Source organism: Mycobacterium sp. NGS51, assembly GCF_059812525.1.
On record NZ_JCALCV010000006.1, the window covers coordinates 1 to 57,671 of the forward strand.

Sequence of the window (57,671 nt, forward strand, 5' to 3'; positions counted from 1 at the left end):
TGTTGCAGCGACCGCCTGAATTCAAGCCGCGCGCATACCCGTTTCTGCGCACGCTCGCGAACGGGTGACGAGAAGGCTTGCCACGCCAGGCTCGCCTCCGTCGTGCGGGCATTCCCGTGGCGGACCTGCCGTAGGACAGCGTCGCGCTCTCAGGCGAGGAATTAACCACTGGACGAGCGTGCGCAGAAACGGCGTTCACCCCGGCGTGTCGGCCGGGGACACGCACGCTCGCGGCAAAAGGCAACGTCAGACCGGCAGGAGTTGGTCGATCACCGCGGCCAGCTGTTTGGCCGAGCGGCATTCGTGCATAGTGATGACCTCTTCGTAACGCGGCACCGCCGAATCGCCGCTGCCCCACAGATGCTTGGGCTCGGGGTTGAGCCAGTGTGCGTGGCGGCTGGCGGTCACCATGTGCGCCAGCACGTCGGTGGCCGGGTCGCGGTAATTCGTGCGGCCGTCGCCAAGCACCAGCAGCGAACTGCGCGGCGAGAGCACGTTGTGGAACTGCTCGGTGAACGACACGAACGCATTGCCGTAATCCGAATGCCCGTCGCGGGTGTAGACACCGGCCTCGCGGGTGATCCGCTGAATCGCCACCGCCAAATCGGCGTCGGGACCGAACAGGTGCGTCACCTCGTCGGTGGTGTCGATGAACGCAAAGACCCGGACGCGGGAAAACTGTTGGCGCAAAGCATTTACCAGCAACAGCGTGAAGTGGCTGAACCCGGCGACCGAGCCGGAGACATCGCAGAGCACCACCAATTCGGGCCGGGCCGGCCGCGGTTTACGCAACACCACGTCGATCGGCACGCCGCCGGTCGACATCGACTTGCGCAGCGTCTTGCGCAGGTCGATCGACCCGGCGCGGGCGCGACGCCGACGGGCCGCCAGCCGGGTAGCCAGCGTCCGGGCCAGCGGTGCCACCACCCGGCACATCTGACGCAGCTGGTCACCCGAGGCGCGTAGGAACTCGACGTTCTCGGACAGCTGCGGGATGCCGTACATCTGCACATGATCGCGGCCCAGCTGCTCGGCGGTCCGCCGCTTGGTCTCCGCGTCGACCATCTTGCGCAATTGGGTGATCTTCTGCGCGGCAAGCGCTTTGGCGATCTGCTCTTGGGACGGGGTGGGCTCGTCGCCGTAGGGCGCCAGCAGGCCGGCCAGCAGCCGACCCTCCAACTGGTCCAGCGCCATCGCCTTGAGCGCCTGATACGACGAGTAGGACGGACCGCGACTGGAGCTGTATTTGCCGTAGGCTTCCACGATTTGGGCGATCATCGCCACCAGTCGCTCGTCCATGTCGGCGAGATCGGTGTTCTCGGCCAGCAAATCCAGCAGCATCTGCCGCATCGCTTCGACGTCTTCGGCAAGCAGTTGGATGTCGGGATCGTCGTCGTCAGACGCCTCTTCGGCCACCACCGCCCGCGCGCCCAGCGCCGACGGCCACCACAAATCGAACATGGCGTCGTACGTTTCCCGATGGTCGGGGCGGCGCAGCACCGCACAGGCGATTCCCTCGCGTAACACCTCCCGGTCGCCCAGACCCAACGCCGTCATCACCCGACCGGCGTCCACCGTCTCCGACGGTCCGACCGAAATACCCTGACCCCGAAGCGCTTCCACGAACTCCACCAAATGGCCGGGCAGCCCGTGCGGGGCCAGCGGCCGACTGGGGCGAACGCGGCGGGCCATCAGTTGAGCCGCAACTCGCCAGACGCGCGGTGCTGGTCGGACTGATGCTTGAGCACGACGCCCAGCGTGGCCGCGATGGTGGCGTCGTCGATGGTGTCCAGACCCAACGCCAAAAGCGTGCGCCCCCAATCGATCGTCTCGGCCACCGACGGCAGCTTTTTCAGCTGCATGCCGCGCAGCACACCGATGATCCGCACCAACTCGTCGGCAAGGTGCCCGGGCAATTCGGGAACCCGGGACAACAGGATGCGCCGCTCCAACTCCGGGCTCGGGAAATCGATGTGCAGGAACAGGCAGCGACGTTTGAGCGCCTCGGACAGCTCCCTGGTGGCGTTGGAAGTCAGCACTACGAACGGCGCCCGCTCGGCGGTGATTGTCCCCAGCTCCGGGACGGTGACCGCGAAGTCGCTCAACACCTCCAGCAGCAGGCCCTCGATTTCGATGTCGGCCTTGTCGGTTTCGTCGACCAGCAGAACCGTCGGCTCGGTGCGCCGAATCGCGGTCAGCAGCGGACGGGTCAGCAGAAACTCCTCGCTGAACACGTCGGATTTTGTGGACTCCCAGGCCCCCCCATCAGCGGAGCCGGCCTGAATCCGCAGGATCTGCTTGGCGTGGTTCCACTCGTAGAGCGCGCGGGCCTCGTCCACCCCCTCGTAGCACTGCAAACGCACCAGCCCCGACCCGGTGGCCTGCGCGACGGCGCGGGCCAGCTCGGTTTTGCCCACCCCGGCGGGTCCTTCGACCAGCAGCGGTTTGCCCAGTCGGTCGGCCAGGAAGACGGCCGTCGCGGTGGCAGTGTCGGGCAGATAGCCGGTCTCGGCCAGCCGCCGGCCGACATCATCGATATCGGCGAACAGCGGGATGGGCCGCGCGGGAACAGTCACTGGGGTTTCTCCTAGGGAACACGGGTGTGGCCGTCTCCCCAGACGATCCACTTGGTCGAGGTCAACTCCGGCAGCCCCATCGGGCCACGAGCGTGCAGCTTCTGGGTTGAGATGCCGATCTCGGCGCCGAAACCGAACTGCTCACCGTCGGTGAACGCCGTCGACGCGTTCACCATTACCGCGGCCGCATCGATTCCTTCGGTAAAGCGCTGGGCGGCAGCCATATTGGTGGTCACGATCGCCTCGGTATGTCCGGTGCCGTATTCGTTGATGTGATCGATCGCGGCGTCAACCCCGTCGACCACCGCCACGGCGATGTCCATGGCCAGGTATTCGCGACGCAAGTCGTCCTCGTCGGCGTCCAGGTGCACGGTGACCCCGGCGTCTTGCAGCGCCCCGACCAGCCGGGGCAGCGCCTGCCCGGCGATGGCGGTGTCGACCAACAGCGTCTCGGCGGCGTTGCACACGCTGGGCCGCCGCGTCTTGGAGTTCAGCAGCACCTGTTCGGCGACGTCGAGGTCAGCGCCGCCGTCGACGTAGACGTGGCAGTTGCCGACGCCGGTCTCGATGGTGGGGACGTGCGCGTCGCGGACCACCGCCTCGATCAAGCCCGCTCCGCCGCGCGGGATGACGACGTCGACCAGGCCGCGGGCCTGGATCAGGTGGGTGACGGTCGAGCGGTCGGAACTGTCGAGCAGCTGGACTGCATCGGCGGGCAGGTCTTCGTGGGCCAGGGCGGCGCGTAGCACCGAGACCAGCGCCTGGTTGGAGTTCGCCGCCGACGAGCTGCCGCGCAGCAGTGCGGCGTTGCCGGATTTGAGCGCCAAACCGAAGGCGTCGACGGTGACGTTAGGACGGCCCTCGTAGACCATGCCGACCACGCCGAGCGGAACCCGCTGCTGGCGCAGCATCAGCCCGTTGGGCAGGGTGTAGCCGCGCAACACCTCGCCGACCGGATCGGGCAGACCGGCGACCTGGCGCAAACCCTCGGCGATTCCGTCGATGCGCTGCGGGTTCAGCGCCAACCGATCCAGGATCGCCGTCGGCGTGCCGGCGGCACGCGCGGCGTTGAGGTCATCGGCGTTGGCGCCCAGCACCTGGTCGACATGGGCCACGATCGCCTCGGCCGCGGCGAGCAGCGCGTGGTCTTTGACGACGGTCGGCAACGAGGCCAGCGTGCGGGCCGCCACCCGGGCGCGGCGCGCGGCATCGTGCACCTGTTGACGCAAGTCAGCGCGCGACGGTGCTTGCAGACTCATTCCCCCAGGGTATCGGGCTGCCGTGGCGAGCGCCTCAGCGCGTCGCGCTGTCGAGCTTTCAGAGCACCCGCTCAGCGGCAGCCGCCCGCTGAACGTTACTGCGACGCTCGTCGATAATGCGGCCCAGGTCCTGTAGCAGCACCGGTTTACGCATCACGAGATGTTCGAGATGCTCCCGGTCGATCTCCAACGCGGTCACCTCATCCAGCGCGAATGCGCTCGTGACGTTCGGTTGACGGGTCAACGTGGTCAGCCCGAGAAATGCCCCCTCATGCAGCGTGTCGACCGGAACGACTGAGCCGTCTTCAGTCGTCGCCGTCAACCGGAGGCTGCCGACGATCACAAATGTCATCCCGGTGGGCACATCGCCGATGGACTGCACAATCTCGTTGACGCCGTAGCGGACCAGCCTCGCGTGCGGAACGAGCGCCTGTTGGTCGGTTTCGCTGAGCCGCAATGCCGGTCCCACCATCGTTCGCAACGCGCTCTCAACACGTGCCGGAGTCGAGAAGTCGTCGTCGGCACCATCGAGGTGCAGCCCTTCGCGCCGTGCGGCATACCAGAGCCAACCGAGAAATGTGGCTTGGGCCGCACCGTCGTCGCCAGGCGAGCGCAACGCAATTGTCGTGCAGTAGTGGGCTTCGCCAACGGGCACCGAGGTGGGCGACTCGTCAGCCATGGGATGCGGCAGCGCCTCGGCAACCCGCGATAACACCGCGCATACCCGGTCGGGTGGGTCGGCCGCGGAAAAGGTGGTTGTTATCGTCAGAGTATGCGCGCCGGCCGGGCGGCTCAGATTCGTGAATGACAGGCCGGCAAGCACCGAGTTCGGCATGATCTGCAGTCCGCGACCGGTCTCGATATGGACGGCGCGCCAGTTCACCTCGACGATTCGTCCGCGCGCCGTCGGCGTGTCCAGCCAGTCGCCGATCCGAAACGGTTGCTCGAACAACAGGAAAAGACCTGACACGATCTGGCCGACGGAGTTTTGCAGCATCAGGCCGATGACGACTGACGTCACGCCCAGCGCGGCGAACAAGCCGCCGATGCGGACGCCCCAGATGTAGGAGAGGATCAGCGCCAAGCCTATGCCGATCATCAACAGCCGGGCGACGTCGAACAGGATGGTCGGGAGGCGTTTGCGCCACGAATCTTGCGGTGCGCCCTTGAACAGCGTCGCATTGAGCCCCGACAGCAACAGCAACAGCACCGTGAAGCCGAACAGTGTTGCGATCAGCCGTATTGAGGTGTTTCCGGCCGGGACTTCGACGGCCTTGACGAGCAGCAGCAACAGCGCGCCGAGCGGCAACAGGTAATTGCGCAGCAGGTTGACCGGCCCGGCCAGGTAGCTCTGCCTGCGGGCGAGGGCGTGATGCCATTCTGCGAGCACGATGAGCGCCACGGGCAGGCCCGCTGCGACAACGATCGACCAGTAGAACCATGGCGACTCGAACATGCTCATTGTCGCTCCGACAATCGCCACACCGGCTGCTCGGAACCGTCGACCACAATGTTTCCGGCCGGCGTGAACTCCCGCATGTCCTGCATCAGTTCATATACCTGCGAGGTCACATAGATCCCGGGCTGCGGTAAGCCCCTGTACATCTGGTACGCCAAACTTACTGCGGCGCCCCACATGTCATAGACGATGCTCGATCGGCCCACCAGGCCACTGACGACTCTCCCGGTGTTGATACCAGCGCGAAGGCTGAGGTCATGGCCACTTTGGCTGTTGAACCGGTCGACGATGCGTTGCATTTCGAGGGCGAACTCGACAGTGCGGTGCACGTTGTCGAGACGCGGTGTCGTCACCCCGCAACTGGCGAGGTACCCGGTGTGCAACGTGCGAATTCGCTCCACACCCAAGGCTTCAGCCGCTGAGTCGAATTGCCGGACAAGTTCGTCGACAGTCCCTACTAGTTCGTCGCCGGAGACGTCGCCTGATGTTTCGTTGAGCCCGACGATGTCGGCGTAAATGACAGTGACATCCTGGTGCTCCTGCGCGATGGTCTGTTCACCCTCGCGATAACGCTGCACGACCGGCTCTGGCATCAACGACAGCAATAGCCGGTCGTTTTCCCTGCGCTGCTCGTTGAGCAACTCTTCTTTGATCTGCAGGTTACGGCTCATCTCATTGAAAGCCGAAGTCAAGTCGCCGAATTCGTCGCGTGATGTTACCGGGATGGTGACATCGTAGTCACCCGCGCTGATCCTCTTCGTTCCAGCGTCCAGCCGGCGAATCGGGCGGACAAACACCCTTGCCAACAGCGCCGACACCAGGCAGATGACGAAAATGAGTGCGGTGGTGGTCAATACGATCGTTTTGGTAAACGACTCTATCCGCGACAGGGCCTCGGAGATGTCCTTGGTCGCGAGGATAGACCAGTGCAAGTCAGAGTCCGACACCGTCAACGGAGCGTAGGCCTCCAGTTCTCGATTACCTAAATAGTCTGTCCCGGTGACGATTCCGGCCTCGCCGCGCTGGGCCGCACGAAGGCCCGCGCTGCCAACTGGCTGCACCAGCGTCGTACCACCTAACTGGATCGCTTGGTCGACGACGCTGGTCGGCGTGCCAGCGGCCACTGCTTTGCGTCGATACTTTTCCGGGGCTTCAAGGAAGAGCCGTGAATCCGAACGCATCAAGTTGTCTGGACCGGCTAGATAGGTCTCGGTCGTCTTGCCCAACCCGGCGGCTTCCCAGTGTTTGTCGGCAGTCATGATCTTGTTGATCTTCGAGATCGGTAACGGCAACGCCAGCACACCCTCGGTCCTGCCCCCCGAGCGGACAGGCGACACCAGCCATGCGGTGGGCGCGCCGAGCTGCGGTTGATACGGCTGGAAATCAGTGACCCAGACGAAGTCGACGACGTTGGCGCCCATCGCTTTTTCGTATGCGTCCCGCAGATTGGAGTCGCGGTAGGGGCCGGTCAGGATATTGGTACCCAGGTCAGGTCCCTTGTTGAAGGAGTAGACGACGTTGCCGCGGGTGTCCAGCAGCAGCGCATCCTGGTATTCGAAGCGTTTGACGATCTCCCGGAAGTAGTCGTTGAAGCGGACGTTGGCGGCTGTCCATGCGCTGCCATCACCGGGGTCGTCACCCTTTTTCGAATCGCCATCCGGCGTCGATGGTGCGGTGTAGTGGGCCTCGAGGTACTCCTGCGCGTTCGACGTTGGCAGCAGCGCATCGATGTCGAGTTCGACCCCGGTTGCCTCCTCGGTCGGCTTGATCACTTGGTCTTCGTAGTAGTTCACGATCGCCTGTTGCTGCGCCGGGTCGATTGGCGCGTGCGCGAGTTGATCGAAGCCGACGGTGAACGCTTCGAGCGCTTCCAGTGGTGTTGCACCACGGCTGTAGACGACCAGTGAATTCTTCAGATCTGCGAATTGTGTCTCCACCGCGCGCTTTTGCGATGCCCGCAACTCGGTCAACCGGTTGTAGGCCGAGGTCTTCAGCGCGTCGCGGCCCGATACATACTCGATGACACCGATCACCGCCACCGACACGATGCTGGTCAACAGCAGCATCACCATGACTTTGGATTGGATACTCATGCGGGGAAGCAGCCACCGGCGGCGTCTGACTCTGGGGTTGGAGCCCTGCTGACCCTGCGGTGCTGTTCGCTCGTCCGACGTCAATCGGCTTCCTTCCGCTGGTGCGCGTAAGAGGCACGGATCACCTAGCAGACTAACGCGACCGTTGTGCATTCAGACCTGACTCCATAACGTCGGCCGAATGGCAACCCGAGTGTGCGTGGTGGGCAGCGTGAATATGGACACCGTGTTCGACGTCGATTCGCTGCCGCGACCGGGCGAAACCGTGTTGGCCACGTCAGCGCGGTCGACGCCCGGCGGCAAGGGCGCCAATCAGGCGGTAGCGGCGGCACGTGCCGGCGCGCGGGTGCGATTCGTCGGCGCGGTGGGCGACGACGCGGCGGCCGCGCAACTGCGCGCACACCTGCGCGAAAACGGGGTGGGCACCGACGGACTACTCACTGTGGCTGGACCCAGCGGTTCCGCGGTCGTGATCGTGGACTCCGCAGGAGAAAACTCGATCGTCGTCGCGCCCGCCGCCAACGGTCAGCTGACGCTGGACTCGACGGAGTTGCGTGCCATCGTTGCCGACTGCGATGTGGTGTTGATTCAGCTGGAGATCGCGGTGGCCACAGCCGTTGCGGCGGCCCGAGAAGCACGTTCCGCGGGGGCGACCGTCATGGTCAACGCTTCTCCCCCACACGCCGACCTCGACGAGTTGGCCGAGCTCACCGACGTGTTGATCGTCAACGAGTCCGAAGACGAGCGGTGGGTGTGGCCGGTGACGCATCGGGTGGTCACCCGGGGCGCCTCCGGCGCCAGCTACTGCGGAGGCGGCGACGACATCACGGTTCCGGCGCCTGCGGTGGAGATCGTCGACACCGCCGGAGCCGGTGATGTGTTCGCGGGCGTACTGGCCGCGGGGTGGGCCACCGGCCGCGACTACGCGTTGCGGCGCGCGTGTGCGGCCGGTGCGCTCGCGACGCTGGTACCCGGTGCCGGCGACTGCGGACCGCTCGGCGAAGCTATCGATGACGTCGTCGCAAAAACCAAAGGAGAGCATTAAATGTCGCCACCACGTCCACCCGAGGGTGACTGGCTCGGAACGAAGTTCCTGAAGTTCACCCGCGAGGGCCCGTTCGGAGTCGTCACGCTGGACCGCCCCGAGGCGCGCAACGCGATGACGCCGGCAATGTACTTCGGCATCCGTTATGCGATCACCCATGTCAACGCCGACGCCGAGCTGGCGGGCCTGCTGATCACCGGCACCGGTGACGTGTTCGCACCGGGCGGTGATCTCGGCGGTGGCGGCGACGACAACTGGATGCAGTGGGGCTCGGCGCTGTCGCTGGATATCACGCCATTCGACACGCTGCGCAAGTCCGCCAAGCCGGTGGTGTCGGCGGTCAACGGGCTGTGTCAAGGCGGCGGGCTGCAGATCGCGATGTGCAGCGATGTCGCGGTGGTCAGCGACCGCGCGACGTTTCGGGTCCCGGAGCTTTACCGCGGCATCGCCGACACGTATTACAGCCAAATGCTGGCCCGCATCGTCGGACCCATCCGTACTCGCGACCTGATGCTGACCGGGAGGACGCTGTCCGCGGCGGAGGCCGTCGAGTGGGGCATGCTCGCGCGGATGGTGCCGCACGAGGAGTTGATGGACGCCGCACGCGAGGTGCTCGGTCAAGCGTGTCGTACGGCGCCAGCCGCGCGGCGGGTCGTCAAGGCCAGCCTGGACAACTACCTCGGGCTCTACGACCGGATCGGTATGGAGGCCAGCATCGAAGGGCCCGAGGCCGTCGAGGGCTTTGTGGCGTTCCGTGAGCGGCGGTCACCGAACTGGGTGCACCCCGACCTGCGAGTCGACGGCCGGCTGTAACGCCCATTGCGCCCAACGTCGAGTTGTTGCGGCGAACCGGCGGGATTCGCCCGACAACTCGACGCTCGAGCGGCCTTAATCTTCGGGTATCTCGCGGTCGATCTCCTCGAGCCAGGCCCGCGCGGACATGTCCGACGGCGCTCGCCAGTCCCCACGCGGTGACAGCGAACCGCCATGGGAAACCTTGGGCCCGTTAGGCAGAGCCGAGCGCTTGAACTGGCTGAACGAGTAGAACCGTTGCACGAAAACCTGCAGCCAATGCCGGATCTCGCTCAGTGAGTACGAGGGCCGCTTGTTCTCCGGGAAACCCGGCGGCCAGCTGCCCAAGTCGGGATCGCTCCAGGCATGCCACGCCAAAAACGCGATCTTCGACGGCCGGAACCCGAACCGCAGAATCTGAAACAACGAAAAGTCCTGCAACGCATACGGTCCGACCTTCGCTTCGCTGCTCTGAATTTCCTCATCCTCACCGGAAGGCACTAACTCCGGTGTGATTTCGGTGTCGAGCACCGACTGCAGGGTTTCGCATACCTCTTCGTCGAACTGGTCAGACGAAATCACCCACCGAATCAGATGCTGGATCAGCGTTTTCGGCACGCCGCCATTGACGTTGTAGTGCGACATCTGGTCGCCGACACCGTATGTCGACCAGCCCAGCGCCAGCTCCGACAGGTCACCGGTGCCCAGCACAATGCCGCCGCGCTGATTGGCCAGCCGGAACAAGTAGTCGGTGCGCAGCCCGGCCTGCACGTTCTCGAACGTGACGTCGTAGACCTTTTCCCCGTGCGCGAACGGATGATCCATGTTGGTGAGCATGAGTTGGGCGGTGTCGCTGATGTCGATCTCTTCGAATGTGACGCCCAGGGCTCGCGACAGCCTGATCGCGTTGCCCTTGGTGCGATCGCCGGTGGCAAATCCCGGCAGCGTGAAGGCCAGGATGTCGCTGCGCGGCCGGTTTTCCCGGTCCATCGCTCGTGCGGCGACGATCAGCGCATGCGTCGAGTCCAGCCCGCCGGAGATGCCGATGACGATCTTCGGATAGTCCAGTGCCCGCAGGCGTTGCTCAAGCCCGGCGACCTGGATGTTGTAGGCCTCGTAGCAATCCTGCTCCAGCCGGTTGGGATCGGACGGCACGAACGGAAACCGCTCGACCGCGCGCTGCAGCCCGAGGTCACCAATTGGCGGATCCAGCCGAAACTCGATGCGCCGGAACGACTCGGCCGTATCGCGGTGGTGGCGCCGGTTGTCGTCAAACGTGCCCATCCGCAGCCGTTCGGAGCGCAGCAGTTCGATGTCGAGGTCGGCGACCGACCGGCGTTCACCTTTGGGGAACCGCTCCGACATAGCGAGCAGCACCCCGTTCTCCCAGATCATGGTCTGCCCGTCCCACGCCAGGTCGGTGGTCGACTCCCCTTCTCCGGCAGCGGCATACACGTACGCGGCCAGACACCGCGACGATGCCGAGCGGGCCAGCAGGCAGCGGTCCTCGGCGCGACCGATCGTGATCGGGCTGCCGGACAGGTTGGCCAGCACCGTCGCGCCGGCCAGCGCAGCTTCGGCGCTCGGCGGAACCGGTACGAACATGTCCTCACAGATTTCGACGTGCAGCACGAAGTCGGGCACATCAGATGCCGCGAACAACAAGTCGGGGCCGAACGGGGCCTGCATGTCGCCGATCCAGACAGTGCCGCGCTCGTCGTCTCCGGCTGCGATCTGCCGCTGCTCGTAGAACTCCCGATAGGTGGGCAGGTACGACTTGGGCACCACACCGAGCACCACCCCGCGGTGGATGACGACGGCCGTGTTGTAGATCCGGTGCCGGTTGCGCAGCGGCGCCCCGACGACCAGGACCGGCGACAGGTCGGAGGAGGCCACCACGATGTCGAGTACCGCGTTCTCGACCGCATCCAGCAGGACGTCTTGGAGCAGGATGTCCTCGATGGAGTAGCCCGACAGCGTCAACTCCGGGAAGACGGCCAGCCCGACACCGTCGTCGTGGCACTCACGGGCGATCCGCAGCACCGAGTCCGCGTTGGCCGCCGGGTCGGCGATCGTCGTGTGATGGGTGCACGCGGCGACGCGGAAGAACCCCTGCCGGTAAATGTTGTAGAAGTCCATCGTCTTCATATTGCCCTGTGGCCGACCTCGCTATGCATCAGCGGGGCGCGAGGTTATCCGCCGACGGCAGGACGGGGAATTTTGTAGCGTCGGTCTCTCATGCGGAACACGGCGTTGCCGGTGCGACGCTCGGCGGTGTTGGCCATCGGCCCAAGAACACCCGGCGGCGGCGTCCCGCCCGACGTGCCCGTCGCCGGGTTGGCCGCCCACGCCGGTAGCGCCCGAAAGGCCGTGCTCGTCGCGCCCAGCGGCTCAGCGACGGGGCCAGCCGCCGGAGTGGCCGTGGCCCAGCCCTGCGGAACCGACAATTTGCCCACCCGATCGGCGGTGTTCATGCCAGCGAGCACCTCACCGCGGACTGCTCCAGTCGCCGGCGCCGTGGCCGCGGCCGTGACGGCGTGTGTGGCGCCCTTGCCGGCAGCCTTGGCCGCCTGGAGGTCGAGCAAACGCTGCCCTACCCCGTAGTTTCCAGCCGAGAACACCGAGTAGGCCACCTGCCAGACCGGAGTTATGGGCCCGGCAAGGGTATTGAACGTGCTGAAGGCGGTCACGATCGGGCTTGACGCCACGCCCGCGGACGCGTTCACGGACGCCCCGGATGCCAGGCTTTGCAGCTGTGGCAGTGTCGTCTGCGCCTGCTCGGCGGTTGCGGTGCCCACGGCGTGAACGACCGCGGCGGCTTGGGCGGACTGCCCGGTGGGGTTCGTGGTCTGCGGAGGCTCGCTGAACGGGGTCAACACGCTCGCTGCCAACGAGGCGGCGGCATAGCCGTACATGGCGGCGGCATCCTGCGCCCACATTTCGGCGTAGGCGGCCTCGGTGGCCGCAATCGCCGGCGTGTTTTGCCCGAAGAAATTCGTGGCGACCAGCGTCGCCAACTGAAGGCGGTTGGCGGCAACGACCGGTGGCGGGACCGTTGCCACAAATGCCGCCTCATAAGCGGCCGCCGCCGCCCGAGCCTGCCCGGCTGCCTGCTCAGCCTGTGCCGCCGTTGTCGTCAGCCAGGCCACAAACGGTGCGGCCGCACCAGTCATTGCGTTGGATGCCTCACCTGACCAACTCTGGCCGTGCAGCTCCGAGACAGCCGAAAAGTAACCGGCGGCGTACGAATCTAATTGTCCGGCAAGGGCATCCCAGCCCGACGCCGCCGCCATCATCGGCCCTGAGCCCGGGCCGGCATACATTCTGGCCGAATTGACCTCGGGCGGCAGCGCCCCGAAATCCAGCACCGGCTATCCGCCGAGGGACGGACGGGGCATCTTGAAGCGGCGCGGCGCGACCCGCAAGACGCTGCTGACCGAGTGACGCGCCAACATGCCCGCCATCGGGCCCACGCCGGCAACCGGAGCCCCGGCGGCCGTTCCCGTCGCTGCCGTCTCCTCCAATGGCGCGGCGGCCCCGAGATCCATTTCGGACATCCACAGCGGCTGTTCGACGGCGCTGGCCACCGGTGTTGCCGAAGCCCAGCTCTGTGGGACCGACAAACCGCCGATGGGTGCCGCGCGACCCATATTGGCAAGCACCGCGCTGCGAACGGCGTCTGTGGCCAACGACTTCGCCCCGACGGTGACGCCCTGAGTCGCCGCGACGGGCAGGTCGCCGGCCGCTTGGATCTGCGCCCGCAAAGCCCCAGTCGCGAAGCTTCCCGCCGACGTGAATGTGCGGCTCAGGCCCGCGCCGAGGCTGATGGGTCCGGTAAGAGTATTGAAGTTACTGAAGCCGGTGAGTATCGATGACGCACCCGACGCGGCTGAGGTCGAAGGCCCGGATCCAAGGCTTTGCAGCTGCTGCGGAACCGCCGACATGAATTGCGACAAGGTGGCCTGAGACCGGGTGGCGGTCGAGTTGGCCATCGCCTGCGCTACCGCAGTTGCCTGGTTTGATTGCCCTGCGAGGTTCGTGGTCTGCGGCGGCTCGCTGAACGGCGTCAGCGTCGTCGCCGTCGATGAGGACGCGGCATAGCCGTACATCGCGGCGGCATCCTGCGCCCACATCTCGGCGTAGGCGCCCTCGGTGGCCGCGATCTGTGTGGTGTTTTGCCCGAAGATGTTGGTTGCCACCAAGTTCGTCAACTGCGTGCGGTTCGCGGTGACGAGCGCCGGCGGCACCGTTGCGGCGAACGCGCTCTCGTAGGCAGCCGCCGCCGCCCGAGCCCGGCTGGCCGCCTCCTCGGCCTGCGCGCCGGCTGTCGTCATCCAGGCCACGTATGGCGCGGCCGCGGCGGCCATGGCATTCGATGCACTTCCCGACCAGCCGTCGCCGAGCAGTCCTGAGATCGTCGCCTCGTAACCGCGCGAAACCGATTCCAATTGGACGGCGAGGGCATCCCACGCCGAAGCCGCGGCCATCATCGGCCCCGAACCCGCACCGGCGTACATCCTGCTCGAGTTGACCTCGGGAGGCAGCGCCCCGAAATCCAGCATCAGCATTCCCCTTCTCAGCCATGTCGAGAGGCCCGATGGCGCCAAGTTGCAAACAGTTCGGCATAAAACTTGCGCGAGCGCCGCGGATCTGCGGCGCGCGTCGGCGCCCGCGTTCGCGACGCGAGCGACAATCCGTCCGGACGTCAGGGCTTCGTGACTACCAAGCTCCATCCAGCTAAGGCGGTCGAGTTTCGTTCTGCGGCAACCAATCCGCTCAACCGCACGGTTCGGAGAGGCAAGCACGCGATAACTGCAGTCAACCGGACCATACGTGACGTTAAGACCCGACAACGGTCGGCAATCATCGAAGCCGGCGCACAAACGCTGGCCGCCAGCAAACTGTGTAGGGTTGGGCTGACGGTGGCCTGTGAACAACCTGCGTGGTAGATGTACGTGTCGATCAGGTGAATTGCAGGTTGCCGGCCGGCGAGCAACCTGGGCAAAGGCCGCCACGAGTTTCGATCTGGCTGATCCTAAAGGGTCGACGACGTTTCACCCGGCCGGTGTCAACGGTCCCCGATGGGGTATCAAGACCTCATGAGCGACACCGCCGTGCTCGTCGTCGACATGCTGAACAGCTATGAGCATCCCGACGCCGAACTGCTGACTCCGAATGTGGAAAAGATCGTCGAGCCGCTGGCCGACCTGATTCGGCGGGTGCGTCAGCGCGACGACGTCGACCTGGTCTATGTCAACGACAACTACGGTGATTTCACCGCAGAATTCTCCGACATCGTCGACTCGGCACTGGGCGGCGCGCGCCCGGATCTGGTGGAACCGATTCTTCCGCGACCGGGCTGCCGGATGGTGACCAAAGTCCGACACAGCGTCTTCTACGCCTCTCCGCTGGAGTATCTGCTCAGCCGGCTGGGCACCAAGAGTTTGATCCTTACCGGGCAGGTCACCGAGCAATGCATCCTCTACAGCGCGCTGGACGCGTTCGTGCGCCACATCCCGGTCGTGATACCCACCGACACCGTGGCGCACATCGACGCCGAGTTGGGTGCGGCGGCGCTGAAGATGATGGAATCGAATATGGATGCCGAGTTGACCTCGGCCGCGGACTGCCTGGACTGATCGGACGTAGTGTCGGACGGGTGGAAACCCCCGAGCTGGTCGCGACGCTGGCCGGTCGCCGGGTGGCGGTGTTGACGGGCGCCGGGCTGTCCACCGATTCGGGTATCCCCGACTACCGCGGGCCGGATTCCCCGCCCAGCAATCCGATGACGATCCGGCAGTTCGTCGGCGACCCGACGTTTCGGCAGCGCTATTGGGCCCGCAATCACGTGGGCTGGCGGCACATGGACACCACCCTGCCCAACGCCGGGCATCGGGCACTGGCCGCGCTGGAGCGGGCCGGCGCGGTCATCGGAGTGATCACCCAAAATGTCGATTTGCTGCACACCAAGGCCGGTAGCACGGTGGTGATCAACCTGCACGGCAGCTACGCCCAGGTGGTGTGCCTGAGTTGCGGACAAACCATGAGTCGTGCAGCGCTGGCCGACAAGCTGGAGGCACTCAACCCGGGCTTCATCGAACGGGCCGAGTCCGTCGGTGGATTGGCGGTCGCTCCCGACGCGGACGCCGTCGTCGTCGAAACCGATTCCTTTCGATACCTCGATTGTTGCTGCGGGGGCATGCTCAAACCCGACATCGTCTACTTCGGCGAAAACGTTCCGAAAGACCGTGTCGCCCAGGCTTATTCACTGCTCGACGACGCCGATGCGCTGTTGGTGGCCGGATCGTCGCTGACCGTCTTCTCCGGCTACCGCTTCGTGCGGCACGCAGCCGCGCGCGGCATCCCGATCGCCATCGTCAACCGCGGAGGCACCCGAGGTGACGATCTGGCCGCGGTCAAAGTCGACGGCGGCTGCTCGGAATTGCTGACCCTGCTTGCCGCCGAGTTGATGCCGAGCGCGGTGCTCTAACGCGTCAGAACGTGCACGCCATTTGGCGGATGCCGTGGATGAAGTTGCCCGCCAGATAGTCCGGCGTTCCGGCGGCGATATCCGGTAGCTGCCGGAGCAACTCGCCGACGATGGCGCGCAATTGCGCCCGAGCCACATGGGTGCCCAGGCAGTAGTGTTGGCCGCCGCCGCCAAAACCGACGTGCGGGTTGGGGTCTCGGCTCAAGTCGAAGCGCTCGGGGTGGTCGAACACCGCGTCGTCCCAGTTGCCGGAGGCATAGAACATCGCCACCTTCTCGCCGGCCCGAATGGTCTGGCCACCCAACTCGTAATCGGTTGCGGCCGTGCGCCGGAAGGTCATCACCGGCGTGGCGTAGCGGATGAACTCCTCGACCGCCATGCCGATGCGGTTGTCGAAATCCTCCAGCAGCCACGCTCGCTGCTCCGGGAACTCGGTGAGCGCCTTGAGGGCATGGCTGGTGGTCTGCCGGGTGGTGTCGTTACCGGCCACGGCGAGCAACACAAAGAACGCGGACACGTCGCCATCGGTCAGCCGATCACCGTCGACCTCGGCGTTCACCAGGCTGCTGAACAGGTCGTCGCCGGGGTGTTCGCGTCGCTCGGCGGCCAGCCTGCCGGCGACTTGGTGCAAATACGTCACGCCTTCGAACATGACCTGCATCGGGTTGCGCCCGTCGAGATAAATCGGATCGTTGATCGACACCAGGGCATCGGCGTGATGCGCGACCTGCTCGCGCTCGGAATCCGGGATGCCCATCATGTCCGACAGCGTGCGCAGCGGCAGTTCCTTGGCGCAGTGCTCGACGAAGTCGGCGCCACTGCCGGCGGCCCGCAATTCCTCGACGATGGTCTTGGCGGCGGCTTTGATCGAATCCTCGATGCGCCTGACCTGCCGAGGGGTGAACGCGGCACTGGCCAGCTTGCGCAGCTTGGTGTGCCGGGGCGGGTCCATGGCCAGGAAGGACTGCGTGCTTTCGAGCAACTCTTCGGGAAAGTTCTCGAACATCACGCCCTTGCCGGACAAGAAGACCTCGTTGGTGCGGCTCACCGTGACGATGTCGGCGTGCCGGGTGATCGCCCAATAACCGGGGTCGTCGGGGTCGTTGAGCATCGCGTCTTCGACCGGTGGATGCCAGCTCACCGGCCGTTCTGCCCGTAGCACGGCGAACGAGCGCTCGCGGTCGGCGGCGGTGGTGGTCCAGAAGGCCCGCGAGGACAAGTCGATCGGGTCGTAGCTGCGGATAGTGGCTGATGTCGCAGTCATGGTGGGTCCTTCGTGGGCTATGACTCGGATCACAGCACCATAATTTAGACAGAGTGTCTAGTCAAGATGTCGGTATATCGATTAAGCTTCGACGCATGCCGTCGGTGACCCGTAAGCCGCAGGCCAAGCGGCAGGAACGGCGCCAGCGCATTGAGCGCCGGTTGCTGGACGCCACCGAGCGGCTGATGCGCGACGGCGCCAGCTTCACCGAACTGTCCGTGGATCGGTTGTCCGGCGAGGCCGGGATCTCGCGGGCCAGCTTCTACATCTACTTCGAGGACAAGGGCGATCTCGTGCGCCGGCTCGCCGGGCAGGTGTTCGGTGATCTTGCCGATGCTGCCGAACGCTGGTGGAGCGTGGCGTGGCGACACGATCCCGGGGACGTCCGGGCCGCGATGACTGCCATCATCGCCAGCTATCGCCGTCATCAACCACTGTTGGTGGCGCTCAATGAGATGGCGGCCTACGACCCGTTGGTGAACGCCGCGTACCGCGATCAGCTGACTGGTATTTCGGCGCGAGTGGCCCGGGTCATCGAGGATGGCCAGGCCGACGGGTCTATCCGCCGCGCGCTGCCCGCGGCCACTACAGCCAGTGCGCTGACCTGGATGGTCGAGCGGACCTGCCAGCAGAATCTTCCGGGCACTCCGTCCGCTCACGATGCCGAGTTGGCCACCGCATTGACCGAGATCGTTTGGAGCGCGCTGTATCTCGAGCAGATTCGGTAGCGCTACACGGCGACCAGGTCGTCGGCGTGCACGGCGGGTCGGCGCAATTCGGCGGGCAACTCAGAGGTCGACCGGCCGATCATCGTGCTCAGTTCCGCGGCGTCGTAGGCGACGACGCCGCGGGCCACCACGACCGAATCCGGGCCGCGCAGTTCGACGACGTCGCCACCGTGAAACCGGCCCGACAGCGCGGTGATACCCGCGGGCAGCAGCGAACGGCGCTGTTCTATGACCGCGCGCACCGCGCCCTCGTCCAGCGTCAGCGAGCCGGCCGAGTCCGCGGCGTAGCGCACCCAGAACCGGCGCGCCGACATCCGCTGCGGCCGCGCGGCGAACACGGTGCCCACCGAGGCGTCTCCCAGCGCGGTCGCGGCGTCGGCGGCCGCGGCCAACAGCACCGGCACCCCCGCATCGGCGGCCAGCAGCGCCGAGGACACCTTCGATGCCATACCACCGGTGCCCAAATGGCTGCTCTGGCCGGCCACCACGCCATCGAGATCGGCGGGCCCGCGGACTTCGGCGATGAACGACGCCGAGCCTTTCCGCGGATCGGAGTCGTAGAGCCCGTCGATGTCGGAGAGCAGCACCAGCGCGTCGGCGCCGACCAGATGGGCCACCAGTGCCGAAAGCCGGTCGTTGTCACCGAACCGGATCTCGTTAGTGGCCACCGTGTCGTTCTCGTTGACGATGGCCACCGCATGCAGCGCCCGCAGCCGATCCAACGTGCGCTGAGCGTTATTGTGCTGCACCCGCATCGAAACATCGTGCGCGGTCAGCAGGACCTGCCCGACCGTGCGCTGGTAGCGAGCGAACGCCGCACTCCACGAGTTCACCAGCGCCACCTGCCCCACGCTGGCCGCTGCCTGCTTGGTCGCCAAATCCGTTGGCCGGCGGTGTAATCCAAGCGGCTCGATGCCCGCGGCAATAGCTCCGGAGGAGACGATGACCACGTCGGAGCCCGCTTTCATGCGCGCCTCGATGGCCTCGGCGAGGCCGGCCAGTCGTCCGGCATCGAACACCCCTGTCGAGGTGGTCAACGCGGTGGTGCCGACTTTGACCACGACGCGACGCGCGCCGCGGACGGCCTCGCGCGCGGTCATGAGTCGTGCTCGCGACGTCGGCGGCGGGCCGCTTTGCGTTCGGCGGCGCCGACGCGCTCGGTGCGCTCCAGGCGTGCGTCGGTACCGCGGCCGGACAGTGCCACATCCACACCGGCGGGCGTTTGGGGCTCCCAGTCGAAGGTCATCTCGCCGATCGTGACCGCGCAACCCGGTTGCGCGCCCAGCCGCAGCAGCTCGTCCTCTACGCCCAGCCGCGCCAACCGGTCACCCAGATAGCCGACCGCCTCGTCGTTGTCGAAGTTGGTCTGGGTGATCCAGCGTTCGGGCCGCGCGCCACGCACCACAAACCCGCCCTCGCCGTCGGGCGTCACGGTGAAGCCGGCCTCGTCGACCGGGATCGGACGGATCACCGGACGTCGCGGCGCCAACACCGGCTGCGCGGCTTGATACTGCGCAACCAGGTCAGCCAGTGCGAATGTCAACGGCTGCAAGCCTTCCCGGGCCACAGTCGACACCGTGAAGACGGGCCAACCGCGCTCGGCGATGTCATCGTGGACGAACTCGGCCAGTTCGCGGGCCTCCGGCACGTCGATCTTGTTGAGTACCACCGCCCGTGGCCGCTCGGCGAGGTCGCCGAGCGTCGAATCGCCTTGCAGGGTGGGCCGGTAGGCAGCCAACTCAGCCTCCAGCGCATCGATGTCGGAGACCGGGTCGCGGCCCGGCTCGGCGGTGGCGCAGTCGACGACGTGTACCAGCACCGCGCACCGCTCGATGTGCCGCAGAAATTCCAGCCCCAAACCGCGGCCCTGCGACGCGCCTGGAATGAGTCCGGGTACGTCGGCGACAGTGAACGTGCGCTCCCCCGCCGAGACCACCCCGAGATTGGGCGCCAGGGTGGTGAACGGATAATCGGCGATCTTGGGCTTGGCCGCCGAAATCGCCGACACCAGAGACGATTTGCCGGCTGACGGAAACCCGATCAGGCCGACGTCGGCAACGGTCTTGAGCTCTAGCGTGAGGTCGTGGACCTGCCCCTTCTCACCGAGTAGCGCAAACCCCGGCGCCTTGCGGGCGCGTGACGCTAGCGCCGCGTTGCCCAGCCCGCCGCGTCCACCGGCAGCGGCCTCAAAGCGGCTGCCGGCGCCGACCAAATCGGCTAGCAACCGGCCACGCTCGTCGAGCACGACGGTGCCGTCGGGAACCTTGACTTCCAGATCCGCGCCGGCTGCGCCGTCACGGTGGCCCCCCATACCTTGCTTGCCCGACGGCGCAACCACATGCGGGCGGAAGTGGAAGTCCAGCAAGGTGTGCACTTGCGGGTCGACAACAAGCACGACGCTGCCGCCCCGGCCGCCGTTGCCGCCGTCGGGACCGCCGAGCGGCTTGAATTTCTCGCGATGTACTGAGGCGCAGCCGTTACCGCCAGAGCCTGCTCGCACGTGGATGACGACGCGATCGACAAACCGAGCCATCGGGGATCCTCTCACCCGCCGACTGTGAAGCTGTTGCGAAAATTCTGCCGAGAATTCGCAACAGTTTCACACTCGCGAAGCTTTAGGCCTCCGGGACGATGTTGACCATCTTGCGGCCGCGCTTGACGCCGAACTCGACGGCACCGGCCGCCTTGGCAAACAGCGTGTCGTCGCCGCCGCGGCCGACGTTGACGCCCGGGTGGAAGTGCGTACCGCGCTGGCGAACCAGGATCTCACCGGCCTTGACGACCTGACCACCGAACCGCTTGACGCCAAGCCGCTGGGCGGCGGAATCGCGACCGTTGCGCGAGCTTGAAGCGCCCTTCTTGTGTGCCATGTCGTTCGCTCCTACTTGATGCCGGTGACCTTCAGGACCGTCAGCTGCTGACGGTGACCCTGACGCTTGTGGTAGCCGGTCTTGTTCTTGAACTTGTGGATACGGATCTTGGGTCCCTTGGTGTGCTCGAGCACCTCACCGGTCACGGCGACCTTGGCCAGAGCGCTGGCATCGGTGGTGACCGTGGCACCGTCGACGACCAGTGCGACCGGCAGCGACACCTTCGCGCCGGGCTCGGAGTCGAGCTTCTCGACCTTGACGACGTCTCCGACCGCGACCTTGTACTGCTTACCGCCGGTCTTGACGATTGCGTAGGTCGCCATCGTTACGTTTACCTCTTTTTCTTCAGGCGCGCGCTATCCAAAGATGCGCAGTGGTCGGAGAGCGCCGGCCTGCCAGGCCTGGCGACAACTGCTCAAGGTTACGTGACCAGCGGCGAAAGGGTCAAACCGGCTACTCGTGCGTTGGTGGGCCAGCCGGCCGTGCCGCGGCCCGGCGCCGCCTGGGTCGCTCGGCAGCCGGCGCGTTGGCGACGGGAACGTCGGGTTCGCCGGAGTCCTGGTCGGAGTCGTCATCGAGGTCCTCGTCGAGGTCGAGATCCTCTTCTTCGTCGTCGTCGGCGCCGTCGTCGTCGAGGTCCTCGTCTTCGATGTCCTCGTCGTCGTCGAGTTCGACTTCGTCATCATCGTCGTCGTCTTCGTCGGTGTCCTCGTCGGTGTCCTCGAAGTCGCCGTCGTCCAGATCTTCCTCGGCGACCTCGCGGGCTACCTGCTCTTCGACGGGCTCGTCGGCGTCGTCTCGGCCTTCGCCGGCCGCCTCATCGGTGAGGTCGGCGTCGTCGGCGTCCTCGTCGGGGCGACCGTTGGCCGCGGCCATCGCCTTGAACATCGGATGCTCGCCGGGTGCGTGGGCAGGCACCTTGGCCACCACGGTGTCCTCGGCCTTGTTCTTCTTGGAGCGCCGTCCGCGTCGGCCGCCCTCGGATTTGCGTCCGGTCCCCGAGCTGGAGTCCACGGGATCGGCGTGCAGCGTGATGCCGCGGCCATTGCAGTGCGGGCAGGTGCTCGAGAACGCCTCGATCAGCCCGGTGCCCAGCCGCTTGCGGGTGAGCTGCACCAGCCCCAGCGACGTCACCTCGGATACCTGGTGGCGGGTGCGGTCCCGGGCCAGCGCTTCGGTCAGCCGGCGCAGCACCAGGTCTCGGTTGGACTCCAGCACCATGTCGATGAAGTCGATGACGACAATTCCGCCGATATCGCGGAGCCGCAGCTGGCGGACGATCTCCTCGGCGGCTTCCAGGTTGTTCTTGGTAACCGTCTGCTCGAGGTTGCCGCCCGAACCGGTGAATTTGCCGGTATTGACGTCGACGACGGTCATGGCCTCGGTGCGGTCGATCACCAGCGTGCCGCCCGAGGGCAGCCAGACCTTGCGGTCCATCGCCTTGGTCAGTTGCTCGTCGATGCGGTGCACGGCGAACACGTCGGGTCCGGTCCCGCCGTCCGGGCTGGCGGCGCTCTCATATTTGTTCAGCTTCGAAACTAGTTCGGGTGCAACGGAGTTCACGTAGTCGTTGATGGTTTTCCAGGCTTCGTCACCGGAGACGATCAGTTCGGCGAAGTCTTCATTGAACAAGTCGCGGATGACCTTGACCAGCACGTCGGGCTCTTCGTAGAGCGCGACGGCGGCGCCGGCGGCCTTCTGTTTGGTCTCGGCGGCGGTGGCTTCGATCTGCGTCCAGCGTTCCTGCAGACGGTTGACGTCCGCGCGGATGTCGTCTTCTTTAACGCCTTCGGAGGCGGTGCGGATGATCACGCCGGCGTCGGGCGGCACCACCTCTCGCAGGATTTCCTTGAGCCGCTGGCGTTCGGTGTCGGGCAGCTTGCGGCTGATCCCGGTCGACGACGCACCCGGCACGTACACCAGGTAACGCCCCGGAAGCGACACCTGGGTGGTCAGCCGCGCCCCCTTGTGCCCGACTGGATCCTTGCTGACCTGCACCACCACGTAGTCACCGGGTTTGAGGGCCTGCTCGATTTTGCGGTTGGCCCCGCCCAGGCCGGCGGCTTCCCAGTTCACCTCGCCGGCGTAGAGCACACCGTTGCGGCCGCGACCGATGTCGACGAACGCTGCCTCCATCGACGGCAGCACGTTTTGCACGATGCCCAGATAGATATTGCCCACCAACGACGCCGAGGCCGCACTGGTGACGAAATGTTCGACGACGATGCCGTCCTCGAGCACGGCGATCTGGGTGTAGCGCGCGCCGGGGTGTGGCGGTTCAGTGCGGACCTTGTCGCGCACCACCATCACCCGCTCGACGGCCTCGCGGCGGGCCAGGAACTCGGCCTCGCTGAGCACCGGGGGCCGGCGGCGGCCGGCGTCGCGGCCGTCGCGGCGACGCTGCCGTTTGGCCTCCAGCCGCGTCGAGCCATTGATGCCCTGGATTTCGGAGCTGTCGTCGCTGTTCTTGTCGGCGCGTGGGGCGCGTTCGTGCACCACGGTGTTGGGCGGATCGTCGGGCGAGGGGTTGTCGTCGCCGTCGTCGCCGGAACCGGCCTTGCGACGACGTCGGCGCCGCCGGCGCCGGCTGCCGGCGTCCGTCGAGCCGTTCTCGTCGTCCGACTCGCCACCGTCAGCGTCGTCCGACTCGCCACCGTCGGCAGCGGCCGAATCCTGTTCGGCATCGGCGTCGTCGGACTGACCGCGGTTGTCCGGTCCGCCCTGCTCGCCGCGACCGCGGCCACGACCGCGCCGGCCGCGGCGGCGTCGCCGGTTGGCCGGGCGATCAGTCTGTTCGTCGTCGCTGTCTTCGTCGTCGTCGTCGGCGTCGTCCGCGTCAGCGGAGTCGTCGCTGGCGGTCTTCTCGATCGGCTGCGGCGCGACGAACAGCGGCATGTATTCGGGACGCTCAACCGTCGTCTCGAGCATGAGCCGGGATTCGGGTTCGTCTGACTCAGCGGTCTTGGCCGCCTCTGCCTCCACCGGGTGTGCAGCGGCCAGCAGGTCGCGCACCCGGACGGCGTCGACGCGATCCACGCTGGAATGCGCGCTGCGGATCCGCCCGTCGAGCTCGGTCAGCGCGTCGAGCACGCGGCGGCTGGTTGTGCCCAGCGCCCGGGCCAGCGAATGGACCCTTAGCCGGTCGGGTAGGTCCTCGTGCCGGGACGCGTCTTCTGGAAGGTCTGAGGTTGGGGCATCGTCTATCACGTAATCTCCTCAAGCCCCCGGGCGCGTCGTGCAGACGCGGCCACGCGAGGGCTTCGTTATGTACCCGGGTCACTTCTCCCGGGCTTGTGATGGTCTCGCCCCGAGCGGCTCGTATGGAACCCACCCGGCGCCGGTCTGAATGATGGCTGGACACTCGGCGCCGCACCACGGATCGCGGTGGTCGCGCTTGTCTAAGTCTTCATTCGGGCTTCGGACGCCGGTCCGGCGACGTTCACCCGTCTTCCAGTATCCCATACGGTCGGCTCGAGGTGGACCAAGTGCGCCGAGCTGGCGCGTACCCCACCCGCCGAGCAGACGCAAAAGCTCCTTTTCACCCAGCGTGTCGGGGACTTTTGCGTCTTCTCGGCCCGGCTAGCGCCCGGAGAACCAGAGCGCGATCTCGCGTTCGGCCGACTCCACCGAATCCGAGCCGTGCACCAGGTTGAACTGGGTTTCCAGCCCGAAGTCGCCGCGGATGGTGCCGGGCGCGGCCTTCTCCACCGGATCGGTAGCCCCGGCGAGTTGCCGCACCGCCGCGACGGCTCGCGGCCCCTCCACGATGGCCGCGACCACCCCGCCCGAGGTGATGAATTCCAGCAGGGGCTCGAAAAACGGCTTGCCCGTGTGCTCCGCATAGTGATCGCGGGCCAGGCCCTCGTCGACGTCGCGCAGTTCCAGTGCCCCGATCGTCAGGCCTTTGCGCTCGATTCGGCCCAAGATCTCACCCACCAGGCGCCGCTGCACGCCGTCGGGCTTGATCAACAGCAAAGTCTGCTCAGTCACGGCGCACAGCGTACCTTGCTGCTCAATCGGGGGGTCGCTGCTGGCCGGGCAACATGCCGCGTTGCTGGCGACGCAAAACCTCGGCGCGGAAATACGCGATCAGCCCCCACACGCCGGCAAAGACCAGCCCGATGAACCCGATACCGGGGTACACCAGGAAGCCGGCGATGAGCACCAGCTGCGCGGCCAGGTTCACCCAGATGGCCCACGGCCGTCCCTGCAGCCCGGCCAACAGCACCAAGAGCACCGCCAGCCCGATCAGATACCCCAACGCGACCGGGGTGAGGCCGCCGCCGACCGCGCCGACCACCGGCAACGCCAGCAGGACCACGATCGCCTCCAGGATCAGGGTGCCGGCCATCACGCCGCGAAAGCTCTTCCACGGGTCGACGCTGGTCATTGGCGCCGCTCCTCCTCATCGCTTCGCTCTGCATCGTCGTCGGCGCGGCTCACGCGGGGTCCTTGCCGAACAGGCTGCGGGCTGCGCCGGCGGTGACCACCGACCCGGTGACGACGATTCCGGTTCCGGAGAACGCGTCGGTGTCGGCGCCCGCCTCGTCGACCAGCGCGGTCGCGATCTCGATAGCGTCGGACAGGTTCTCGACAGCATCGACGCGGTCGGGGCCGAAGCGCTGCTGCGCGGCCAACGTCAGCGTTTCGACATCCACCGCTCGTGGGGATCCGTTGTGCGTCACCACGATTCGATGCAAGACCGGCTCCAGCGCGGCCAGGATGCCGTCGACGTCCTTGTCGGCCAGCACACTGAGGACCCCGACCAGGAACTGGAAGTCGAACTCGTCGGCCAAAGTCTGGGCCAGCGCGGCCGCCCCGGCCGGATTGTGCGCGGCGTCGATGAACACCGTCGGCGCGCTGCGCATGCGTTCCAACCGGCCCGGGCTGGTGACGGCGGCGAAGCCGGCCCGCACCGCGTCGACGTCGAGCTGGCGGTCCTTGCCCGCACCGAAGAACGCCTCGACCGCGGCCAACGCCACCGCCGCGTTGTGAGCCTGGTGCTCGCCGTGCAGCGGCAGGTGGAGGTCGGAGTACACCCCGCCCAGCCCCTGCAGCTCGAGCAGCTGTCCGCCGACGGCAACCTGGCGGCTCAGCACCGCGAATTCGGAGTCCTCGCGGGCCACGGCGGCATCGGCGCGCACTGTTTGGGCCAACAACACCTCCATGGCCTCGGGAACCTGCCGGGCGATGACCGCGACGGTGTCCGGCGCGCCGGTTTCAGCTTTGGTGATGATGCCCGCCTTCTCGCCGGCGATCCCGGCGATATCCTCCCCGAGGTATTCGACGTGGTCGATGCTGATCGGGGCGATGACGGCCACCGGTGCGTTGATCACGTTGGTAGCGTCCCAGCGGCCGCCCAGCCCGACCTCGATCACGCCGACATCGACCGGCGCATCGGCGAACGCAGCGAACGCCATCGCGGTGAGGACTTCGAATTTGCTCATCGCCGGCCCACCCGCGGACTGCGACTGCTGATCGATCATCTGCACAAACGGCTCGATCTCACGGTAGGTCGACACGTACTGCGCCGGGCTGATCGGCGTGCCGTCGATGGCGATGCGCTCGATGGCCGACTGCAGATGGGGGCTGGTGGTGCGGCCGGTGCGCCGGTGCAGCGCGGTCAGCAGCGCATCGACCATTCGCGCCACCGAGGTTTTGCCGTTGGTGCCGGCGATATGGATCGATGGATAGCTGCGTTGCGGCGAGCCGAGCAGGTCCATCAGCGCGCTGATCCGCGTCAGGCTGGGCTCGATTTTGGTTTCCGGCCAGCGCTGGTCGAGCAGATGTTCGACCTGCAGCAGCGACGCGATCTCGTCGGGTGTGGGTAGTGAGCTCACATCGCGGCCAGGCGGCTGGTGATCCGATCGACTTCTTCGCGGGCCACTCGCTGGCGGTCGCGGATCTTGTCGACGACGGCCGCGGGCGCCTTGGCCAGGAAGGCGTCGTTGTCGAGCTTGGCGCTGGTGCCGGCCAACTCCTTGCGAGCGGCGGCCAGGTCCTTCTCCAGGCGGCGGCGTTCGGCCTCGACGTCGATGGTGCCCGAGGTGTCGAGCTCGACGACCACGGTGGAGCTGCTGAGCCGGACCTCGACGGAGGCCGACGGGCTGAAATCGGTACCGGGCTCGGTCAACCACGCCAGCGACGTCACTGCGGGCACTTGACCGTCCAGGCCGCCGATGCCCGACAACCGGGCGGGCACCTTCTGCCGGTCGGCCAGACCTTGATCGCTGCGGAACCGGCGGACCTCGGTCACCAGTTTCTGCATATCGGTAATCCGTTGCGCGGCAATCGGATCGAGTGTGATCCCGGACGGCTGCGGCCAGTCGGCGATCACCAGCGATTCTCTTCCGGTCAGCGCTTGCCACAGCGTCTCGGTGATGAACGGGATCACCGGATGCAGCAGTCGCAGCAGCGTGTCCAACGCGACGGCCAGCACCGCGTTGGTGTGCTCTAGCCCGGCGGACAACTGGGTCTTGGCCAATTCGACGTACCAGTCGCAGAATTCGTCCCAAGTGAAGTGGTACAGCGACTCGCAGGCCCGGCTGAATTCGTATCTGTCGAACGCAGAATCGACTTCGGCGCGCACCTCTTCCAGCCGACCCAGAATCCAGCGATCGGCGTCGGTCAGCTTGTCGGACTCGGGCAGCGGCGCCAGCGCCGCGCCGTTGAGCAGTGCAAAGCGGGTGGCGTTGAACAGCTTGGTGCCGAAATTGCGCGACGCCCGCACATGGTCTTCGCCGAGGGACAAATCCCCGCCCGGGCTGGCGCCGCGAGCCAGGGTGAACCGCAGCGCGTCAGCGCCGAACTTCTCCACCCAGTCCAGCGGGTCGATGCCGTTGCCCTTCGACTTGCTCATCTTGCGGCCGAACTCGTCGCGGATCAGGCCGTGCAGATACACGTCGGTGAACGGCACCTGCGGTCCGCGACGTCCCTGCAGGGTGATGGCGTCGTCGTCGCCGACAAAGGTGCCGAACATCATCATCCGGGCCACCCAGAAGAATAGGATGTCGTATCCGGTAACCAGAACGCTTGTGGGGTAGAACTTTTCCAACTCTGGTGTGTGGTCGGGCCAGCCCATGGTGGAATACGGCCACAGCGCCGAGGAGAACCAGGTGTCCAGGACATCATGGTCCTGCTGCCAGCCCTCGGGCGGCGCCTCGTCGGGGCCGACGCACACCTGCTCGCCGTTGGGCCCGTGCCAGATCGGGATGCGGTGGCCCCACCACAGTTGTCGCGAAATGCACCAGTCGTGCATGTCGTCGACCCAGCCGAACCAACGGGGCTCCAGGCTGGCCGGGTGAATCACGGTGTCGCCATTGCGCACTGCGTCGCCGGCTGCTTTGGCCAGTGATTCCACCCTGACCCACCACTGCAGCGAGAGCCGGGGTTCGATCGGTTCGCCGGTGCGTTCGGAATGCCCGACGCTGTGCAGATAGGGGCGCTTCTCAGCCACGATCCTGCCCTGCGCCGCCAGCGCCTCACGCACGGCAACCCGAGCGTCGAACCGGTCCATCCCGTCGAATTGTGTTCCAGTGTCCGCGATCCGGCCCTTGCTGTCCATGATCGTGAGCATCGGCAGTTGGTGCCGCAAACCGATCTCGAAGTCGTTCGGGTCGTGAGCCGGCGTGACTTTGACTGCGCCGGTGCCGAATTCGGGATCGACGTGCTTGTCGGCGATGACGACGAGCTGCCGGTCCACGAATGGGTGGGGCAGCGTCGCACCCACCAGGTCCCGGTAGCGCTCGTCGTCGGGATGCACCGCGATGGCGGTGTCGCCCAGCATCGTCTCCAACCGGGTGGTGGCGACCACGATGTGCGGTCCGTCCAACGCCCCGTAGCGAAACGACACCAGTTCGCCTTCGACGTCGTCGTATCGGACTTCGAGGTCGCTGATCGCGGTTTCCAACTCCGGCGACCAGTTGACCAGCCGCTCGGCCTGATAGATCAACCCGGCGTCGTAGAGCCGTTTGAACATGGTCCGCACCGCCCGCGACAGGCCGTCGTCCATGGTGAACCGGTCGCGGCTCCAGTCCACGCCGTCGCCGAGCCGGCGCATCTGGGCGCCGATCGTGCCACCGGAGTCATGCTTCCAGTCCCACACTTTGTCGACGAACAGCTCGCGGCCGAAGTCCTCTTTGGTCTTGCCGTCGACGGCGAGCTGCTTTTCCACCACGATCTGGGTGGCGATGCCGGCGTGGTCCATGCCCGGCAGCCACAGCACCTCATAGCCCTGCATCCGCTTGCGGCGGGTCAGGACATCCATCAGGGTGTGGTCCAGCGCATGGCCCATGTGCAGCTCGCCGGTGACGTTGGGCGGCGGCAGCACGATCGAATAACCGGGTTTGGCGCTGGTCGCGTCCGCGGTGAAGTAACCGGCGTCCACCCAACGCTGGTAGATCGCGTCCTCGACCGCGCCCGGCTCCCACGATTTGGGTAGGGCTTCGCCCCGGGTGTTGACGGGGGGTGTAGGGCTGGCGGTCACCGCTCAATTCTAGGAAGGCGCCGCTCCCACGCCGACCGCCGCCCTTGTGCGGTGCGTTACTTCTTGCCGCCGAACAGTCCGCCGAGGATCTCGCCCGCTTTGCTGCCCAAAACGTTGCCCAAGACGCTGCTCAGGGATTTGTTGCTGCCCGACATTCCGCTCAGGATGCTGCCCAGCACTTCGTTGAGCCCCCCGCCGGCGCCCTCCTGCCCCGCGGGCGCCGTCTTGCCGCCGGTCATTTGTTTACCGATGTAGGCCAGCACGATCGGCGCCAGAATCGGCAATAGCTTGCTGAACAACTCGTTGTCTCCGGTGGCGGCGCCCGATAGCGCCGATGCCACGCGGTCCGGGTCGTTGCCGCCGAAGATTTTGGCGATCGCCTTCTGGCCGTCGGCTTGGTCCACCTGGTCGACACCGATCCCGGTATCCAACAGTCCTCTGGCGGCGTGATCGCTGGCCGCGGACTCGATTGCGGACGCGTGGTCGGGATCTTGAGCGTTTTGGTGCAATCCGCCGACCAGTACCGGCACCAGCAGGTGAACCGCGCTGGTGACTTCCGACTCGTCGACGTCGAGTTGGGCGGCAATATCCCGGGTGGGGATCTGGGCGAAAAGATCGTCAAGGCCGGCCATGTGTCCGTCCACCTAACGTTGCTGGGATCTGGTGAGTCGTGCTGACACTAAACCGAGCGGATGCTGCTGGACAACGATTCGAACGGCCGATCAGGCCAACCGCACGGTGTCCAGCGACACGCCTGCGGCCGGGAACCGCGCCAGCAAGGCATCCCCCATTGCGGCCGCCGGCGTGAGCACGCCGTGCAGATCGGAAAGCTTGTCACGGTCCAATGCGAGTGCCAGGCCGCACTCGCCGAGCAGCACCGACGTCGCCTTGTATCCGGGATCGCCCTGTTGGGCGATCGTGGACCGATATCGCGCGCCGGTCGTGGTGGTCGTGTAGGTCTCAGCGCAGTAGTGGCCGCGCTCACGGGCCTTCTCGCTGGGACCGGTGCCCGGTTTCGGCACCAGTCGCTGCGCCAGTCGGCGCGGCAACAACCGGAAGTAACGGCTGGCCAACCCGAACGTCCCGATGCTGACGCCGGTGAACAGCGCTGAGACCGCCGGCGCCACAACCGACGAACCCATGCTCATCGTTTCGCTGTAGCGGAACTTACTGCCGTACGCCCAGTCCAGTAACGCATTGCTGCGGCGCACAATTCGGGTGTTGTACGGCGCCATCGCGAAGCCCGCGGTCCAGACTCCGGCCAGTTCGGGTGCGATGTCCCGACCGCGGCGCCAGCGCAGATCCGGTTGGGGACCCAACTCCGGCTCGGCCGCACGGTCGGTGCTCAACGTGTAGGGGTCGTTGAGCTGTCGCCGGGCCTCGGGGTCGCTGGATGAGGTGTCGAACACTTCCAGCATCGACGCGGCGGTGCCGCCGGAGACCCCGCCGGCGAAGCGGCGCAGTACAAAGCTGGTGTCGCCTAACTCGCCGGTGCCGTCCTCGCTGACCTTGCGGTACAGCGCGAAGGCGGTCAGATCTGAAGGGATGGAGTCGAATCCGCATGCGTGCACGATGCGCGCACCGGTGTCGGCGGCCTGCTTGTGATATTGGTCGATGCTGTCCCGCACGAACATCGCCTCACCGGTCAGGTCGGCGTAGTCGGTGCCGGCCGCGGCGCAGGCGGCCACCAGCGGCAGCCCGTAGCGGGTATAGGGGCCAACCGTGGTGATCACCACTTGCGTGCGGGCGGCCATCGCATCCAGCGTCGACGGCGACGACGCGTCGGCCTCCACCAGCGGCCAGGACTGCGCCGCGGCGCCCAGGCTGTCGCGCACCCTGGCCAATTTTTCGGCAGACCGGCCGGCCAGCGCGATACGCGCGTCGCCGCCGGCACGGGCGAGGTATTCAGCGGTGAGCTTCCCCACAAAGCCGGTCGCCCCGTACACCACAATGTCGAATTCGCGCTGCGTTCCCGTCACGGCGCCGACGCTACTCCGAGGATTTCGGGCAGCTCACCGCTCGGCCCACTCCGCAGCCCACATCGTCGCCGGGTTAGGTTCGGCCCATGGCGCAGCAGATCGTCGTGGTCGGCGCGGGCATCGCGGGACTGGCAACTGCGGTGGCGCTGCAGCGCTGCGGTTACGCCGTCACCGTGATCGAAGAGCGCACCGACACCTCGTCGGGGGCCGGAATCAGCATTTGGCCCAACGCGCTGGCCGCGCTGGACCGCATCGGCCTCGGCGACGCCGTCCGCGAGGCCGGCGGCCGGATCACCGCGGGTGCCATGCGCTGGCGCGACGGCTCGTGGCTGCGCCACCCGACCCCCGAACGGATCGTCAGGGCGCTTGGTGAGCCCTTGGTAGTGGTGCACCGTTCGGCGCTGCGCGACATCCTTGCCGGAGCGCTGGCGCCGGGCAGTGTGGAATACGGGTTGGCCGCTACCAGGCTCGTTGCGGGCGCCGACGGCGTGCGGGTCGAGTTGTCGGACCGCACGGTCCGGGCGGCCGACGCAGTGATCGGCGCCGACGGGACCTACTCAGCGGTGGCCCGCCACCTCAACGGCGCGCTGAGCCACCGTTATGTCGGCTACACCGCATGGCGAGGAGTCGCCAGCTACGCCATGGATCCGGAGCTGGCCGGGGAGACACTCGGCCCCGGCATCGAAACCGGCCACGTCCCGATGGGGCCGGATCAAACATATTGGTTTGCCACCGAACGCGCGCCCGAGGGACAACGGGCGTCCGGCGGAGAGCTGGCTTACCTGCAAGCAAAGTTCGCCGGCTGGCCCGATCCCGTCGGAAGCATGCTGGCGGCCACGCCACCAGCCGACGTATTACGCAACGACCTTTACGACCGCGGTCCTGCCCGGCGCTGGGCGCGTGGACCCATCCTGCTGGTCGGCGATGCGGCCCATCCCATGCGGCCGCACTTGGGCCAAGGTGGCTGCCAAGGATTGGAAGATGCCGCGATCCTGGCTGCGTTTGTCGCACGAGGCGCCGACTTGCCGACCGCGTTTGCCCGGTTCGTGGACTTCCGCCGGCGGCGGGTCATGCCTTTGGTTCGTGAGTCGGCATTGATCGGCAAGGTCGTCAACCTGCGTCCGGCGTTCCTCAGCGCGGCCGCCAGCCGGACCACAATGCTGGTCCCGGAGGCGGCGCTGACTCGCCATCTGGCGTCTGTGGCAGCCCGCTCGGCGTTCGTGCTGCCCGCATAAGCGACGGTGCCGGGCCACACAGGCCCGGCACCGTCTCTTAGAGCTTCAGGTCAGCCGCGTCGGCCGCAGACCGGCCACGCGCCGATGCCCTGCGAATGCAGGACGTTCTCGGCCACCCGGATCTGTTCCTCGCGGCTCGCGTTGGCAGCCGAACCGCTGCCGCCGTTGGCCCGCCACGTGCTGGGGGTGAACTGCAGGCCGCCGGAGTAGCCGTTACCGGTGCTGATCGACCAGTTGCCGCCGGATTCACACGCCGCGATCGCATCCCAGTTCACGCTGTAGGCCTGGACGGGAGCGGGAGCCTCCTCGGGAGCCGGCTCGGGCTCCGGGGCGGGAGGCGCCTCAGGGGCCGGCGGCAGAAACCACGGTGCCGGTGGCACGTCTTCCGGTGCCGGCGGCAGGTCTTCCGGCGGCGCCGGCAGGTCTTCCGGCGGCGCCGGAGCGGCCGGCGCGTCGTCAAACGCCACGTCCTCCACGTTCACGGGGCCGACCGGCGCGTTGAGGTCGACGTCATCCGCGTAGGCGGTGGCAATCGGCGCGGTGGCAAGCACTCCGGTGAGCGCCGCCAGAGTCAGCGTCTTGCGGACGTAGTTCAATATCGTTCCTTTCGCGGTGCGCGCGCGCCAAAGCAAGCCCACAGATGTGGACTGGGATGCCTGTACAGGCGGGATTGCTGCTTCAGAACGTGCCGTCTCGTTCAGGCACGACAGCGGGGGCACGATCTGCCCGGCGGGCCTAGTGGCCCGGTGGCTGCGGGGCGACAGTGCCGTCCGCAGCCCCGCTCACACGCGGGTCCGTGGATTCGATTTTGTGTTGCCCATGTTTAGGGCCGACACGGACCGTACGAGACGAGATTGAATTCGTCATCTTCGACACGCCGGCTATCTCGGTTCAATAACGGCCACATCACAGCGGCTCAAATAATTGTCTTCCCTGGTCACGTACGGCTTTTGCGTTCACGTCGGCAGCGGCCCATAACTGCGCTATCGTGAGCCAAATCACGGCAATATTGTGAACTGCACCACGTCTTTCCCCACGTCTGGACCGCGTGATCGGCCAGAGCCAACGCGCCACGGTGTGTTACAGGAGTGATTACCAGGCGCTAGAGCGGATTTCGATTCTTCGTGATGGATCAGAGATCGCGCTTCGAGGAAGGAGAATATCTCAGGAACTACGCGCTTTGCGTCGAAATACAAGCACGCCAGCGTATTTCAACATTATCAACTTTGCCACAATGCTGCTCCTGTACCGCCGGAGCGAGTCCATGGCATCGCCATTGCTCGCCAAACATGTTGCCAAGCAAACACTTTCATAACCAGCATCATGCAGTGGAAAACCACTCCCGCCGCAGCTCCGGGCGGACCGCTATGTAACCCTATGGCACCACAGTGGCGGAAAACCATTGCCTGACTTGTAGCATCGCCGCGCAAGCGACGTAGTCAAAATCGGCTTCGCTTGCTAAATCCGTTCCGCCCCAATGGCATTCAGATTCTAGCTGAGCCGAAGCGCGCTCATGGCTGGGGTCCGCGAAGAATAGAAGCAAGAAATTTGCATCTTCGGTTGGAAATTGGAGAATTAATGGTCGTCATGACACCAGCAATTATCACAATGGTCCGCTTGGAAATGGATAAACTTCGCCGTGCTTACCGGCCGACAATTCCCGGCGACCCACCCGTCTCGGCGTCGACCCGAACGGGTGCGCTAGGGCGCAGAGGCTGACAGCGTGCGCAGATCGTCCGCCGAGTTGACGTTGGTCAACGACCGCGAGGACGGCAGCACGATGCGCTGGGCGTCGGCACCGTCGACCAACGCGCGCATCCGGCGCTCGCCGGCGGCCACCAACACGTCGACCCGCTCGGCGAGGTCGGTGCGGTAAACGGCCGCCAGATAGTGGTCGCGACCGTCCCAGGGCAATACCACCTCGGCGTCTATCTCTTCGGCGCCATCGGCCAGGGTGTCGATCAGATCGACAGTCAGAAACGGCATGTCGACGGCACACACGAAGGCGCGCTTTGCGCCGGCTTCACGAGCGGCGCGCAGTCCCCGCCCAGTCGCGAGCAGCGGACCCAGGCCACGGATTTCGTCGCGCACCACCTCTGCCGATAGCTGCGGCAGCGGTTGTCCGGGTGCTGCGACGACGAAAACCGGTTGGCAGCGTTGGCTGACGATGTCCACCACGTGCTCGACCATCGTGGTGGGGTTTCCGCTGCCGGCGATAGCCTGCGGAACCGGAAGCGTGGCCTTGTCGCGGCCCATTCGACGCGACGCTCCCCCCGCCAGCACTACCCCAGCCAGCGAGGCCGCCATGGCCGTCACGTCAGGCGACGGTCCAGGTGTCGCGGCCGCGCAACAGCGACTGCAGGGCGGCGCGGTCCGCCGGCCTGGCTTCGGCAGCGGCCGTCATCTGCGCGCGGGCGGCGTCGTCGTAGGTCGGCCGGGTGACCTGGCGGAAGATGCCCATCACCGTGTGCTCGAGGTTTTGGTCGGACAGCCGCGACAGCGCGAAGGCGTAGGCAGAGTCGGCCGCGTGTGCGTCGTGCACGACGATCTCGCTGACACTGACATCGGCGGTCTTCGCCACTTCAAGGCCGAATCCAGAACGCACCACGCAGTATTCGCCGTTGGCGCCGAAGACGACCGGCTCGCCGTGGCGGACGTTGATGACCCGCTCCTCAGCGCCTTCTTTGCGCAGCAGGTCGAAGGAGCCGTCGTTGAAGATCGGGCAGTCCTGCAAAATCTCGACCAGCGCGGATCCACGGTGCGCCGCGGCGGCGCGCAACACCTCCGACAGCCCCTTGCGGTCCGAGTCCAGCGCGCGGCCCACGAAACTCGCCTCGGCGCCGAGCGCCAGCGACACCGGGTTGAACGGGTGGTCCAGTGAGCCCATCGGCGTGGACTTGGTGACCTTGCCTTCCTCGGAGGTCGGCGAATACTGGCCCTTGGTCAGCCCGTAGATCCGGTTGTTGAACAGCAGGATGGTCAGGTTGACGTTGCGGCGCAGCGCGTGGATCAGGTGGTTGCCGCCGATCGACAACGCGTCGCCGTCACCGGTGACCACCCACACCGACAGGTCGTCGCGGGCCAGTGCCAGACCGGTCGCGATGGACGGGGCGCGGCCGTGGATGGAGTGCAGGCCGTAGGTCTCCAGGTAGTAGGGGAACCGGCTGGAGCAGCCGATACCGCTGACGAAGACGATATTCTCCCGTCGCAGCCCGAGCTCGGGCAGGAAGTTGCGGATGGTGTTGAGGATGACGTAGTCACCGCAACCCGGGCACCAACGGACCTCCTGGTCGCTGGTGAAGTCCTTGGCCTTCTGCGGCTGGTCGGTGGTGGGCACTCCGTTGGTCTTGGACAACGCCTCCGTCACACCGAGGTCTGCGCCCGCCAAATTGCCGATCAGGTCAGTCATACGTCAGCTCCTACGCCATTTCCCACGGTAGCCGCCGCCAACCGTGCGAATGTGGCTTTGTCACTTTCTTTTTCGCCCAGGGTGCCGTCCAGGGCAGCATCGATGATCCCCTCGACCTCGTCGGCCAAAAACGCCATGCCCGCAACCTTGGTCACCGACTGCACGTCGACGAGATACTTGCCGCGCAGCAGCAGCGCCAGCTGGCCCAGGTTCATCTCGGGCGCCACCACTTTCGGGTAGCGGCGCAGCACCTCGCCCAGATTGGCCGGGAACGGGCTGAGGTGGCGCAGATGGGCATGCGCAACCTTGATGCCCTGGCGACGCGCACGCCGGCACGCTTCACCGATCGGGCCATACGAACTGCCCCACCCGATCAGCAGCAGCTCGGCGTCACCGGTGGGATCGTCGACCTCCAAGTCCGGAACACGGATCCCGTCGATCTTGGCACGGCGCAACCGCACCATCAGGTCGTGGTTGGCCGGCTCGTAGGAGATGTTGCCCGAACCGTTGGCCGCCTCCAGCCCGCCGATGCGGTGCTCCAGGCCGGGTGTGCCCGGGATGGCGAACTGCCGGGCCAGGGTCTCGGGGTCGCGAGCATAGGGCTGGAACGGCTCATCGGCCTTGGCGAAAATGTGCTCGATCGGCTCGATGGCATCGATGTCGGGGATTCGCCAGGGCTCCGAGCCGTTGGCGATCGCGCCGTCGGACAACAGGATCACCGGGGTGTGGTAGGACACCGCGATACGCACCGCCTCGACAGCCGTCTCGAAGCAGTCGGAGGGTGACCGCGGCGCCAGCACCGCAACCGGAGATTCGCCATTGCGTCCGTAGAGGGCTTGCAGCAGGTCGGCCTGCTCGGTCTTGGTGGGCAGACCCGTCGACGGGCCGCCGCGCTGCACGTCGATGATCAACAGCGGCAACTCGGTCATCACGCCGAGGCCGATCGCCTCGGATTTCAGGGACAGCCCCGGGCCCGAAGTGCTGGTGACCCCCAGCGCGCCGCCATACGAGGCGCCCAATGCGGCGCCGATACCGGCGATCTCGTCTTCGGCCTGGAAGGTGATGACGTTGAAGTTCTTGTGCTTGGACAGTTCGTGCAGGATGTCCGACGCCGGGGTGATCGGATAGCTGCCGAGGACCACCGTGATGCCGGCGAGCTGCCCCGCCGCAACGATGCCGTAGGACAGCGCCGTGTTGCCCGAGATCTGGCGGTACTCCCCTGCGGGCAGCTTGGCCGGTGAGACGTCGTAGGTGGTGCCGAACGCCTCGGTGGTCTCCCCGTAGTTCCAGCCCGCCTTGAGCGCAAGCACATTGGCCTCGGCGATGTCGGGCTTGCGGGCGAACTTCTCTCGGATGAATCGCTCGCTGGTTTCGATCGGCCGCCCGTACATCCACGACAGCAGCCCCAGCGCGAACATGTTCTTGGCGCGCTGGCCGTCTTTCTTGGACGCCCCGATGGCCTCGACCGCACCCAGTGTCAATGCGGTCATCGCGACCGGCTGCACCACGTAGTCGGACAGCTCACCGTTTTCCAGGGGGTTGTCCTGGTAGCCGACTTTGGCCAGGTTGCGTTTGGTGAACTCATCGGAATTGGCAATCACCAGGCCACCGCGCGGCAGGTCCGCAATATTGGCCTTCAGCGCTGCCGGGTTCATCGCGACCAACACGTCGGGTCGGTCACCCGCGGTGAGAATGTCGTAGTCGGCGATCTGAATCTGGAAAGAGGAGACCCCGGGCAACGTGCCCTGAGGTGCACGGATCTCAGCGGGGTAGTTGGGCTGAGTCGCCAGGTCATTACCGAAAAGCGCCGCCTCAGAGGTGAACCGGTCACCGGTGAGCTGCATGCCATCACCGGAGTCTCCGGCGAAACGGATGACGACCTTCTCCAGCTTCTGTCGCTCGGGTGCCACCGTGCCTGCTGAATGAGATTCTGACCTGGCTCCGTCCTCGTTCGGACCCACGTCCCCGCCTTCCGTCACTGTCTACCGCACGGGCACTCTGCGTCGCGGCTACCGGTGGGCGCCGCCGGAGCGGACCCCCGGCCATTTTTATGTCACTGCTAGTACCGATTATTGCACTGCTCTTAGGGTTTGATCGACGCCGACGCGCGCACCCGCAGTACCGTTAGTCGAGCGAATATCAAGGTCAGAGGCACGAGCGTGGCGCGCGCGCAGGTCAACTGTGGTGTTCGTCACTTTTGCTGGCACGCGAAGTCTAAGAACACGATCTACGCGTGAGTAACATTAGCTAGCACCCGCATGCGGGCGCCGCGTTAGGCGCTCTTGTCGCGACGTTCGGTGCGCGACGGCTTGCGCGGCACGATGGTCGGCAGCACGTTATCCTGCACGGTCTCCTTCGTCACCACGACCTTGGCGACGTCGTCGCGGCTGGGGATGTCGTACATCACCGGCAGCAGAACTTCCTCCATGATCGCGCGCAGCCCGCGGGCACCGGTGCCGCGGTGAATCGCCTGCTCGGCGATGGCTTCCAGCGCATCCTGGCTGAATTCCAATTCCACGCCGTCCATTTCGAACAGCCGGGTGTACTGCTTGACCAAGGCGTTCTTCGGCTGGGACAGGATCTTGACCAGAGAGTCCATGTCGAGATTGGTCACCGACGCCACCACCGGCAGCCGGCCGATGAACTCGGGAATCAGCCCATACTTAATCAGGTCTTCGGGCATGACTTCGGCGAAGTGGTCGGTGGTGTCGATCTCGGCCTTGGAGCGGACCTCCGCCCCAAAACCCAGCCCGCGTTTGCCGACGCGGTCGGAGACGATCTTCTCCAACCCGGCGAACGCACCGGCCACAATGAACAACACGTTGGTGGTGTCGATCTGGATGAACTCCTGGTGCGGATGTTTGCGGCCGCCCTGCGGCGGCACCGAGGCCTGGGTGCCCTCCAGGATCTTCAGCAGCGCCTGCTGCACACCTTCACCAGAGACGTCGCGAGTGATCGACGGGTTCTCGCTCTTGCGCGCGATCTTGTCGACTTCGTCGATGTAGATGATGCCGGTCTCGGCGCGCTTGACGTCGTAGTCGGCGGCCTGAATCAGCTTGAGCAGAATGTTCTCGACATCCTCACCGACGTAACCGGCTTCGGTCAGCGCGGTGGCATCGGCGATGGCGAACGGCACGTTGAGCATCTTGGCCAGCGTCTGGGCCAGGTAGGTCTTGCCGCAGCCCGTCGGTCCCAGCATCAAGATGTTGGACTTGGTCAATTCGACCGGTTCGCCGGCCCGGGAATCGCGGCCCTTCTCACCGGCCTGGATGCGTTTGTAGTGGTTGTAGACGGCGACGGCCAGGGTGCGCTTGGCGGTGTCCTGGCCGATGACATAACCCTCCAGGAAGTCCCGGATCTCCACCGGCTTGGGCAGCTCGTCGAGTTTGACGTCGTCGGCGTCGGCGAGTTCCTCTTCGATGATCTCGTTACACAGATCGATGCACTCATCGCAGATATAGACGCCGGGGCCGGCAATGAGCTTCTTGACCTGCTTCTGACTCTTCCCGCAGAAGGAGCACTTCAGCAGGTCACCGCCGTCTCCGATGCGCGCCATGGTGCTGGGAACCTACTTCCTGTTCACCGTCGATCCGTGGGTATTGCCGCGTGTATTTCCCGACGCTACCCGCTTGTTCCGGCGCGACGCGACCGTTAAGGCCGAATCGCGTCAGTGATATTCGTGCTTGTCCGCCTGAACATATCCCGTACGGGCGCCTGTCGCGCGCCGGAACGCGCCGCCGTGTCTCTGGCGTGTCGCGGCCGTTACGTGACTGAGAGACGCAGTCCTACTGTGGGCCCGTGGGAATCGCCGTGCCCGACGATACCGTCTTGATCGGCGATGGCGGCCTGGCCACCGAGTTGGAAGCGCGCGGCCATGACCTGTCCGACCCGTTGTGGTCGGCAAGGCAACTGGTAGACGCCCCCGATCAGATCAGGGCCGTGCATCGCGCGTTTTTCCGTGCCGGGGCGATGATTGCGACCACCGCCAGCTATCAGGCGTCGTTCCAGGGCTTCGCCGACCGCGGCATCAGCCGAAATGACGCCGTGCGACTGTTGCGGCGCAGCGTCGAGCTGGCGGTGTCGGCGCGCGATGACGCCGGCGTGCGCGATGCCGCATGCTGGGTGGCCGCCTCGGTCGGCCCGTACGGCGCTGCGCTGGCCGACGGGTCGGAATACCGCGGGGGCTACGGGCTCAGCGTGGCGCAGTTGGAAGCCTGGCACCGGCCGCGGCTGGAGGCGCTGGCGGAGGCCGGCGCCGACGTGCTCGCTCTGGAAACCATCCCCGATGTCGACGAAGCCGAAGCCCTGCTCAACGTGGTGCGACAGCTGGGGGTGCCGGCCTGGCTCAGCTACACCGTCGACGGCGCCCGCACCCGCGCCGGACAGCCGTTGGCCGATGCGTTCGCGGCGGCGGCCGGTGTTCCGGAGATCGTCGCGGTCGGCGTCAACTGCTGCGCACCCCAGGACGTGCTGCCCGCGATCGCGTTGGCCCGGGACACCGGCAAACCGGTAATCGTGTATCCCAACAGCGGCGAACGTTGGGATAGCGAGCGCCGCGCCTGGGTGGGCCCGCGACGATTCGCACCGCAGCTGGCCGTGGAGTGGGTCGCGGCGGGCGCGCGGGTGGTCGGCGGATGTTGTCGCGTCCGGCCCGCCGACATCGCTCAGCTGACCGCCGCCCTTACGTCGAGGTGATTACGCGGGATTGGCTGAGAGCTTCCGGTACTCCAGCACCGTGTCGATGATCCCGTAGTCCTTGGCATCTTCGGCCGTCAGGATCTTGTCGCGGTCGGTGTCCTTACGGATTACCTCCGCCTCTTTGCCGGTGTGGCGAGCCAAGGTGGTTTCCATCAGCGTGCGCATCCGCTCGATCTCGGCGGCCTGGATCTCCAGGTCGGAGAACTGCCCCTGAATCACGCCTTGCAGCGACGGCTGATGAATCAGCACTCGGGCGTTGGGCAGCGCCATCCGCTTGCCGGGTGTCCCGGCGGCCAGCAGCACCGCCGCCGCCGAGGCCGCCTGGCCCAGGCAGACCGTCTGAATGTCGGCGCGCACGTATTGCATGGTGTCGTAGATCGCCATGAGCGACGTGAACCCGCCGCCCGGGGAGTTGATGTACATCGTGATGTCGCGGTCGGGATCCAGCGACTCCAGTACCAGCAGCTGCGCCATGATGTCGTTGGCCGACGCGTCGTCGACCTGGACACCGAGGAAGATGATGCGCTCCTCGAACAGCTTGTTGTACGGGTTGGATTCTTTGACACCCCAGCTGGAGTGCTCGACGAACGACGGCAGGATGTAACGGGCCTGCGGCTGGATGTCGGGGTTCATGATGCGGCTCCGTTGACGGGGGCGTTGGTGATGATGTGGTCGACGAAGCCGTACTCCAGGGCTTCTTGGGCGGTGAACCAGCGGTCGCGGTCGGAGTCGGCGATGATCTTTTCGATCGGCTGGCCGGTGAATTGGGCGTTGAGCCGGAACATTTCCTGCTTGATGACCGCGAACTGCTCGGCCTGGATCGCGATGTCGGCGGCGCTACCGGTCACACCACCCAGCGGCTGGTGCATCAGGATGCGGGCATGCGGCAAGGAGTAACGCTTGCCCTTAGTGCCGGCCGCCAGCAGGAACTGGCCCATCGAGGCCGCCATGCCCATCGCGTAGGTGGCGACGTCGCACGGCGCGAGCACCATCGTGTCGTAGATCGCCATGCCGGCGCTGATCGAGCCGCCCGGAGAATTGATGTAGAGCGAAATGTCTTTGGTCGGGTCCTCGGCGGCGAGCAGCAGAATCTGCGCGCAGAGCCGGTTGGCAATGTCGTCGTTGACCTCTGACCCCAGGAAGATGATGCGCTCGGAGAGCAAACGCTCATAGACGGAGTCGACGAGGTTGAGACCCTGCGTGTTCGAACGCATGTCACCGCTCACAGTGGAGTACCTGCTTTCTCGTGTTTCATATGCACCGACACTAACCAACCGGCGTCGTCGCGCACTCCCTCAAGTACCGACGTTCGCTCAGAGCGTCACTTCGGCTCGTCCGATGACTCCTCCGACGCGGCTACCGCATCCTCAGCTTCCTCAACGTCCTCGTCGGTGTCGGCCGCCTCGTCGGCCCCATCGTCCGCACGCCTGCCGAAGAACTCGCTGGTGTCGATGATGTTGTCGTCGCTGTCGGTGACGGTGGCCGCCTCGACCACCGCGGCAATGGTCAGCCCGCGGCGCACGTCGGCGAACATGGCCGGCAGCTGGTTGTTCTGTTGCATGTAGGCCAACAACTGCTGCGGCTCGATGCCGTATTGCTGCGACGTCAGCACCAGCCGTTCGGTGAGGTCCTCCTGGCTGACCTGGATGTCGAGATCCTCGGCCAGCGTGTCCATCAGCAGCTGGGTCTTGATCGCCTTCTCGGCCGCCGACCGGGTGTCGGCGTCGAACTCTTCGCGTGATGACCCTTGCTCAGCCAGCGCCTCGGCGAACTTGGCTTCGTCGTGGTCGAAGCCGTGGATGGCGTTGTGCAGGGTGTCGTCGACCTGGGCCTGCACCACGGCTTCGGGCAGTGGAATGTCGACCTGCTCGAGCAAGGTGTCCAGCGTGGTGTTGCGGATCGCTTCGGCTTGTTGGGCGCGCTTGGTTCGGCGGACCTGATCGGTCAGGTTGGCACGCAGCTCCTCGATGGTGTCGAATTCGCTTGCCAATTGCGCGAATTCGTCATCGGGCTCGGGCAGTTCGCGTTCCTTGACCGACCCGACGGTGACGGTGACTTCGGCCTGTTTCCCGGCGTGTGGACCGGCGGCCATGGTGGTGGTGAAAACCTTGGATTCACCGGCGGACAGTCCCACCAGCGCCTCGTCGAGGCCATCGACCAGCTGACCGGAACCGACTTCGTGGGACAACCCCTGTGTCGCCGCTTCGGGCACATCTTCGCCGTCGATGGTGGCGGACAGGTCGATCGACACGAAATCTCCCTCGGCGGCGGGCCGGTCGACACCGGTCAGCGTGCCGAACCGGGCCCGCAGCGACTGCAGCTCTGCGTCGACGTCGTCGTCGCTGACTTCAATCGGATCGACGCTGACTTTCAGCGCACTCAGGTCGGGCAGAGTGATCTCGGGGCGAACGTCGACTTCGGCGGTGAAGACCAGCTCCTGGCCGTACTCCTTCTGCGTTACGTCGATCTCCGGTTGGCCCAGCGGCCGCACGTCGGATTCCGTGACCGCTTGGCTGTAGCGGCCGGGTAGCGCCTCGCTGATGACCTGGTCGAGCATCGCCTCGCGCCCGATGCGCGCCTCGAGCAGCTTGGCCGGCGCCTTGCCGGGACGGAACCCCGGCAGCCGCACCTGCTTGGCCAGCTCCTTGTAGGCACGATTGAAGTCGGGCTCGAGCTCGGTGAACGGCACCTCGACATTGATGCGAACCCGGGTGGGGCTCAACTGCTCGACGGTGCTCTTCACGGGTGTACTCCTCGGTGTCGGTTCTGCTGGTCTTGGGTGGGTCTCGGCGGCTGGTCGGGGTGACAGGATTTGAACCTGCGGCCTTCCGCTCCCAAAGCGGATGCGCTACCAAGCTGCGCTACACCCCGCGCTGACCTCGCGATCTTACGGCCCGACCCAGCCATCCCCGGCAGCCACCTCACGAGCAGGACACGGGACGGCATCATTTGGAATTGATGTCTGCCGCGACGTACAGTCGCGCTCGACTGATACGTGCGGGCGTAGCTCAATGGTAGAGCCCTAGTCTTCCAAACTAGCTACGCGGGTTCGATTCCCGTCGCCCGCTCAAGCTGGAGTTCCCGGACAGGGAAGGCCGACGAGGCCGAGCGCTGCGAGGCTGAGGAGACCGACAATCCAGCACCTAAGGACGATGGCCGACATCGACATCCACGGCACGTGCACGCCACGGTTCGAACGAGTCCGCGACGCGTTCGAGCAAAACTTTGCGCTGCGTAACGAGGTCGGCGCGGCGGTCGCGATCTACGTGGACGGCGAGCTTGTCGTCGACCTCTGGGGCGGCTCGGCCGACGAGTCCGGTTCCTGGCCATGGGGCCAGGACACGCTGGCAGCCGTGCTCTCCGCTACCAAGGGCCTGACGAGTACCTGCGTGCACCAACTCGTCGAACGCGGTGAGCTCGACCTGCATGCGCCGGTGGCCCGCTACTGGCCCGAGTTCGGGCAAGCCGGCAAACAGGACATCACCGTCGCCATGGTGTTGGGTCACCGATCCGGGGTGATCGGGCCGCGTCGTCCACTGCGCTGCGAGGACGTCCTCGACTGGGATTTGGTCTGCGAGCGGCTGGCCGTCGCGGAGCCCTGGTGGGAGCCGGGCACCGCGCAGGGCTATCACCTGTCCACTTTCGGCTTCATCCTCGGCGAGGTAGTCCGCCGGGTGACCGGCCACACGCTGGGTCAGTACCTGCGCAGCGAGATCGCCGAGCCGCTGGACGCCGACGTCCACATCGGCTTGTCGTCGGCCGACCTGTATCGCTGCGCAGACCTGATCGGCAAACCGCATCCCGACGAGTTGCTGGCCAATGCTCCCGACTGCCCGGTCACACTGGATGACCACCCGAAAGCGGGGCTGGCGGTCTCGTGGGGGTTCATCCCCAGCGACGAACTCGGGTCCAACAACCGCACACTGTGGCGCCAACTCGACCTTCCCGACATCGGAGGTCACGTGTCGGCGCTGGGGCTGGCGACCCTCTACAACGCGTTGGCTCAGGAGAAACTGCTCAGTCGCAGCTACATGGAGGTGGTCCGGACCTCGCAGGGCGGCTTCGACACCGATCTGGTGTTGGGACCGCGCGTCGCGGACCATGGCTGGGGCTTGGGTTACATGCTCAACCAGCGCTGCGTCAACGGACCCAATCCGCGGATCTTCGGGCATGGCGGCCTGGGCGGTTCGTTCGGATTTGTCGACCTGGAGCACCGCATCGGCTACGGCTATGTGATGAACCGGTACGACGCCACCAAAGCCAATGCCGACCCCCGCAGCGTCGCACTGTCCGACGAGATCTACGCGGCGTTGGGCATCACCAAAAACTGAGCCGACGGTTCACGTCTGGCACTCGGGGCACCAGAAGACGTTGCGGCCCTCCAGTTCGGCGGTGCGGACCGCCGTCGCACATACCCGGCACGGGTCGCCGGCGCGGCGATAGACGTAGGTGCGGGGCTTTCCGGGACCGTATGACGGTGCACCGTGGTCGTGTTCGGGACGGAGCACGATGATCTTGCCGCGCCGCAGACCTACCTTCATCAGCGCCACCAGATCCGTCCATGCCGTGCTGAATTCGGTTTCGCTGACCCGCTGGCCGGGCCGATAGGGGTCGATGCCGTGGCGGAACAACAATTCGCTGCGATAGACGTTGCCGACTCCGGCGATGACTGTCTGGTCCATCAGCAGGGCGCCGATTGGCCTGCGCGACTTGGTGATCCGCGACCATGGCCAGGCCGGGTCGGCGTCGCGGCGCAATGGGTCGGGCCCGAGCCGCGCCACCACCTCGGCGACCTGTGCGTCGTCGAGCAGTTCGCACACCGTCGGGCCGCGCAAATCGGTGCCGTATTCAGCGCCAACCATTCGCATCCGCACCTGGCCGACCGGCGCGGGCATCGCCTCATCGGGCGGGCGCTCCCATTCGGTGAACGTGCCGTACAAACCGAGGTGCACATGCACCGTGGGGCCTTGGGCGTAATGGTGGAACAGATGCTTGCCCCACACACTGGTGCGACGCAGCACCCGGCCGTCGACCGCGGCGGCCGACGCGGCGAACCGGCCCTGCGGACTGGAGACGGCCACCGGCCCGCCGGCAAACCGGCGCTGGTGCAGCCGCGCCAGTCGGTGCAGCGTGTGGCCCTCGGGCATGGCGGGTTACTCGGTTGGGGCACCGGGCACCGGCGGTGCCTGATGGGTGCGTTCGTACTCGGCGAGGATGTCGATACGGCGTTGGTGGCGTTCGGCTTCCGACCACGGTGTGTTCACGAACGCGTCGACGATGGCCAGTGCCTCCGGAACGGTGTGCATGCGGCCGCCGATACCGATCAACTGTGCGTTGTTGTGTTCGCGGGCCAGCGTCGCGGTCTCGACGCTCCATGCCAGCGCGCACCGCGCTCCGGGGACCTTGTTGGCCGCGATCTGCTCACCGTTGCCCGATCCGCCCAGCACGATGCCCAGGCTGCTCGGGTCAGCGACCGTGGCCACGGCGGCGGCGATGCAAAACGCCGGATAGTCGTCCTCGGCGTCGTAGCTGAACGCGCCGCAGTCGATCGGCTCGTGTCCGGACTTCTTCAGATGCTCGCTGATCTGCAGCTTGAGTTCGTAGCCGGCATGGTCGGCACCCAGGTAGACGCGCATGCCGGTCATTGTGTCAGTCGAATTCGGGTCGTTCGGTGCGGGTTCGCTTGAGCTCCCAGAAGTGCGGGTAGGACGCGAAAGTCACCGAGGCGTCCCACAGCTTGCCGGCCTCCTCACCGCGCGGAATCTTCGACAGCACGGGACCGAAGAACGCCACTCCGTTGACATGGATGGTCGGGGTTCCGACGTCCTCGCCGACGGGGTCCATGCCCGCGTGGTGGCTCTTGCGCAGCGCCTCATCGTTGGCGTCGCTGGTGGCGGCGGCGGCCAACTCGGCCGGCAACCCCACCTCAGCCAGTGACTGCTTGATCACGTCGTCGAGCTCTTTGTTGTCCTCGTTATGAATGCGGGTGCCCATCGCGGTATACAGCGGCCCGAGCACGTCGGCACCGTGGGCCTGCTCGGCGGCGATCGCCACCCGGACCGGGCCCCAGGCTTTCGCCATGCCCTCCCGGTACTTCTCGGGCAGGTCCTCGCGGCTCTCGTTGAGCACGGCCAGGCTCATCACATGAAAGTTGACCTCGATGTCGCGGACCTTCTCGACTTCCAGGATCCAGCGCGAGGTGATCCATGCCCACGGGCACAGCGGGTCGAACCAGAAATCGGCGACTGACTTCTCGGGCATGGAAAATCCTCTCATTGATGATGCGGTAGCCGCCCAGCACAACCGAGGCAACGCGACGCGTGTTCCCCGATACCGGCTCCGGGTAAGGATAGGCAGCGTGACCGGCTCGGCAACCGTGCTGGACGGTTTTCAACTGCTGTCGCCCCGCTAAGTTGGGACACGTGGTTCTTCCCAATCTCACCCGCGACCAAGCCGTCGAACGCGCAGCGCTCATCACCGTCGACCGGTACCGCATCAGCCTGGACTTGACCGATGGCAACGGTGCGCCCGGCGAACACACCTTCCGATCGACGACAACCGTGGACTTCGGTGCGCTCGCCGGCGCCGACACCGTCATCGACATCGCTGCCGACACGATTCACAGCGCCACCCTCAACGGCCGCGACCTCGACGTGTCCGGTTATGACGAATCGACCGGCGTCGCACTGAAGGGGCTGGCCGAGCACAACGTCGTCGTGGTGGACGCCTCGTGCCGGTATTCCAATACCGGTGAAGGTCTACACCGCTTTGTCGACCCGGTCGACGACGAGGTGTATCTGTACTCGCAGTTCGAAACCGCGGACGCCAAGCGGATGTTCGCCTGCTTTGATCAGCCCGATCTCAAAGCCACCTTCGATATCACGGTCACCGCACCGAGCCATTGGCAAGTGGTGTCCAACGGTGCCACCGTTGCCGTCGACAACGGTGTGCACACGTTCGTCACCACTCCGCGGATGAGTACTTACCTGGTGGCTCTGATCGCCGGACCATACGCCCGGTGGGACGACACCTACGTCGACGAGCACGGCGAGATTCCATTAGGCATCTTCTGCCGGGCGACGCTGGCCGAATTCATGGACGCCGAACGGCTCTTCACTCAGACCAAGCAGGGATTCGGCTTCTACCACAAGCACTTCGGCACCCCGTATGCATTCGGCAAATACGACCAGTTGTTCGTGCCGGAGTTCAACGCCGGCGCGATGGAGAACGCGGGCGCAGTGACCTTCTTGGAGGACTACGTCTTTCGCAGCAAGGTCACCCGCGCCTCCTATGAGCGGCGCGCCGAAACGGTGCTGCACGAGATGGCGCACATGTGGTTCGGCGATCTGGTCACCATGCAATGGTGGGACGACCTGTGGCTCAACGAGTCGTTCGCCACCTTCGCCTCGGTGCTATGTCAAAGCGAGGCAACCGAGTTCAGCGAAGCGTGGACAACATTCGCCAATGCCGAGAAGTCGTGGGCCTACCGACAGGATCAGCTGCCCTCGACGCACCCGGTGGCCGCCGACATTCCCGACCTGGCCGCGGTCGAGGTCAACTTCGATGGCATCACGTACGCCAAGGGTGCGTCTGTGCTCAAACAGCTCGTGGCGTACGTCGGACTGGAGCATTTCCTGGCCGGTCTGCGCGACTACTTCCGCGAGCACGCGTTTGACAATGCCACGTTCGCAGATCTACTTGGCGCGCTGGAGAAGTCGTCGGGACGCGACTTGTCCGACTGGGGACGACAGTGGCTCAAGACCACTGGGCTCAACACGCTGCGCGCCGATTTCGACGTCGACGGCGACGGTCGGTTCACCCGGTTCGCCGTAGCCCAAAGCGGTGCCGCGCCGGGTGCCGGTGAGACACGGGTGCATCGCCTCGCAGTCGGTATTTACGACGACGACGGATCGGGCCGGTTGGTGCGGGTGCATCGCGAAGAACTGGACGTCGACGGCCCGAGTACGGACGTCCCGGCGTTGATCGGTGTATCACGCGGGCAGTTGATTCTGGTCAACGACGACGACCTGACCTACTGCTCGCTGCGACTGGATCCTTCGTCATTGGACACCGCATTGCAGCGGATCGCCGATATCGCCGACCCCCTGCCGCGCACCTTGGTGTGGTCGGCAGCCTGGGAGATGACCCGCGATGCCGAACTGCGGGCCCGCGACTTCGTGGCCCTGGTTTGCCGTGGTGTTGTCGCCGAAACCGAAGTTGGTGTGGCACAACGGCTATTGCTGCAGGCGCAGGCCGCGTTGGGGTCGTATGCCGAACCAGAGTGGGCGGGCGCAGAAGGCTGGCCGGCGTTCGCCGATCGGCTACTGGAGTTGAGCCGCGATGCCGAAGCCGGCTCGGATCATCAACTGGCGTATGTCAACGCGTTGTGTTCATCGGTGCTGTCCGAGCGTCATATCGAGGTGCTGTCGGCGCTGCTCGCCGGCGATCCCGCCGAGGTGGGGTTGGCGGGGCTGGCCGTGGATACCGATCTGCGCTGGCGAGTGGTCACCGCTCTGGCCAGATCCGGTGCCATCGATGCGGATGTCATCGATGCCGAGGTGCAGCGCGATCCGACCGCCGCCGGCAAGCGGCACGGTGCGCAAGCGGCGGCGGCGCGTCCGCAGTTGCCGGTCAAGGAGAAGGCGTGGACCGAAGTTACCGAGGACGACACGATGCCCAACATCACCGGCCGCTCGATCATCGCCGGCCTCGTCTCCCCCGGACAGGCCGAGTTGCTCCAGCCGTTCACGGCACGCTACTTCGCGGCGATACCGGGGGTTTGGGAGCGCCGGTCCAGCGAGGTCGCGCAAACCGTTGTGGTGGGCCTGTATCCGTCCTGGGACATCAGTGAGGGCGGCGTCGCTGCCGCCGATGAGTTTCTGGCCGACCCGGAGCTGCCGCCGGCGTTGCGAAGGCTGGTGTTGGAGGGGCAGGCCGGAGTGAAGCGGGCGCTGAAGGCCCGCGCGTTCGATGCTGCCGGCGCGAATTGACGTGTGGCGGGACAATTGGGCCGCTGTCACTGCCGCCCGAGGTAGGGCGGCGGGACGCCGGCGATGACGGCACCGAAGTTGTCCAACGCCTTCTTGCCAGAAGACCAGTAACTGCTGTGGGCGGCAACACCGGGAAGCCCACGGCCTCCCACGGGCCCGGGGTCGGCGTCGAGCAGCGTGGCACCGAACTCCGGCGCTGTCGGGTCACTTCCCAGCGTCCACTCGGTGGCAGCGCGGCCTAGTTCGATGATGTCGTTGACTGCTCGGGTGGCGTACACCTGGGCGTTGGGAGCCAGGTTGAAATCGGCGGCACGGTCGACCAGTACACCGGGGCTGGCCACCGCGATCACGTTGTCCACGTCGAGGTGATGCCCGCCCGAGGCTGCCGCACCCACCAGTGACGAGCCATAGCTATGCCCGATCACCGTGTCAATCGATGTCGGGCCGGCATGCGATGCCCGCATCCCACTCTCGAACGCATCCAATGCTTCCGCGCCCGCAAGTGCGGGATCTGCCGACGCTGCGTGCGTCACATCCATCGGCCGGTCATAACCCATCCATGTCGTGACCGCCACATCGCCGGGCTGCAAACTGGGGTCGGCGTGCAAGGCGGCCTCGTACATGGCACGCGATCTCTCGTCGCTGTATTGCAGCCGGGGCAGGTCTTCACCGGTGCCGGGCACGAAGGTGGCGTTGCGTTTGGCGTGGTCGGGTTCGCCAATGGAGACCGCGGCGCGGCCCTGATCGTCGATCAGTCCCAGGTAGCGGTTGAGCCCATCCTTGCCCAAAGCGGTGTGCACGGCGCGGTACCCCTCGAGGCGGTGCCGTGCCGCCAGGAGTTGCGGTGCCAGGACAGTGAATTCGTCGACATCGGCACCGCTGTGATCACCCATGTACCTTCGCCGCGCCAGCTCGTCGACACGGTGTTGCATCCGGTCGACGTCGGCCTGTGTGGTCCTGGTCAGCTCATCGAGGTGCAGTCGGTTGTATTTGTCTTTGTCGACGAACGGCATTCCGGGATGGTTGCCGATGCTGTGATCTCGGCGGTAAAGCCGCTCTTGCTGTTCCGGGCTCAGCTTCACCCAAAAGTCATGGAACTGCTTTGGATCCCCCGGCAGCGGCTTGGACAGCGAATCGTCGACCGTCGCAGTCCCGTCTTTCACACCCAGTGCCCCGTACTCGCGACCGATGGTACGAATACGTGCGCAAATCAGGTTGAGGTCGCTGTCGACTTGCCTGATCACCTCGGCCACGTCGCGAATTCCCTTGCGGGTGATTGGCATCAGCGCCTGGTCATGATCTGCGCCCCGCGGCACCGACGCCGCCGCGTCGAGCACCCACTGCTTGACACCATCCAGAATCTGTCGTCCGGCAGACACCACCGCAGCCGAGCGATCGACCTCGGCGCCTAGCCGCTGATCCAGTACGGCCAGTTGGCCCAGCACGCGCCCCTGCGTGTTGTTGGCTTCGGTGTACGCATCGGCTGCCGTACCGGTCCATTGCGTCGCCGGTGCCGCTGACTCCACACCGCTTTGCGCCCAACGTAATTGAGCGCTACGATCGAATGCTGCGCCCTCTTGTGGAGCACCGTTTCCTAACGTGGAGCGGGCGTCAGACCAGGTCGACATAAAGATGGCAAGCGCTCCCACCCAATCTCCCCTGTCCCGCGACCAGTCCCCTCATAAGTCTAAAAGCCCGCACCCCAAGCCTTTGTCGGAAATTTGCGGTCAGGTAGCGGATAGCAATCAGGAGCCGCGCACCACCTGCTTTAGCCCCGGGCATTGCCGGTTAAGCGCGTCGAGCGCCTCATCCGTCATGGTGTTGTATTTGTGGACGTTGGCTATCCACTCCCGGGGCGGATACTCTTCTGCGGACATCTTGTTGGCCTCGCGTTGCAGTTGTGCGTTGAGTCCCATGGCGTCCGCCCACGTGGTCAGCGGTTTCTTCATCTCCGGTGTCGTCACCGAACCCGCTGCGGCGCGCAGCTTGTCACCGAGCGTCGATTCCCTCTCGACGATCTCACCTGGGTCGTCTAACGTGCCGTCGTCGAGGCCAGTGTTCATCCACGTCGTCAACTCGTGCGATTGGCGGCCGAGGTCTTCCACAACCGCGCAGTCCTTTTTCAACGGAGTGGCACGGTCGTGTGTAACCCAGATGGTCGCCGCGCCGCCGCTGGCCACCAGTATCGCGGCGGTCAATACCCACAACCAGCGTCGCCGCAACCAACTCGATGTCATCCATTTTCCTCAGGGCCGCGGCGGGATCGTGAACTCTTGACCACACAGGTCTGGTATGTGAATCGTGATCTTCGGGTTGCCGTCCTTATTGCCGCCCCAGCGCCCGGTATTCGTTGCCGATGGTGCGGATCCGCCCGCCGATCACACTGAGTTCGCTGTTGGACTGCCGGACCACGTCGGCGACATCAGCAATTCCCTTGCGCGCGATCCGCGTCAACATCTGCTCCCGATCCGCACCCGGCGGCACCGACGCGGCCGCATCGATGACCCACTGTTTGACCGCGTCCAGGTTGTTGCGCCCCGCAGCCACCACCGCAGCAGACCGATCGACCTCCGCGCCGAGCCGCTGATCCAGCACCGCCATCTGCCCGAGCACTCGGCCTTGCTTGCTGTTCGCTTCCCCGTACGCATCGGCCGCGGCGCCGGTCCAGTGTGCCCCGGGCGCCGCCGATTTCACGCCGTTTTGCGCCTGCTGCAATTGAGCGCTGCGATCGAACTCGGCGCCGTCTTGCGGTGTTCCATCGCCTAACGTCGCACGCGCGTTAGACCAGGTGGACATAAAGGCGTCAAGCGCTCCCACTCCGGCATCTCTCTCTGGGACTCAAACTCCGAATAAGTCTAAGGTCTCGAACGCCGGGCTCTGAGCAGAAATTATTCGAGTGCCAATGCGCCGTTAAAGCGGCGTGGTCCCGGTTTTTGGCGAGGTCTCACTCGCCAACGTCACGTGTTCGGTCGGCGCCCTACCGGCCGGAGTGTTGTCGCCGGGCGCTGCTTCATCACGGTTCTCCGACACCATTTCGACATCGCCTGCGGCGTGCTCGCCGTGTTGCTGCGCCAGTTGGCCGGCCTGTTGAACGGATTGCTGAACCCCTTGCAGCAGCGGTTGAGCCAGCTGCCCCAGTGCCTGGGGTCCACCTTGGAACAGGCCCGCCAACGCCTGAGCGAGCTGGCCTCCCACCTGACCTAGCTGCCCCAGCATCTGGCTGGCGCCGCCGGCTCCAGAACCCTTGCCTCCACCAGGTGCGCCCTGTCCTGGCCCGCCCGGACCGCCGGTCGCTTCCCCGGCCGCCCCCAGCCGGGTCGCCGAGCCCTGGTCGGCTTGGTCGTAGGCGTGCGCTGCCGCCTGCAGAGACTCCGAAAGGTGCCTCCCAACGTTGACTGCCCCTTGAATCGAGCCCTGCCGCGCGCCGAGCGCACCGCCCAAGGCTGCATGCACCGCTGAGGCGATCGGTCCATGCGTCAACTCAACACCGGTCGCCTGGGCGGTCGAACCGAGCAACCCCGACACGCCCGATACGACGTCTGCATGGGTCTGAGCAAACCCCCGCAAACCGTCGGTCGCCATGAACAGATTCTCTTGGGTCACGTGTCCCTCGTCTCAGCGATTGCGCCCACCTACGCTGCGCATAAGTCTAAGGGCGGGCAGACGAGGGTCAGACCGGCAATTTCGCACCTGTCCGACCGGGTCGAACGGGAAACTAAGCCGGAGAGATACCGGAACTCAGCACCCGGACCGCACTGATCAGCCCGTCGAGCAGATCGCCGTCCTTGAACGCCGCCGCAGCCGCAGCAACACCCAGCGGCGCGGCCGATTCGGCTCCCCGGCCCCTCAGCTGCGAGCCGTAAACGACCTCGATCGCACGCTGGTCAGGCGAGACCGCCACCAGCACGGCATTGTCGGGTGTCGGCACGTCGGCGAGGATTTCGCGGGCCCGAGCGGCGGTGTCGTCGCCGAGGTCGCCGATATACACCGCGAACCGCGCATTGGAGTCCCGCGACCCATAGGTCAGCGCGTCGTCGAGCGTGGCGAGGTCTTTGATCGGGAATGGGTAGTGCACGGACACATCGCCGGGCTCGGTGACCCCGGAGATCCGTCCACTGGCGGTGATCACCGAGCCGCTGGGCAACCCGGCGGGTTCGACGGTCGCAATCTCACCACTTGCCACTGGCGCCACCTCCCACGGTCAATTCGGAGCCATGGCCATGGTGACCATCACCGACCGCCTCGTCGGTGGCGGCCCACAGGATCGGCGGGTGGGTCCATGGCTCGGACAACTTGTAGGTCACCGGATGGGCGCCCTTGTGCGACCAGATCAGCGTCACCAGCACGATCACCAGCAACAACGGGATTCCGAGGAAATAGAGGTGGATCTCCATCAGGCTCACGACGCAAACCGTATCCCACCGCTGCTTGGCAGTGAAAGGGCCTCGGCCGTTACCTATTGCGACTGTGGTCGGTGCATGTGACGACGATGGCCTCGCTGCGAACACGTCCGATCCGGCGCAGCTGATGAGGAAGTGACGAGTCGAAATATGCGCAGTCGCCCGCTTCCAACGTGACGGTCTGATCTCCGCAACGCATTTCGACGGTCCCGGAATGAATGAACACCAACTCTTGTCCAGCGTGGACTGGGTGCGGATGCTCGCCGAACTCACGGGTGGGATGAACAATAAAGGGAGACATGGCTTTTCCCAGCATGGCGGCCGCCACCGCGTGGTACCGGTCCACCGAGCGTCCCTCGGCGCGGTCGATCGACAGCGTCGTATCCGCTGAATTCTTGGAGAACAGCTGCGCTACATCGACTTCAAGCGCGCGGGCCACCTCTAGTGCCACCGCGATCGAAGGGGTCGAACGCTGACGTTCGATCTTCGAGAGGTAACTCTTGGTCAGTCCGGTCGCTTCGGCGAGTTGCTCGAGCGTCATCCCGCGCTGCAGACGCACTGAGCGCAGCAGAGCACTCATCGCACCTCCGTCATCACGAGCGGGCTTCCGACAGCAGGAGTTTACACGCTCAACGATAGGACACCTTGTGTCTTATGGTTGACGTTGTGTTAGCGTCTGGTGCATGGTCCTTGCAGCTGCCGTGCAGTTAGAGGCGGTACTCGGCGATATCTCGGCCAATCTCGCCGCCTGCGAACGGCTTGCCGACGAAGCGGGCCAAGCAGGCGCCACCGTCATCGCGCTTCCGGAATTCTTCACGACCGGAATAGGGTTCGAAAAGTCGCTTGCCGCAGCCGCTCTGCCGCCAGACGGTGCGGCCACCGACCTACTGACCACGCTGGCCGCTCGCCATGGGGCGTTAGTCGGAGGCTCGTTTTTGTGCCGCGACCCTGACGGCCAGGTTCGCAACGCCTACCTGCTCGCTGATGGCGGCGGCGTCGTGGGACGTCACAACAAAGACCTGCCCACCATGTGGGAGAACGCGTTCTACGTGGGCGGCGACGACGACGGCGTCCTGAACACCCGGGAGCGCGCGGTCGGGGCGGCGGTGTGCTGGGAATTGATGCGCACCCAAACCGTTCGACGCCTACGCGGCCGGGTAGATCTGGTCATGACGGGCTCGGGGTGGTGGTCGGTTCCCCCCTGGACACCCCGCTCGATGTTCGTCCGACTCGAGAAGGCCAACGCCGCCACAGCCCGTCGCGCGGCGGCGTCGTTTTCGCAGTATGTGGGTGCGCCGGTCCTCCATGCCGCCCACGCCGGCTCGCTGTCCTGTCCGATGCCGTGGCTGCCGGTGCAATACCGGGGTCATTTCGAAGGCTCAACGCTGATCGCCACAGCAAGCGGCACAGTCGTCGCCGAACGTCGCGCCGACGAAGGAGAAGGGGTGGTTCTCGGCGAAATCACCCTCGGCCGCGAGAGCGCCACCCTGGAACCACCGGCCGGCTTTTGGCTGCATCAACGCGGCTGGTTGTCCGCTGCCACCTGGCATTACCAGCGCTGGCATGGGCGGCGTTGGTATCGGCGTCACGTCGCAGCCAAGTGAGGCAAGCTTCGCCTGAGTGCTACGCGGCTCCCTCACCCAGATACCGCGCCCAGGCCGGGTCGAGTTCTTTGACTGTCGACAGCAACCGCCAGTGCTGGCCCTTCGGCGATGCGGGCGCCAACCGCAGCGACCAGCCCAGCTCGGCCAGCAGCCGATCCCCCTTGCGGTGGTTGCACGTCGAGCAGCACGCCACGCAGTTCTCCCAGGAATGGTCTCCGCCGCGGCTGCGGGGCACCACGTGGTCGACGGTGTCAGCCTTGGACCCGCAGTAGGCGCAGCAGAAGCGGTCGCGGTGCATCAGCGCCGCGCGGGTCATCGGGACCCGGGCCCGGTAGGGCACCCGCACATAGGATCGCAGCCGGATCACCGACGGCACCGCGATCGACCGGGTTGCCGAGTGGATCACCGGGCCGGCCGGATCGTCGTGCACCACGTCGGCCTTGCCGCAGATCAGCATGATGATCGCCCGTCGCATCGGCAGTGCGGTCAGCGGCTCGTAGGTGGAGTTCAGCAGTAGCACCCGCCGGCGATTCCAGATGGATCCAGCGTCACGCGCAGTGGGCGGAGGACTGTCGACGCTGTGCAGGCATGACCCGGTTGCGGGGCCGGTTAGCCCTGCCGCGACACCGGAACTGCGGTGGCCGCGGCGTCTCTTATGCTGCGCCATACGTCCTCCGCCGAACAGTCCACCATGATTCGCGATCGACCGCACGCCAAATTGGCGGGTCTGCGCTGGTCGATCCGGTGAACAACCGGTGCCCCGGCTACCGCGGGCGGTGGCCCACCGGCGTCATGCCCCACAATGGAGGAGATGGAACCGCTACAACAACCGTCGTTCTATGACGCCGTCGGCGGCGCCGAGACTTTCCACGCCATCGTCGCGCGTTTCTACGAGCTGGTCGCCGAGGACGAAATTCTGCGCCCGCTTTATCCCGAGGATGACTTGGACGGGGCCGAGGAGCGGTTGCGGATGTTCCTCGAGCAGTACTGGGGCGGTCCGCGGACCTACTCCGAGCGGCGAGGCCACCCGCGGCTGCGGATGCGCCACGTTCCGTTCCGGATCACGCCGATCGAACGCGATGCCTGGTTGCGGTGTATGCACACTGCGATCGCATCCATCGACTCGCAGACCTTGGACGACCAGCATCGCCAGGAGCTGCTGGACTACCTGCAGATGGCGGCGCACTCACTGGTCAACTCCGCGTTCTGATGGGTCGTCACAGTGCGCCGTGGTGGCGCGACGCGGTGTTTTACCAGGTCTATCCGCGTTCGTTCGCCGACAGCGACGGCGACGGCGTCGGCGACCTCGACGGGGTGACCGCCCGATTGGACTACCTCGCCCAGCTGGGCATCGACGCGATCTGGATTAATCCGGTCACCGTGTCGCCGATGGCCGACCACGGCTATGACGTCGCCGATCCGCGTGACGTCGACCCGTTGTTCGGCGGTCTGGCCGCCCTCGAGCGGCTGATCGCGGCGGCGCACGACCGGAACATCAAGATCACCATGGATCTGGTGCCCAACCACACCAGTTCGGCGCACCCGTGGTTCCAAGCCGCGCTGGCCGCTGGCCCCGGCACCGACGCGCGCGAACGCTACATCTTCCGCGACGGCCGCGGCCCCGGCGGGCTGGAGCCGCCGAACAACTGGGAGTCGGTGTTCGGCGGTCCGGCCTGGACCCGGGTCAGCGAGCCCGACGGCAATCCGGGCCAGTGGTATCTGCACCTGTTCGATGCCGAGCAGCCAGACTTGAATTGGGACAACCCGGAGATCTTCGACGATTTCGAGAAGACGCTGCGGTTCTGGCTGGAACGCGGGGTGGACGGCTTCCGCATCGACGTCGCTCACGGGATGGCCAAGCCGCCCGGTCTGCCGGACATGGCGGCCGTCGACCGGAGCCGGATGTTGCGCAACAAGGATGACGACCCCCGGTTCAACCACCCGGATGTGCATGCGATTCATCGCGACATCCGCACCGTCATCGATGACTATCCCGGCGCGGTGACCATCGGGGAGGTGTGGGTCCACGACAACGCCCGGTGGGCAGAGTATCTGCGCCCCGACGAATTGCACCTGGGCTTCAATTTCCGGTTGGTGCAGGCGCATTTCGACGCCACCGACATCCGCGACGCGATCGAGAACTCGCTGGCCGCGGCGGCGATCGAAAATGCCACCCCGACTTGGACACTGTCCAACCACGACGTCGAACGGGAAGTCACCCGCTACGGCGGCGGCGCGGTCGGGCTGGCCCGGGCGCGTGCGATGGCGATGGTGATGCTTGCCCTGCCCGGCGCA

51 protein-coding genes and 2 tRNA genes (1 of these 53 running past the window's edge) are annotated in these 57,671 nt (G+C 65.9%); 13 read left to right on the forward strand and 40 right to left on the reverse strand.

Translation table 11 applies throughout. The annotated features are described in order from the left end of the window. Window positions 1-246: 246 nt before the first annotated feature. The 5 genes from AC5Y5W_RS09320 to AC5Y5W_RS09340 are packed head-to-tail and all read right to left on the reverse strand — an operon-like array spanning window position 247 to window position 7,471. Window positions 247-1,695 carry a vWA domain-containing protein gene (locus AC5Y5W_RS09320; protein WP_500010451.1) on the reverse strand — a complete coding sequence of 483 codons (1,449 nt, stop codon included), beginning with the start codon at window positions 1,693-1,695 and terminating at the stop codon, window positions 247-249. After that, window positions 1,692-2,576 carry an AAA family ATPase gene (locus AC5Y5W_RS09325; protein WP_499884361.1) on the reverse strand — a complete coding sequence of 295 codons (885 nt, stop codon included), beginning with the start codon at window positions 2,574-2,576 and terminating at the stop codon, window positions 1,692-1,694. The genes AC5Y5W_RS09320 and AC5Y5W_RS09325 overlap by 4 nt, the downstream gene beginning before the upstream one ends. An 11-nt stretch (window positions 2,577-2,587) precedes the next feature. Further along, complete coding sequence (locus AC5Y5W_RS09330; protein ID WP_500010349.1) at window positions 2,588-3,835, reverse strand: glutamate-5-semialdehyde dehydrogenase; 1,248 nt, start codon at window positions 3,833-3,835, stop codon at window positions 2,588-2,590. 58 nt (window positions 3,836-3,893) lie between these two features. After that, window positions 3,894-5,297: a mechanosensitive ion channel family protein gene (locus AC5Y5W_RS09335; protein ID WP_500010350.1), complete on the reverse strand. Its 1,404-nt coding sequence runs from the start codon at window positions 5,295-5,297 to the stop codon at window positions 3,894-3,896. Next, window positions 5,294-7,471, reverse strand: a complete 2,178-nt coding sequence (locus AC5Y5W_RS09340; protein WP_500010351.1) for an adenylate/guanylate cyclase domain-containing protein — start codon at window positions 7,469-7,471, stop codon at window positions 5,294-5,296. The genes AC5Y5W_RS09335 and AC5Y5W_RS09340 overlap by 4 nt, the downstream gene beginning before the upstream one ends. 97 nt (window positions 7,472-7,568) lie before the next feature. Here AC5Y5W_RS09340 and AC5Y5W_RS09345 point away from each other — a divergent pair, with 97 nt between their 5' ends. After that, window positions 7,569-8,432, forward strand: a complete 864-nt coding sequence (locus AC5Y5W_RS09345; RefSeq protein WP_500010352.1) for a PfkB family carbohydrate kinase — start codon at window positions 7,569-7,571, stop codon at window positions 8,430-8,432. Further along, a complete protein-coding gene (locus tag AC5Y5W_RS09350) occupies window positions 8,433-9,245 on the forward strand; it encodes an enoyl-CoA hydratase/isomerase family protein (RefSeq protein WP_500010353.1) in 813 nt (270 codons plus the stop codon). It abuts the gene before it with no gap. A 75-nt stretch (window positions 9,246-9,320) separates the two neighbouring features. On the opposite strand, the gene AC5Y5W_RS09355 is transcribed toward AC5Y5W_RS09350, so the two are convergent. The 3 genes from AC5Y5W_RS09355 to AC5Y5W_RS09365 are packed head-to-tail and all read right to left on the reverse strand — an operon-like array spanning window position 9,321 to window position 13,786. Further along, the gene (locus AC5Y5W_RS09355; protein ID WP_500010354.1) at window positions 9,321-11,363 is read right to left on the reverse strand and encodes an NAD(+) synthase; all 2,043 of its coding nucleotides are present in this window, start codon (window positions 11,361-11,363) and stop codon (window positions 9,321-9,323) included. Window positions 11,364-11,416: 53 nt separating this feature from the next. Further along, window positions 11,417-12,592 (reverse strand): PPE family protein, encoded by a 1,176-nt coding sequence (locus AC5Y5W_RS09360; RefSeq protein ID WP_500010355.1) that lies wholly within the window; start codon window positions 12,590-12,592, stop codon window positions 11,417-11,419. A 3-nt stretch (window positions 12,593-12,595) separates the two neighbouring features. After that, entirely contained in the window at window positions 12,596-13,786 is a 1,191-nt protein-coding gene (locus AC5Y5W_RS09365) for a PPE family protein, SVP subgroup (protein ID WP_500010356.1), read from the reverse strand. Window positions 13,787-14,323: 537 nt separating this feature from the next. Between AC5Y5W_RS09365 and AC5Y5W_RS09370 the strand changes: the two genes are divergently transcribed. After that, window positions 14,324-14,863, forward strand: coding sequence for a cysteine hydrolase family protein (locus AC5Y5W_RS09370; protein WP_500010357.1), 540 nt, complete (start codon window positions 14,324-14,326; stop codon window positions 14,861-14,863). 20 nt (window positions 14,864-14,883) lie between these two features. After that, a complete protein-coding gene (locus AC5Y5W_RS09375) occupies window positions 14,884-15,714 on the forward strand; it encodes an SIR2 family NAD-dependent protein deacylase (protein WP_500010358.1) in 831 nt (276 codons plus the stop codon). Between the two features lie 4 nt (window positions 15,715-15,718). On the opposite strand, the gene AC5Y5W_RS09380 is transcribed toward AC5Y5W_RS09375, so the two are convergent. Beyond that, complete coding sequence (locus tag AC5Y5W_RS09380; RefSeq protein ID WP_500010359.1) at window positions 15,719-16,978, reverse strand: cytochrome P450; 1,260 nt, start codon at window positions 16,976-16,978, stop codon at window positions 15,719-15,721. Window positions 16,979-17,073: 95 nt separating this feature from the next. Between AC5Y5W_RS09380 and AC5Y5W_RS09385 the strand changes: the two genes are divergently transcribed. Next, a complete protein-coding gene (locus tag AC5Y5W_RS09385; protein ID WP_500010360.1) occupies window positions 17,074-17,706 on the forward strand; it encodes a TetR/AcrR family transcriptional regulator in 633 nt (210 codons plus the stop codon). A 2-nt stretch (window positions 17,707-17,708) separates the two neighbouring features. Here the strand turns inward: AC5Y5W_RS09385 and proB are convergent, their stop codons facing one another. The 11 genes from proB to AC5Y5W_RS09440 form a co-directional block, all read right to left on the reverse strand. Beyond that, window positions 17,709-18,806: a glutamate 5-kinase gene (proB, locus tag AC5Y5W_RS09390; protein ID WP_500010361.1), complete on the reverse strand. Its 1,098-nt coding sequence runs from the start codon at window positions 18,804-18,806 to the stop codon at window positions 17,709-17,711. Then, window positions 18,803-20,239 carry a GTPase ObgE gene (obgE, locus tag AC5Y5W_RS09395; RefSeq protein ID WP_500010362.1) on the reverse strand — a complete coding sequence of 479 codons (1,437 nt, stop codon included), beginning with the start codon at window positions 20,237-20,239 and terminating at the stop codon, window positions 18,803-18,805. Before obgE ends, proB begins: the two co-directional genes overlap by 4 nt. Before the next feature lie 82 nt (window positions 20,240-20,321). Next, window positions 20,322-20,576: a 50S ribosomal protein L27 gene (rpmA, locus tag AC5Y5W_RS09400; protein WP_065016721.1), complete on the reverse strand. Its 255-nt coding sequence runs from the start codon at window positions 20,574-20,576 to the stop codon at window positions 20,322-20,324. An 11-nt stretch (window positions 20,577-20,587) separates the two neighbouring features. Next, the gene (rplU, locus tag AC5Y5W_RS09405; protein WP_065016722.1) at window positions 20,588-20,899 is read right to left on the reverse strand and encodes a 50S ribosomal protein L21; all 312 of its coding nucleotides are present in this window, start codon (window positions 20,897-20,899) and stop codon (window positions 20,588-20,590) included. A 130-nt stretch (window positions 20,900-21,029) separates the two neighbouring features. After that, window positions 21,030-23,783 carry a ribonuclease E gene (gene rne / locus AC5Y5W_RS09410; RefSeq protein WP_500010363.1) on the reverse strand — a complete coding sequence of 918 codons (2,754 nt, stop codon included), beginning with the start codon at window positions 23,781-23,783 and terminating at the stop codon, window positions 21,030-21,032. 372 nt (window positions 23,784-24,155) lie between these two features. After that, window positions 24,156-24,566 carry a nucleoside-diphosphate kinase gene (gene ndk / locus AC5Y5W_RS09415; RefSeq protein WP_500010364.1) on the reverse strand — a complete coding sequence of 137 codons (411 nt, stop codon included), beginning with the start codon at window positions 24,564-24,566 and terminating at the stop codon, window positions 24,156-24,158. Window positions 24,567-24,588: 22 nt separating this feature from the next. Then, window positions 24,589-24,966, reverse strand: a complete 378-nt coding sequence (locus tag AC5Y5W_RS09420; protein WP_500010365.1) for a DUF4233 domain-containing protein — start codon at window positions 24,964-24,966, stop codon at window positions 24,589-24,591. Window positions 24,967-25,015: 49 nt separating this feature from the next. Then, complete coding sequence (folC, locus tag AC5Y5W_RS09425) at window positions 25,016-26,416, reverse strand: bifunctional tetrahydrofolate synthase/dihydrofolate synthase (protein ID WP_500010366.1); 1,401 nt, start codon at window positions 26,414-26,416, stop codon at window positions 25,016-25,018. Further along, the gene (locus tag AC5Y5W_RS09430; protein ID WP_500010367.1) at window positions 26,413-29,061 is read right to left on the reverse strand and encodes a valine--tRNA ligase; all 2,649 of its coding nucleotides are present in this window, start codon (window positions 29,059-29,061) and stop codon (window positions 26,413-26,415) included. Before AC5Y5W_RS09430 ends, folC begins: the two co-directional genes overlap by 4 nt. A gap of 56 nt (window positions 29,062-29,117) precedes the next feature. Continuing rightward, on the reverse strand, window positions 29,118-29,693 hold the full coding sequence (locus tag AC5Y5W_RS09435; RefSeq protein WP_500010368.1) for a DUF937 domain-containing protein: 576 nt from the start codon (window positions 29,691-29,693) through the stop codon (window positions 29,118-29,120). A gap of 90 nt (window positions 29,694-29,783) precedes the next feature. Next, window positions 29,784-31,040 (reverse strand): saccharopine dehydrogenase family protein, encoded by a 1,257-nt coding sequence (locus AC5Y5W_RS09440; RefSeq protein ID WP_500010369.1) that lies wholly within the window; start codon window positions 31,038-31,040, stop codon window positions 29,784-29,786. Window positions 31,041-31,126: 86 nt separating this feature from the next. Here AC5Y5W_RS09440 and AC5Y5W_RS09445 point away from each other — a divergent pair, with 86 nt between their 5' ends. Beyond that, window positions 31,127-32,275, forward strand: a complete 1,149-nt coding sequence (locus AC5Y5W_RS09445; protein ID WP_500010370.1) for an FAD-dependent oxidoreductase — start codon at window positions 31,127-31,129, stop codon at window positions 32,273-32,275. A 50-nt stretch (window positions 32,276-32,325) separates the two neighbouring features. Here AC5Y5W_RS09445 and AC5Y5W_RS09450 read toward each other — a convergent pair whose 3' ends face one another. From AC5Y5W_RS09450 to clpX, 5 genes are all read right to left on the reverse strand, one after another. Then, window positions 32,326-32,871, reverse strand: a complete 546-nt coding sequence (locus tag AC5Y5W_RS09450) for a transglycosylase family protein (protein ID WP_500010371.1) — start codon at window positions 32,869-32,871, stop codon at window positions 32,326-32,328. Between the two features lie 1,105 nt (window positions 32,872-33,976). After that, window positions 33,977-34,582: a molybdenum cofactor guanylyltransferase gene (gene mobA, locus AC5Y5W_RS09455; RefSeq protein ID WP_500010452.1), complete on the reverse strand. Its 606-nt coding sequence runs from the start codon at window positions 34,580-34,582 to the stop codon at window positions 33,977-33,979. Window positions 34,583-34,592: 10 nt separating this feature from the next. Further along, window positions 34,593-35,684: a 2-oxoacid:ferredoxin oxidoreductase subunit beta gene (locus AC5Y5W_RS09460; RefSeq protein WP_500010372.1), complete on the reverse strand. Its 1,092-nt coding sequence runs from the start codon at window positions 35,682-35,684 to the stop codon at window positions 34,593-34,595. After that, window positions 35,681-37,645, reverse strand: coding sequence for a 2-oxoacid:acceptor oxidoreductase subunit alpha (locus AC5Y5W_RS09465; protein ID WP_500010373.1), 1,965 nt, complete (start codon window positions 37,643-37,645; stop codon window positions 35,681-35,683). Before AC5Y5W_RS09465 ends, AC5Y5W_RS09460 begins: the two co-directional genes overlap by 4 nt. A gap of 311 nt (window positions 37,646-37,956) precedes the next feature. After that, window positions 37,957-39,240 (reverse strand): ATP-dependent Clp protease ATP-binding subunit ClpX, encoded by a 1,284-nt coding sequence (gene clpX / locus AC5Y5W_RS09470; protein WP_500010374.1) that lies wholly within the window; start codon window positions 39,238-39,240, stop codon window positions 37,957-37,959. Window positions 39,241-39,488: 248 nt separating this feature from the next. Here clpX and mmuM point away from each other — a divergent pair, with 248 nt between their 5' ends. After that, the gene (mmuM, locus tag AC5Y5W_RS09475; RefSeq protein WP_500010453.1) at window positions 39,489-40,379 is read left to right on the forward strand and encodes a homocysteine S-methyltransferase; all 891 of its coding nucleotides are present in this window, start codon (window positions 39,489-39,491) and stop codon (window positions 40,377-40,379) included. Here the strand turns inward: mmuM and clpP2 are convergent, their stop codons facing one another. The 4 genes from clpP2 to AC5Y5W_RS09495 form a co-directional block, all read right to left on the reverse strand. Then, window positions 40,380-41,015 carry an ATP-dependent CLP protease proteolytic subunit ClpP2 gene (gene clpP2 / locus AC5Y5W_RS09480; protein ID WP_500010375.1) on the reverse strand — a complete coding sequence of 212 codons (636 nt, stop codon included), beginning with the start codon at window positions 41,013-41,015 and terminating at the stop codon, window positions 40,380-40,382. It lies immediately after the preceding gene. Continuing rightward, window positions 41,012-41,596 (reverse strand): ATP-dependent Clp protease proteolytic subunit, encoded by a 585-nt coding sequence (locus tag AC5Y5W_RS09485; protein ID WP_499884388.1) that lies wholly within the window; start codon window positions 41,594-41,596, stop codon window positions 41,012-41,014. Before AC5Y5W_RS09485 ends, clpP2 begins: the two co-directional genes overlap by 4 nt. Window positions 41,597-41,703: 107 nt before the next feature. Then, window positions 41,704-43,125 carry a trigger factor gene (tig, locus tag AC5Y5W_RS09490; protein ID WP_500010376.1) on the reverse strand — a complete coding sequence of 474 codons (1,422 nt, stop codon included), beginning with the start codon at window positions 43,123-43,125 and terminating at the stop codon, window positions 41,704-41,706. A 51-nt stretch (window positions 43,126-43,176) separates the two neighbouring features. After that, window positions 43,177-43,253 (reverse strand) — tRNA-Pro (locus AC5Y5W_RS09495). 126 nt (window positions 43,254-43,379) lie between these two features. Here AC5Y5W_RS09495 and AC5Y5W_RS09500 point away from each other — a divergent pair. Both AC5Y5W_RS09500 and AC5Y5W_RS09505 read left to right on the forward strand, forming a co-directional pair. Then, a tRNA-Gly gene (locus tag AC5Y5W_RS09500) sits at window positions 43,380-43,450 on the forward strand. 84 nt (window positions 43,451-43,534) lie between these two features. Then, entirely contained in the window at window positions 43,535-44,713 is a 1,179-nt protein-coding gene (locus AC5Y5W_RS09505) for a serine hydrolase domain-containing protein (RefSeq protein WP_500010377.1), read from the forward strand. Between the two features lie 9 nt (window positions 44,714-44,722). Here the strand turns inward: AC5Y5W_RS09505 and AC5Y5W_RS09510 are convergent, their stop codons facing one another. The 3 genes from AC5Y5W_RS09510 to AC5Y5W_RS09520 are packed head-to-tail and all read right to left on the reverse strand — an operon-like array spanning window position 44,723 to window position 46,643. After that, window positions 44,723-45,529 carry an Fpg/Nei family DNA glycosylase gene (locus AC5Y5W_RS09510; protein ID WP_500010378.1) on the reverse strand — a complete coding sequence of 269 codons (807 nt, stop codon included), beginning with the start codon at window positions 45,527-45,529 and terminating at the stop codon, window positions 44,723-44,725. 6 nt (window positions 45,530-45,535) lie between these two features. Beyond that, window positions 45,536-46,018, reverse strand: coding sequence for a ribose-5-phosphate isomerase (locus AC5Y5W_RS09515; RefSeq protein ID WP_500010379.1), 483 nt, complete (start codon window positions 46,016-46,018; stop codon window positions 45,536-45,538). Between the two features lie 13 nt (window positions 46,019-46,031). After that, the gene (locus AC5Y5W_RS09520; RefSeq protein ID WP_500010380.1) at window positions 46,032-46,643 is read right to left on the reverse strand and encodes an Rv2466c family mycothiol-dependent reductase; all 612 of its coding nucleotides are present in this window, start codon (window positions 46,641-46,643) and stop codon (window positions 46,032-46,034) included. 161 nt (window positions 46,644-46,804) lie between these two features. On the opposite strand from AC5Y5W_RS09520, the gene pepN reads away from it, so the two are divergent. Continuing rightward, window positions 46,805-49,372, forward strand: coding sequence for an aminopeptidase N (gene pepN / locus AC5Y5W_RS09525; protein ID WP_500010381.1), 2,568 nt, complete (start codon window positions 46,805-46,807; stop codon window positions 49,370-49,372). Window positions 49,373-49,398: 26 nt separating this feature from the next. On the opposite strand, the gene AC5Y5W_RS09530 is transcribed toward pepN, so the two are convergent. From AC5Y5W_RS09530 to AC5Y5W_RS09560, 7 genes are all read right to left on the reverse strand, one after another. Beyond that, window positions 49,399-51,000 (reverse strand): alpha/beta hydrolase, encoded by a 1,602-nt coding sequence (locus tag AC5Y5W_RS09530; protein WP_500010454.1) that lies wholly within the window; start codon window positions 50,998-51,000, stop codon window positions 49,399-49,401. Window positions 51,001-51,117: 117 nt separating this feature from the next. Next, a complete protein-coding gene (locus tag AC5Y5W_RS09535) occupies window positions 51,118-51,609 on the reverse strand; it encodes a hypothetical protein (protein WP_500010382.1) in 492 nt (163 codons plus the stop codon). An 85-nt stretch (window positions 51,610-51,694) separates the two neighbouring features. Beyond that, complete coding sequence (locus AC5Y5W_RS09540) at window positions 51,695-52,189, reverse strand: EspA/EspE family type VII secretion system effector (protein ID WP_500010383.1); 495 nt, start codon at window positions 52,187-52,189, stop codon at window positions 51,695-51,697. Window positions 52,190-52,282: 93 nt separating this feature from the next. Further along, window positions 52,283-52,975: a type VII secretion target gene (locus AC5Y5W_RS09545; RefSeq protein ID WP_500010384.1), complete on the reverse strand. Its 693-nt coding sequence runs from the start codon at window positions 52,973-52,975 to the stop codon at window positions 52,283-52,285. A gap of 112 nt (window positions 52,976-53,087) precedes the next feature. Next, window positions 53,088-53,555: a DUF5130 domain-containing protein gene (locus AC5Y5W_RS09550; protein ID WP_500010385.1), complete on the reverse strand. Its 468-nt coding sequence runs from the start codon at window positions 53,553-53,555 to the stop codon at window positions 53,088-53,090. Next, entirely contained in the window at window positions 53,542-53,766 is a 225-nt protein-coding gene (gene ctaJ / locus AC5Y5W_RS09555; protein WP_500010455.1) for an aa3-type cytochrome oxidase subunit CtaJ, read from the reverse strand. The genes AC5Y5W_RS09550 and ctaJ overlap by 14 nt, the downstream gene beginning before the upstream one ends. A gap of 58 nt (window positions 53,767-53,824) precedes the next feature. Then, entirely contained in the window at window positions 53,825-54,352 is a 528-nt protein-coding gene (locus tag AC5Y5W_RS09560) for a helix-turn-helix domain-containing protein (protein WP_500010386.1), read from the reverse strand. A gap of 103 nt (window positions 54,353-54,455) precedes the next feature. Between AC5Y5W_RS09560 and AC5Y5W_RS09565 the strand changes: the two genes are divergently transcribed. Then, on the forward strand, window positions 54,456-55,376 hold the full coding sequence (locus AC5Y5W_RS09565) for a carbon-nitrogen hydrolase family protein (protein WP_500010387.1): 921 nt from the start codon (window positions 54,456-54,458) through the stop codon (window positions 55,374-55,376). A gap of 19 nt (window positions 55,377-55,395) precedes the next feature. Here the strand turns inward: AC5Y5W_RS09565 and AC5Y5W_RS09570 are convergent, their stop codons facing one another. Further along, window positions 55,396-56,043, reverse strand: coding sequence for an HNH endonuclease (locus tag AC5Y5W_RS09570; protein WP_499884405.1), 648 nt, complete (start codon window positions 56,041-56,043; stop codon window positions 55,396-55,398). A gap of 144 nt (window positions 56,044-56,187) precedes the next feature. Between AC5Y5W_RS09570 and AC5Y5W_RS09575 the strand changes: the two genes are divergently transcribed. Together AC5Y5W_RS09575 and AC5Y5W_RS09580 are read left to right on the forward strand one after the other, a co-directional pair. After that, window positions 56,188-56,586: a globin gene (locus AC5Y5W_RS09575; protein ID WP_499884406.1), complete on the forward strand. Its 399-nt coding sequence runs from the start codon at window positions 56,188-56,190 to the stop codon at window positions 56,584-56,586. Next, window positions 56,586-57,671, forward strand: the 5' portion of a protein-coding gene (locus AC5Y5W_RS09580) for a glycoside hydrolase family 13 protein (RefSeq protein WP_500010388.1). Its footprint extends 486 nt past the window's final position; 1,086 of the gene's 1,572 nt are visible here — the first part of the coding sequence; its start codon is at window positions 56,586-56,588; its stop codon lies off the right edge, out of view. Before AC5Y5W_RS09575 ends, AC5Y5W_RS09580 begins: the two co-directional genes overlap by 1 nt.

Bases quoted from the DNA above. Each gene is read 5' to 3' on its own strand.
- AC5Y5W_RS09520 (WP_500010380.1), bottom strand. From the start codon at position 46,643: ATGCCCGAGAAGTCAGTCGCCGATTTCTGGTTCGACCCGCTGTGCCCG.
- AC5Y5W_RS09350 (WP_500010353.1), top strand. From the start codon at position 8,433: ATGTCGCCACCACGTCCACCCGAGGGTGACTGGCTCGGAACGAAGTTC.
- AC5Y5W_RS09335 (WP_500010350.1), bottom strand. From the start codon at position 5,297: ATGAGCATGTTCGAGTCGCCATGGTTCTACTGGTCGATCGTTGTCGCA.
- mobA (WP_500010452.1), bottom strand. From the start codon at position 34,582: ATGGCGGCCTCGCTGGCTGGGGTAGTGCTGGCGGGGGGAGCGTCGCGT.
- clpX (WP_500010374.1), bottom strand. From the start codon at position 39,240: ATGGCGCGCATCGGAGACGGCGGTGACCTGCTGAAGTGCTCCTTCTGC.
- ctaJ (WP_500010455.1), bottom strand. From the start codon at position 53,766: ATGGAGATCCACCTCTATTTCCTCGGAATCCCGTTGTTGCTGGTGATC.
- AC5Y5W_RS09570 (WP_499884405.1), bottom strand. From the start codon at position 56,043: ATGGCGCAGCATAAGAGACGCCGCGGCCACCGCAGTTCCGGTGTCGCG.
- AC5Y5W_RS09365 (WP_500010356.1), bottom strand. From the start codon at position 13,786: ATGCTGGATTTCGGGGCGCTGCCTCCCGAGGTCAACTCGAGCAGGATG.
- AC5Y5W_RS09385 (WP_500010360.1), top strand. From the start codon at position 17,074: ATGCCGTCGGTGACCCGTAAGCCGCAGGCCAAGCGGCAGGAACGGCGC.
- AC5Y5W_RS09435 (WP_500010368.1), bottom strand. From the start codon at position 29,693: ATGGCCGGCCTTGACGATCTTTTCGCCCAGATCCCCACCCGGGATATT.
- obgE (WP_500010362.1), bottom strand. From the start codon at position 20,239: ATGGCTCGGTTTGTCGATCGCGTCGTCATCCACGTGCGAGCAGGCTCT.
- AC5Y5W_RS09445 (WP_500010370.1), top strand. From the start codon at position 31,127: ATGGCGCAGCAGATCGTCGTGGTCGGCGCGGGCATCGCGGGACTGGCA.
- AC5Y5W_RS09345 (WP_500010352.1), top strand. From the start codon at position 7,569: ATGGCAACCCGAGTGTGCGTGGTGGGCAGCGTGAATATGGACACCGTG.
- AC5Y5W_RS09535 (WP_500010382.1), bottom strand. From the start codon at position 51,609: ATGACATCGAGTTGGTTGCGGCGACGCTGGTTGTGGGTATTGACCGCC.
- AC5Y5W_RS09560 (WP_500010386.1), bottom strand. From the start codon at position 54,352: ATGAGTGCTCTGCTGCGCTCAGTGCGTCTGCAGCGCGGGATGACGCTC.
- AC5Y5W_RS09515 (WP_500010379.1), bottom strand. From the start codon at position 46,018: ATGCGCGTCTACCTGGGTGCCGACCATGCCGGCTACGAACTCAAGCTG.
- AC5Y5W_RS09575 (WP_499884406.1), top strand. From the start codon at position 56,188: ATGGAACCGCTACAACAACCGTCGTTCTATGACGCCGTCGGCGGCGCC.
- AC5Y5W_RS09505 (WP_500010377.1), top strand. From the start codon at position 43,535: ATGGCCGACATCGACATCCACGGCACGTGCACGCCACGGTTCGAACGA.
- clpP2 (WP_500010375.1), bottom strand. From the start codon at position 41,015: ATGAACCCCGACATCCAGCCGCAGGCCCGTTACATCCTGCCGTCGTTC.
- AC5Y5W_RS09530 (WP_500010454.1), bottom strand. From the start codon at position 51,000: ATGTCGACCTGGTCTGACGCCCGCTCCACGTTAGGAAACGGTGCTCCA.
- AC5Y5W_RS09485 (WP_499884388.1), bottom strand. From the start codon at position 41,596: ATGCGTTCGAACACGCAGGGTCTCAACCTCGTCGACTCCGTCTATGAG.
- AC5Y5W_RS09330 (WP_500010349.1), bottom strand. From the start codon at position 3,835: ATGAGTCTGCAAGCACCGTCGCGCGCTGACTTGCGTCAACAGGTGCAC.
- AC5Y5W_RS09380 (WP_500010359.1), bottom strand. From the start codon at position 16,978: ATGACTGCGACATCAGCCACTATCCGCAGCTACGACCCGATCGACTTG.
- AC5Y5W_RS09510 (WP_500010378.1), bottom strand. From the start codon at position 45,529: ATGCCCGAGGGCCACACGCTGCACCGACTGGCGCGGCTGCACCAGCGC.
- AC5Y5W_RS09460 (WP_500010372.1), bottom strand. From the start codon at position 35,684: ATGACTGACCTGATCGGCAATTTGGCGGGCGCAGACCTCGGTGTGACG.
- AC5Y5W_RS09565 (WP_500010387.1), top strand. From the start codon at position 54,456: ATGGTCCTTGCAGCTGCCGTGCAGTTAGAGGCGGTACTCGGCGATATC.
- AC5Y5W_RS09370 (WP_500010357.1), top strand. From the start codon at position 14,324: ATGAGCGACACCGCCGTGCTCGTCGTCGACATGCTGAACAGCTATGAG.
- rplU (WP_065016722.1), bottom strand. From the start codon at position 20,899: ATGGCGACCTACGCAATCGTCAAGACCGGCGGTAAGCAGTACAAGGTC.
- proB (WP_500010361.1), bottom strand. From the start codon at position 18,806: ATGACCGCGCGCGAGGCCGTCCGCGGCGCGCGTCGCGTCGTGGTCAAA.
- AC5Y5W_RS09420 (WP_500010365.1), bottom strand. From the start codon at position 24,966: ATGACCAGCGTCGACCCGTGGAAGAGCTTTCGCGGCGTGATGGCCGGC.
- AC5Y5W_RS09355 (WP_500010354.1), bottom strand. From the start codon at position 11,363: ATGGACTTCTACAACATTTACCGGCAGGGGTTCTTCCGCGTCGCCGCG.
- rpmA (WP_065016721.1), bottom strand. From the start codon at position 20,576: ATGGCACACAAGAAGGGCGCTTCAAGCTCGCGCAACGGTCGCGATTCC.